This window comes from Pseudomonas sp. FW305-25 (assembly GCF_017351415.1).
GTDB classification, from domain to species: Bacteria; Pseudomonadota; Gammaproteobacteria; order Pseudomonadales; family Pseudomonadaceae; genus Aquipseudomonas; species Aquipseudomonas chlororaphis.
This window is the reverse complement of record NZ_JACNDE010000032.1, coordinates 1-57,671: the sequence shown is the minus strand read 5'-3', so window position 1 is coordinate 57,671 and position 57,671 is coordinate 1. Positions and strand designations below refer to the sequence as shown.

Sequence of the window (57,671 nt, the reverse complement as noted above, 5' to 3'; positions counted from 1 at the left end):
GCCGAAGAATTGAGCGTGAAGGATTTCATCGATGTGTATGTGTCCAGGGATCATCGCGACGGGCGCGCCACGGGTTGCACCATGGCGGCGTTGTGCGGTGACGCGGCGCGTCAGTCGGACGATTTGAAGTCGGCATTCGCTGAAGGCATCGAGCGCACATTGCAAACGCTCGGCGAAAAATACCCGACCGGGCCGGATGCGGCGCCGGGTGAAGCGAGGGTGAAAATGATCGACCTGCTGGCCCGCGCGGTCGGGGCGATCATCTTGTCGCGCGCCTGTCCTGACGACTCGGCGCTGGCCGATGAAATTCTGGCGGTGTGTCACGCGCAAATGACCGAATCATTATCCAGCCAATCGCAGACTCAGTCGTAGAGCAGATAGATGGATGTCGCACAAAGCGTGCTGACTCGCTTTCATTTCGTCGTTGGCCGATACGAACGAATGCCCGCTTCTGGCTGTGGGTTCAACCGGTCGATGCAACAGACTGGCTAAATCGTTTAGCGGGCGTTTCGTAGTTTAGGGTTTTCCGAGGGCTGCCATTGATCCACCAAAGCAACGTTTCGATACTGTCGCCATATTGGCGCGCGTCGGCCCAATATGACGAAGCGCCTGGACGACCGCCCAGGCCAAGCTGCCCGGAACAATCAAATGCTTATACGCCCGCGCGGTCGTCGCCACGGTGTGCGGCGATGAACATGGCGACGGCCGACCGGCAATAGGATTCGATTTCGTTATCGTCCTCGGCTCTCGCCTCATCGAAGCGCGCGATAATCAGAAGATCGGACCCTTTGAAAAGCGCGGCAAACAAGCGAGCTGACCGTAGAGGATCGGGCACGTTCAGAACCGCCTTCGCGTGCAACTGACGCAACAGGGCCTCTATTTGGGCGATGACATAGGCGGGGCCGGCTTCGTATTGGCGCTTGCTTAACGACTTTTGATTGGTCTTGTCGGCCATGATCATGGCTTCGACACTGCGCACGTCCGGGCTCAACAGCGTGCGAAGCAGGGTTGATCCCACCGCCATGAGCTGATCTTCGGCCGAACCGTCGACGCCTTCAAAAAGGGCCTGAGGTGCAAACTGCTGGCAGTGGGCCGCGATGGCCGCGCTGAACAGCGCCTCCTTGTTCTCGAAGTGCCGATAGATGCTTAGCTTGGATATCTTCGCCCGCTTGGCGACCTTATCCATGGTCGTCGCTTGAAAACCCAATTCCACAAAAAGTTCGCACGCGGCGTCGGCTATCGTTTGGCCAAGCGCCTCGTTGGCGGGCCGGCCGCGCCGGCTCTGGCTGTTTTCGCTCATAAAAATTCCAGTACTTGACAGTATTCTAATTCTTGAATTAGGGTACTCCAAAGTATCTTAAGTGTGCAAGCCGATCTCCCTTCATCCACAGCGCGGAGCCCATCACCATGAATGACGTCATCATCATCGGCGGCAGTTTTGCCGGTCTTGCCGCCGCCTTGCAGCTCGGCCGTGCCCGGCGCAAGGTCACCGTTCTCGACACCGGCCTGCCGCGCAATCGCTTCGCCGACCACTCGCATGGCCTGCTCGGCCACGACCACAAGCCACCGCTGGAGATCCTGGCCGAGGCGCGGCAGCAGCTGGCGCGCTATCCCACGGTCAGGCTGGCCACTGCGCGGGCCGAGAGCATCTCCGGCGTCATCGACGATTTCTCCGTCCTCACTGGCGATGGCGAAAGCCTCAGGGCGCGCCGCCTGATCCTGAGCTATGGCGTCGCCGACCAGATGCCTGAAGTTCCCGGCTTTGCCGAAGGCTGGGGCTCCTCCATCGTGCCCTGCCCCTATTGCGACGGCTTTGAAGTTGCCGGCCGGCATTGGGGCCTCGTCTGGTCCGGCCCGCCGTCGCACAACTACGTCAAGCTGTACCACGACTGGACCGACACATTGACGGTCTTCGCCAATGGTCACGACATTCCACCCGACATCCGGGCCGATCTGGCGCGCCGCGGCATCTCTGTCGTCGATGGCCGGATCACCGAAATCGACCATGACGAGAGCTATAACGCCACCGTCAGGCTCGACGCCGGCCCCCCTGTCGCGGTCGACATTCTGTTCGCCCATCCGCGCAACAAGCCGTCCGCACGCCTGCATGAATCGCTGGACCTCGACACGGTCGATACACCCCTGGGCATCGCCCTCAAGGTCGACGAGCGCCGCGAAACCAGCATGCCCGGCATCTACGCCGCCGGCGACCTGGCAAACCCCCTCATGGCATCGGTCACCACGGCATCATGGCAAGGCGCGATGGCGGGTATCTTCGCCCAGCAGTCGATGCTGGTTTGAGAGCACAGATTCCCTTCTCCGGTTGCGTCGTCGCCTTCGCAGAGGTTGGCGCGGTGAAGCACGGATCGTCGAGTTTGACGCAATGGTAGGGAGCGGTTGTCTTTCGCTAGTTAAGAACGAATCAAAACGAGGAGATGTCATGGCAGGTCGAATGCAAACGGGTGGGCAAGTCCGTGTAGCTACCCACCCTCTACCTGACTAACTCCCGGCGTCGCCTTTAGGCCTGCTGGCGATCAGGCTGGCGCCACAGGCGGTTTTCATTCCATGGAGCGCCACGGGAACACCGCCGACATCCAGCAAGGCGCTGCCCTCGGCAATAGGAAACACGCCCTTGCATAAAGGGCAGGTGACCTTGTGCCCGACCCCGCCCATGGGTTTGCCGTTCAGGTCGGTCTGGTTGAACGCTTCGATCACGGTTCCACCGTGACTGGTGGAATCGCCGAGTCGGATGATGTCCATATCTGCTCCTTTTCCGTTGTACTCACAAACACTCCTCCCTCCTTGGGCCTTGCGCCCTTCGAAGGATAAATATTCAGGAGCCTGCTGTATTACCGTCACGCGAAGACACCGGGCGCAAGCGGATAGAGCCAATGATGGTGTCCCATAATTCCAGCGCTTCTTTGTCTGACTTGAATGGGGGCGTAGGCAGCTTGCCGCTGCTGTCAGGGCTACGTTCGAGTACGCCAAGCGCGGCTGAAATGTTTGGCTCGGTAATCGAGTCATCTTTGCCTTGAGCTTCCCAGGCGAACGTATAGATGCGTTGCCCCTTGTCAGTACTGGCCAACAGGTATTCGTCGGCAGGAACCGCGCCGCCACGCTCCTTTTTGCGCAGGGTCTCGATCCCCAGCACCATCCTGGCGGCACCTGCGAGGAAACCACTCACCCGATCCAGCAGGCGATCCTCTTCTGCGCCAGTGCTGGAGGTGAATTCGAAGTGGGCGCCAGGATGATCCGGGAAAGTCACGCCGATATCGAAACGTTCGCTCTGAAAGTTACTGCCTGCGATGTAGGCACGATCAATACAAAATCCCGGCTCGGTGGGAATTTCATTGGGTTCACGGGAGCGAAAATTGCGGGCTAGAGCGGTAGAAATTTCTATGGCGCGAAGCTCTCTATCTGTCGACACCTCTCCCGTCCATTTATAAGCGCGCCATGCTGGCTGAGAAACAAGGTAGGTATCTAGAAGATATACCTTAGAAGCGACTTCCGAAGACCAAGATAACAATCCAGATGCACCTGCACCAAAATCCAACCGGCGAAGAAACATACTGCCCTTCGAATCATGTTGTTGGCTTTTTAATTCCTGCTCACGTCGATTGATTTTGGCGGCCAAGGCCGCAGGCGTTTCGTCAAGAGCCTCGATATTGTCACCCCACAGGTAGTAACCCGCTCTGATTTCCGCCTGGGGCGGCAAATCAATCAGGAATCTGCCAAAGCAATGGGTGATCCATCCGCTCTTGTCCATGGAAGGGTTCCGAGAAGAGGAGAATGATGTGCAACTGGTGATACTGGTCAAAGCAACTATGCCAAGAACAGCGAAGAACTGACGCCGGCGCATCATGAACCTCCTGCCCAGTCAGCATGCTGGGCAATTTTGATAACGCCATAGAGAGTGGCCCATTGGGCACGTTTGTCGTTGTAGCTGTGTTGATGTTCGTAGCCTTTGTCGGTGTTGTACTGCCCGACGCCCTTGCCGCCCTGGCGGAAGCTGGCCTTGATGCCGGCTTTGCCGGGGGCCAGTCCGGAGTCGGTGGGAACGGTCCCGTCCCCACCGCTGCCAGATGACTCCTGTGTCACGGCAAACCGTAGCGGACCTTCGACCACAGCAGGCAGGCCACGGCGGAACCAACCGTTGTAACTGCCGTTCTCATCATCCTTGACGGCAGCAACCTATTTGTAAAAATGCACGAGGATCAACTCCGCACTCACACCACTTGCATGTTCTCGATGCCTGATCTGATGGGCCTGTGGCCGCCACATCAGGCGTCCAAATCAGGCTTGCCACCATACCCAAAGAGACGAAGGTATAGGGGTAGGAATTATCCAAAATTGCCGTAAGGAAAACCTGATCCTGATCAGATCAAATGCACTTGAGTAGTCAGAGAAAGGACAGGTTATCGACACGTTCAAGAGGTGGATATCCCCGTCCTGTGCCAATGAGCCCAGGCAATCGTCACCCCGCGAACAGTCGCCGCACCTTCCCCTCGGACAAAAAAACGCCTCCACACTGGGAGGCGTCAGCAACTTTCAAAACACCGAATGGTTTATGACGCGCCTACCTCCGGCCGGGTGCCCCCGACCTGAACCATCAGGTCGAGAGCCCTGTTTCCAGACCTCAAGGCGCCCTCCTCACCGCAAATCAAACCGATCCAGATTCATCACCTTGACCCACGCCGCGACAAAGTCCTTTACGAACTGCTCCTGCGCATCCGCGCTGGCATAGAACTCGGCCAGGGCCCGCAACTGAGCGTTGGAGCCGAAGACCAGGTCGACGCGGGTGCCGGTCCATTTGACCTGGCCGGTCTTGCGGTCGCGGGCTTCGAACTCTTGTTGGGCGTCGGAGACAGGTTTCCATTCCACGCCCATGTCCAGCAGGTTGACGAAGAAGTCGTTGGTCAGCGCGCCCGGCCGGGTGGTGAAGACGCCGTGGGGAGTGTGGCCGACGTTGATGTCGAGCACGCGCAGGCCGCCGATCAGCACCGTCATTTGGGGGGCGGTGAGGGTCAGCAGTTGCGCCTTGTCGATCAGCAGCGCTTCGGCCGGTACCGCGTAGCGGGTCTTGAGGTAGTTGCGAAAGCCATCGGCGATGGGTTCGAGGTAGCCGAACGACTCGACGTCCGTCTGCTCCTGGCTGGCGTCCATGCGCCCAGGGGAGAACGGTACGTTGATGTCGAGGCCGGCGTTTTTCGCGGCCTGTTCGATGCCGGCGCTGCCGCCGAGCACGATCAGGTCGGCCAGGGAGATTTTCTTGCCACCGGATTGCGCACTGTTGAAGTCCTTCTGGACCCCTTCGAGGGTCGCCAGCACCTTGGCCAGTTGCTCGGGCTGGTTGACTGGCCAGTCCTTTTGCGGGGCCAGGCGCAGGCGCCCGCCGTTGGCGCCGCCGCGTTTGTCGGAACCACGGAAGCTGAACGCCGCCGCCCAGGCGGTGGACACCAGTTGCGACACCGACAGGCCCGAGGCCAGCAATTTGGCCTTGAGTGCGGCGATATCGCTGTCGTTGACCAGGGCATGGTCCACCGCGGGGATCGGGTCTTGCCACAGCAGTTCTTCGTGGGGCAGTTCCGGGCCGAGGTAGCGCGAGAGCGGGCCCATGTCGCGGTGGATCAGCTTGAACCAGGCGCGGGCGAAGGCGTCGGCCAGCTGGTCCGGGTTCTCCAGGAAGCGTCGCGAGATCGGCTCGTAGATCGGGTCGAAGCGCAGCGCCAGGTCGGTGGTCAGCATGGTCGGGTTGCGCCGCTTGGAGGGGTCGTGGGCATCGGGGATGATGCCGGCGCCGGCGCCACCTTTGGGCGTCCACTGGTGCGCACCCGCCGGGCTCTTGGTCAGTTCCCACTCGAAGCCGAACAGGTTTTCCAGGTAGTTGTTGCTCCAGCGGGTGGGCGTGGTGGTCCAGGTCACTTCCAGGCCGCTGGTGATGGTGTCGGCGCCCTTGCCGGTGCCGAAGGTGCTCTTCCAGCCCAGGCCCTGCAGTTCCAGGCCGGCGGCTTCGGGTTCGGCGCCGACATTGTCGGCGGGGCCGGCGCCGTGGGTCTTGCCGAAGGCGTGGCCGCCGGCGATCAGGGCCACGGTTTCTTCGTCGTTCATCGCCATGCGGCCGAAGGTTTCACGGATATCCACGCCGGCGGCCAGCGGGTCCGGGTTGCCCTCGGGGCCTTCCGGGTTCACATAGATCAGGCCCATCTGCACCGCGGCCAGGGGGTTTTCCAGGTTGCGCCCCTGGTCGGTGCGGCTTTCTTCATTGCCAGGCTCGGCCACCAGTTGGCCCTCGCCGGGTTCTTGCATGGCGGCTTTATCCGGTTTGCCGTAGCGGGTGTCGCCGCCCAGCCATTTGTTTTCCGAGCCCCAGTAGACGTCTTCGTCCGGCTCCCAGGCATCCGGGCGACCGCCAGAAAAACCGAAGGTCTTGAAGCCCATGGACTCCAGGGCGACGTTGCCGGTGAGCACGATCAGGTCGGCCCAGGAGATGTTGCGGCCGTACTTCTGCTTGATCGGCCACAGCAGCCGGCGCGCCTTGTCGAGGCTGACGTTGTCCGGCCAGCTGTTGAGCGGCGCGAAACGCTGCTGGCCGGAACCGGCGCCGCCACGGCCATCACCGACGCGGTAGGTCCCGGCGCTGTGCCAGGCCATGCGGATGAACAGTGGTCCATAGTGGCCGAAGTCGGCGGGCCACCAGTCCTGGGAGTCGGTCATCAGCGCATGCAGGTCTTGTTTCAGGGCCTGGAAATCCAGGCTTTTGAAGGCTTCGGCGTAGTTGAAGTCCTCGTCCATGGGGTCGGACAGGGGCGAATGCTGGTGCAGGATCTTCAGGTTCAGTTGGTTCGGCCACCAGTCGCGGTTGGTCGTGCCACCGCCGGCGGCATGGTTGAACGGGCATTTCGATTCGTTTGCCATGAGGAGCTACCTTTGGTCGTATTCATCCAGCTATCCGCCCCGGATGGGCGCGAAATAGCGACAGGCGAAAGCAATGACATAGGTTGCGGGGCTCACAGTTCGCTCAACTGATGGGTGTGGCCACAGGGCATGCTGCAGAGCGGCAAGCGAGTTGCCAGGACGGTGGCCCACGGTAAGCCCAGTACGCTTCTGACTCGTTTTTCGTTATCTCTCGATCAGGTCTCATCCGGCCGGCTCGCGCCAGCGCTGAATTAAGGCTAGCCCCTCTGTGGCGGATCGCTAATAGCCGGACTATTGGTTGTTGATAGGGACAAGCTTTTACCCGGGGTCCAAGGCCGAAGCCAATGATAGGGACAGCGCCCGCGGGGGCCTCTGGCGGTTTTTTCGACTGATGCCCCCGCCTTTTTCGTCCGCCCGACGCGTACAGAGCACGGGAGAAGACCATGAACCAGCGCCCGCGTTGCACGGCCATCCACGAAGCCGGCCACGCCCTGGCCTTCTGGTGGAACGGTCAGCCGATCGCCCGCATTACCGTGCGCACCAGGGCCGAAGCCGACGCGGGTCCGATGCTCGATCGGCGGGGCAACCCGCGCTATGTAGAGGGGTTGGTGGAAGCCGATTACCTGGTCCCGCGCCCCGCCTTCGACGCCCCGGGGATCGCCGAATACCTGCCATCGATGATCGAGTCCATCGAGCGCGACCTGCTGCATTGCTTTGCCGGCCCGGTGGCCGAAGCGATCTACCGCCATGGCCGATCCGACAGGCTGATAAGAGGCAGCGGCCGCGGCGACCTGAGCCGCGCTCATGAGCTGATCAGCCTGCTGCCACCGCGCAAGCTGCTCGACGCCGAATCCCGGGCCCTGGCCCGCGCCAGTTGCCTGGTGCATCGCTACTGGCCGGCGGTCGGCGCGGTGGCGGACCTGCTGCAAGAGCGCGGCATGGTCGAGGGGGAAGCCATCACGGCGCTGTTGTGCGCGATCAACGGCGAGTCGCCGACGCCCCTCGGTAACGATCTGGCGAGCCTCGACCCGTGACGGCGTGGCGTTGAACCGCGCCGGCTTGCGCGATCCGTGAAGTCAGCCAGACTGTCTGCCAACCGCCCGCCTGGCCCGGGCGGTTTTCATCGCCATTGCCCCACCGAGATCACCATGTCGCAGTACCCAGGCGTCGACGCCGAAGGTTTTATCCAGTCCCTGCCCGACCAGCCGTTGCAACCAGCGTTCAGCCACCTGGTGGATGAGTTGCGCGCGATGCTCTCGCGGCGTTTTCCGGCGCTGCTCGATGGCCTGTACCTCTACGGCAGCGTGGCCCGTGGCGACGCGCGGCCGGGCACCTCCGACCTGGATGTGACCCTGGTCCTGGCCTGGGCGCCGAGCCCCGCGGAGCGCCAGCGGCTGGAGCAGACTCGGCAAGCGCTGGAGGCGCGGCACCCGGAAGTGTCGAAGATCGATTTCGATATCGGCGTGCTCAGCGAGGTGCTGGCGCCCGACAATCGCTACCGCTGGGGTTTCTGGCTCAAGCATCAGTGCCGCTGCATCTGGGGCAATGACCTGGGGCTGCGCTTCGAGCCTTTCCGCCCGAGCCGGACCATCGCCCAGGCACTGAATGGCGACTTCCCCCAGGTGCTGGAAGGCTACGCTCAGCAGCTGGAACAAAGCCGCGAACCGTTGCAGCAACAACGCCTGCAACGGGCTGCGGCGCGCAAGGCGCTGCGCTCGGCCAACCTGCTGCGCGGCGAACAGGAACGCGGCTGGCCGACCACCCTGGAGGAGCATGCGCAGCTGCTGACCGCGGCCGAACCAGGGATGGCCGAGTACGCCGCGTTCTTCCTCAAGCAGGCCTATGTTTCCCAGGGTTCGGTGAGTGAATTCGTGCAGCGGTTGCGGGCCTACAGCGCGTTGCTGGTGGGGGAAAGCGCGGGGTGACTCCTGGCCGCCCTCTCCGCTCATGGCGCTGGCGTCGCTCAGGGGAACCTGATTCCGACCCGATGATGGCATTTTGACAACCTTCGACTAGGTTCACTTGAGCAGCCAGCGGGGCACCCTCACCGACCTCCATCGGCTGCATTGCCACGCCTTCCGTATCCGGTCACGGAGACCTTCGATATGCGCATCACCCTTCTGTTGAGCCTCGCCCTCCTGTCAGCCTGTTCCACCCCACACAACAGCGCGATCAAACTGCAAACCACACAAGCTCTCGACACCCAATTACTGAGCAAAGCCCGAACGGCCCCATCGCAGGCCTCGGCACAAAAGTGCGCGAATGCGTTCGATACCGAGGGTATTGAAGACGGCTATTTCAAAGTCCGGGAGCGCTGGAAACTCCTCGACTGCCTGTACAGCAATGCCAAGCCCAGAAAACTCGTGGTGCTGCTCGACGGCACGGAAAACACCAAGGAGGACAACACCAATATCTGGCGCATGTACAACCAGGCGCTCGAGCAGGCCAGGAACGGGGCCAGGGTCATTCCCTATTACGACAAGGGCGTGGCCACCAGCATTACCACTCCCTTCGGTGCCCTGTTCGGCAGCGGGGTCAGCCTGAATATCCGCCAGGCCTACCGCTTTCTGATCGAAGCGTACCGACCTGGTGACGAGATCTATATCTTCGGTTTCAGCCGCGGCGCCTTCACCGCTCGTTCGTTGAACGGTTTTATCGAAGTCGCCGGCCTGCCCAGCAACCTGAAAGCCGATAGCCGCGACGACAGTTTCCTGTGGGGCTGGACCGGCCATATGCACGATGTGGTCGAAGACATGTACGACATCTACAAGTCGAGAAACGATGGCGTGCCTGGGTTCGACGACAAGCTGCGCAAGCTTCTGGCGCAGTACCGGCACGACAACGGCATCAGGGTCTATGGCGACACCCCCGACAAGAGCGCTGAAAAAGTCGTGGTCAAAGTCATCGGTGTATTCGACACCGTGCCGGCGGTGGGCACCAACCTGAAGGAAGAGCCCGACGAACACCGCCTGGAGCTGTATGCCGAGCGCGGTTACCACGCCATGTCCCTGGACGAACAGAGGGCCTCGTTCCGCCTGCTGCGTTTCGGCCTGCAGCAATCGAAGTCACAGGTACTGGAAGAGGTGTGGTTCGCCGGCGCGCATGCCGATGTGGGGGGCGGCTACCTCAATGACCCGGACACCGCCAAGTGCGGTGAAAGCCCGTATGCCAAGGGTGGCCAGGGACTGGAGACCATCCCGCTGCGCTGGATGCTGAAAAACCTCGAGAGCGACGGCCTATTCGCCAACAGCACGAGCTGGCCGGCCGAGTGCATCGGCGGTCCGCTGCATGATGAATTCCACGATGCCAAATACGTGATCAGTTCCGCCTACAAGGAAGCCGGGCTGATTCGCCGCAAACCGGTGGAACGAGACAAGATCCATGCCAGTGTGTTTCTGAGAATGGACATCCCCCAGTTGAAGGCGCCTCATCCCTTGCGCGAACCCGAGGCCCGCTACGACCCGATCAACCTGGGATACGCCAGGCGCGAGCGCTGCCAGAACGACGACCTGGAGCGCAACTACACCATTGTCGGTACCTACAGGCCCAATTGCTCAACCACCAACGGCACCGTCAGGAAAGGCGCAAACAACGACGCGGTGAACGTCGAGAGCGCCCAATAAAACCACCGGACCAGGAACGGCCCGCGATTGTCCCACGCAATCGCGGCCGCTCCCCGCCACGCCTCTGTAGGAGCGAGGCTTGCCCGCGATGACGGACTCTGGTCCGACGCAAGAAGCGGGTTGTATGTAATGGCTCTATCGCGGGCAAGCCTCGCTCCTACAGAAGATGTTTGCGGTCGGCCGACGCTGCCTGCGGGCTAAACCGTCGAATCCACTGCCTGCCGCCCACGCAGCTGGCTGGCCAGCGCAACAGACAACGCCATGACCACCAGCCCCGCGGCCAGGGCGAAGGTGAAGCCCATACCACTGCCGACGGCCTCGGCGCTCGCCGTGCTCAGGTCCCCTGTCACCGCGGCGAACACCGCGCCCATCAGCGAGGCGCCGGTGATCAGCCCGAGGTTGCGCGACAGGTTGAGCAGGCCGGAAAACACCCCGCGCTGTTCGGCGCCCACCTCGCTCATCACCGCGGTGTTGTTGGCGGTCTGAAACGTCGCATAGCCCAGGGTGATGACAACGATGGGCGCCAGGTAGCCGCCAATGCCCAGGCTCGCGGGCAGCAACGCCAGCATCAGGCAACCGAGGACCATGGCGCCGAGGCCGGCGAGGATCATCGGCCGCACGCCAAAACGATCGGCGATGCGCCCGGCCGGCACGCCGCTCAGCGCGGTGATACAGGGGCCAAGCGACATCGCCAGGCCCACCGCAAAGGTTTCCAGCCCGAGCCCGTGGGCCAGGTAAAAAGGCCCGACCACCAGCGTCGCCATCATCACCGTCGAGACCAGCGCACTCATGGCCAGGCTGCCGCTCAAGGCCGCATCGCGAAACAGCGCCAGGCGTATCAGCGGCGCGGCCACCCGCGCTTCCACCCAGACAAACAGGCCAGCCGCCATCAGCGCCGCCAACAGCAGCCCGGCGTTGAGCAGGCCGAAATGGCCGCGGCCCAGGGTCATGGCCAGCCCGTAGGCCAGCAGCGTGAGGGCCAGCAGCAAGGTGCCCAGCGGGTCGAACGCGCCTCGTTCAAGGGCCCGCGCCCGGCCAGCAGCCGGCAGATACCGATAAGCCAGCACCCAGGCCAGCCCGCCCAACGGCACGCAGGCCAGGAACAACGCCTGCCAGCCGAACCCGGCGATCAATCCCCCGCCCAGGGACGGGCCGAGGGCGGTGCCGATCGCCGACATCGTGCCCAGCAGGCCCATGGCGCTGCCGGTGCGGGCCTTGCTGACCGTCTCGCCAACCAGGGCCAGGGTCAGCGCCATCATGATCGCCGCGCCGACGCCCTGCAGCGCCCGTGCGCCGATCAGCATCCCCAGCGTCGGGGCGGCGGCGCAGAGCATCGAGGCCAGGGTGAACAGCAGGATCCCCACCAGCAGCAGGCGCCGCCGTCCCAACAGGTCGCCGAGCCGGCCGACACTGACGATCAGCGCGGTCATCGCCAGCAGGTAGGCAAGGACCACCCACTGCACCTGCTGGAAGCTCGCCCCGAACGCCTGCACCAGGGTCGGTAAGCCCACATTGGCGATGCTGGTGCCCAGCGACGCCAGCAACATCGACAGCGACAGGCTGGCCAGCGCCCAGCCGGCTGACACAACGTCCGGTTTTGTTCCGCTACTGACTGGCTTCACTCTGCACTCCCGTTCTGACCCGCGCGAAACGGCGCTGTCGCCAATCTAGCCCGCGGTCTAACATGGCGGAAGACGCAGCCTTTGCAGGTTATTCGTGCGTCTGACGCCATCTCACTTTCTACGCCAGACGGGGCCGCCGCCATGTCCACACCCGATCTCAATCTGCTGATCACCCTCGACGTGCTGCTCGCCGAAGGCAGTGTGGCGCGCGCCGCCCAGCGCCTGCGGCTAAGCCCGTCGGCGATGAGCCGGGCCCTGGCGCGCCTGCGCGAAACCACCGGCGATCCGCTGCTGGTGCGCGCCGGCCGCGGCCTGGTGCCGACCCCGCGCGCCCTGGAACTGCGCGAGCGGGTCGGCCACCTGGTGCAGGACGCCGAAGCCATGTTGCGCCCCGTCGAACGGCTCGACCTGCAGCGCCTGGCGCGCACCTTCACCCTGCGCAGCAGCGACGGTTTCGTCGAGAACTTCGGCCCGGCCCTGGTCGCCCGCCTGCGCGCCGAAGCCCCAGGGGTGCGCCTGCATTTCCTGCAGAAAACCAGCAAGGACAGCACGCCCCTGCGCGACGGCACGGTCGACCTCGACACCGGCGTGGTGGACGCCAACGCCAGCCCGGAAATCCACACCCGCGCGCTGTTCCGCGATCGTTTTATCGGCGTGGTACGCAACGGCCATCCGCTGAGCCGCGGGCCGATCAGCGCCGCCCGTTACGCCGCCGGCGAGCATGTGCTGGTATCGCGCCAGGGCCTTGATCGCGGGCTGGTGGACGATGCGTTGCAGGCGGCGGGCCTGACGCGCGATATCGCCACCGTCGTTGGCGGTTTCTCCGCCGCCCTGGCCCTGGTCCGCGCCTCGGACCTGATCGCCGCCGTCCCCGAGCGCCACACCCACAACCTGCGCAGCGGCCTGCACAGCTTCGCCCTGCCGCTGGACACGCCGGAAATCACCGTGTCCATGCTCTGGCATCCACGCATGAACAGCGATCCGGCGCATCGCTGGTTGCGCGACTGCGTGCGGGAGGTGTGTGCACAGTGATCGGGAAAACCCTGGGCAGTCATGTACCGTCCTGTCACGCCTCGGGCATGACCGCCGGCGCAGAATGCTGGCGCAGCGCCCGCAAGCTGCCGCGCAGTTCGGCCGGGCGCACCGGCTTGGACAGGATGGCGATATTGCGGTCGTGCAACGCGGCCTGGATCTTCTCCACCTCATGCCCGGTGAGGATCAGCGCCGGCACCGCCCAGCCGCGCTGCCGGCGCAGGCTGTCGATGCACTCGATGCCCGTGGCGTGGTTGCCCAGGTCATAGTCGGCGACGATGACGTCGCAGTCGCTGACCAGGTCCCGGCCGCAAAGCTCGGCCTGGACCACGCAGCCCCAGCGCTCGAGCAAGGCCGAGGTGGCCAGCAGCACATTGCGATCATCCTCCACCAGGCACACCTTCAAGCCGGTCAGCAGCCCCGCCTGCCGCGCCTCGTCGAGGCTGGCGGCTTGCAGCTGCGGTGGCGCCAGGGGCAACCCGAACAGGCTCACCGCGGTGCCGTGGCCCAGCCGCGAACGGATCGCCACCTCGAGCCCCATCAACTGCCCCAGGCGCTTGACGATGGACAGGCCCAGGCCCACGCCTTCGACGTCCTTGTCCCGTAGCTCGCGCACGCGATAGAACTCCTCGAACAGGTTCGGCAGGTGTTCCTCGGCAATCCCCCGGCCCTGGTCATAGATGACGATGGCCAGCCCCGCGCCGCGCTGGCGCACGCCAATCAGCACCGGTCGCCGCGCCGCGTACTTGAAGCAGTTGGACAGCACGTTCTGGACCATGGTGGCGAGCAGCGCCGGGTCCGCCCGGACCCAGTGCGAACAGGGGCGCAGGCGCAGCTCGACCCCGGCCCAGCGCGCGGCTTCGGCGTTCTGCCGTATCTGGTCGGCGAGGAATTCGCCCAGGTGCAGAGTCTGGAAACTGGGTTGCACCCGCCCGTTGTCGAGGGTGTAGAGGTCGAGAATCGAGCGGAACAATTGCGAGACGTTGAGCAGCGAGCGGTCGATGTTGTCCACCAGGCGCCGCTCTTCGTCGCCCAGGCGCGCCTCGCGCAGGCAGGCGGTGAACAGGCCGATGGAGTGGATCGGCTGGCGCAGGTCGTGGCTGGCCTGGGCGAGAAAACGCGACTTTTCCAGGTTGGCGGCAATCGCCTCTTCCGAAGCCTTGCGCGTGCGCTCCAGCAAGATATGGGCGTAGACCGGGATCACCGTGCTGGTGATCAGCAGCATCAGCACCATGAAGGGTTGCGCCTGCCACAGCGGCGTCAGGCGATAGACCACCAACAGCGCCATTAGCGCCAGGGCCGTGGCAATCGCCAGGTAGCGCGAGCCATAGCGCATGCCATTGCCCAGGTTGACCCAGACCATCACCGCGTACAGCGGCAACGCCGCCTCCCCGCCGACCACCAGGCCGAACGAGGTGCCGGTGTAATCGTGGACCATGCTCAGGATCCTTCGCGCCGGATAATGCCCGGGCCAGTGCACGATGGCCTGGCGCAGGACGATCGACAGCAGCAGGAACAGGACGATATAGATCACGATCGGCAGGTAGGTGTCGATCCGCTGCCCGGGCAGGAACCCCAGCACGCCGATATAGGCCACGGCGCAGGAACCGACAATAATGCGCAGGTTGGCCTGGTCGAGCTCGGTGTTTTTCTCGAATTTCATGGGGAACATCCTTGTGCGCCAGTCGTCGTACTCGACACGAACCACAGGCAGTTGCCTGGCCCGCTGCTAAAGTAGCTGCCTCAAGGAAAGCTCGACCCAAGGAGAGTCACCCCATGGCATGCCGGATTATCATAGCCGACGATCACCCGCTGTTTCGCGAGGGCATGTTGCGCACGGTCCAGCGCCTGCTGCCGGATGCACTGATCGAACAGGCCGGCGACCTGGACAGGGTACTCGCCCTGACCCGGGCCGGTGACGAACTGGACACGCTGATCCTCGACCTGCGTTTTCCAGGCCTGACCTGCGTCAGCCAGCTGGCCGAACTGCGCAAGCAATTGCCGCGCACCACCCTGATCGTGGTGTCGATGGTCGATGACCAGACGCTGATCGGCGAGGTCATGGCCGCCGGCGTCGACGGCTTTATCGGCAAGAACATCGCCCCGGACGAGATCGGCCAGGCGGTCCTGGCCATTCGCCAAGGCGAAGTGCTGGTCAAGTTCGCCCCTTCCGGCCTGCTGCCGCTGGGCACCGGCGCCACCCTGACCGCGCGCCAGCACGAGGTGCTGCGCCTGATCGCCCAGGGCAAGACCAACAAGGAAATCGCCCGCGAACTGGAGATCTCGCCCTTCACCGTGCGCATCCATGTGTCGTCGCTGCTGCGCATCCTCAATGTGCCATCACGGGCCGCGGCGGCGGTGAAATATTCAGGGGGGCTGTAGCCCGGCTCGTCGCCTGCCAGCGCCTCGCCGCCAGGGTCGGCCGATAATAGGTGGGTTTCCCTGCTGGCACGTCGTGCGCCCCACCCTTCATCGAGGAACCGGAACATGCCGCTGACCCTGTATTTCCATCCCCTGTCGTCGTTCTGCCACAAGGTGCTGATCGCCCTCTACGAACACGGCAGCGCCTTTGAAAAACGCATCATCGACCTGGCCAACGACGCCGACCGGGCCGAGCTGCAAAGCCTGTGGCCGCTGGGCAAGTTCCCGGTCATCCGCGATCACGCCCGGCAGCGCGATGTGCCGGAATCGAGTGTGATCATCGAGTACCTGGACCGGTTTTATCGCGGCCGGCAGCCGTTGATTCCGGATGATTGGGACAGCGCGCTGGAAGTCCGGCTGTGGGACCGTTTTTTCGATTGCCATGTCCAGGGGCCGATGCAGCGGATAGTCGCCGATCGCCTGTATGGCACCCACGGCGACCTGAGCCGGGAACGCGCAGCCCTGCTGAGCGCATACACCATGCTCGAACGGCGCCTGGCCTCGAGAATCTGGGTGGCCAGCCCGGACTTCAGCCTGGCCGATTGCGCCGCCGCCCCGGCCTTGTTCTATGCCAGCACGCTGGTGGCCTTTACCGATGACCATCGCCATTTGCGCGCCTATTTCGAGCGGCTGATACAGCGCCCCTCGTTCCAGCGGGTCATCGACGAAGCCCGGCCCTACTTTGTCCATTACCCGTTTGCCGAGGCCATCGCGCCGCGCTTTCGCTAGCCGCCGGACCAGAGCTGAGGTGATGGGAATATTCCGGGCACACAAAAGCGGGCCGCTTGAGCATCCGGATGGAGCCGAGGCCGTGCCTTGGGGGAGCGTTTGATAAATAGAGGGAGGGATGAGAGATGGCAGGGGCGGCTGGATTCGAACCAACGCATGGCAGGATCAAAACCTGCTGCCTTACCGCTTGGCGACGCCCCTATCTCTGCTGTTGCTTGCTTTCACTGCAAGCCCCGTGGGGGCCTCTGCAAGAACGCGCGGAAATTTATCAACTTTTTCGTCGTCTGTGAAGTCAAAGATGCATAAATTTGTTTTTAAAACAGCTACTTACTTTTTGGGGCCTGAGTGAGGTAAAAACCGCCGATGCCCGGCAACCGCTATACGGCGGGCGCCAGTCGCCGATCAGCCGCCAACAACGACGGCGAAACCTTTAACGATTCCCCGCCGGCAACTTGGTGCAAAATACCCCGCTCAGGTTGTAGCCCAGCCCCAGTCGCGTCGTGCCGCGCAACGAGAACCGATATGAACACCCATTGTGAGATAAGCGATGTGCCCAAGCCGCCCCAACCCCAGCGCCAGTGTGATAGCAACTTTCACTACATCACCCCTCAGCAGCCGGCGGTAACAGCATGATCGAAGTCACCGAGGTTTCCATTGCCCAACTGCGCGCCGCGCTCGAATCGGGCCAGACCACGGCGGTCGAACTGGTCCAGGCCTATCTCGCCAGGATCGATGCCTACGACGGCCCCGACACGCCTACCGCCCTCAATGCGGTAGTGGTACGCAACCCCGACGCGCTCAAGGAAGCCCAGGCCTCCGACGCCCGCCGGGCCAAGGGCGAAACCCTGGGTCCGCTCGATGGCATTCCCTACACCGCCAAGGACAGCTATCTGGTCAAGGGCCTCACCGCGGCTTCCGGCAGCCCCGCCTTCGCCAGGCTGATCGCCTATCGCGACGCATTCACCATCGAACGGCTGCGCGCTACCGGGGCGATCTGCCTGGGCAAGACCAATATGCCGCCCATGGCCAACGGCGGCATGCAGCGCGGGGTCTATGGCCGCGCGGAAAGCCCGTACAACGCCGCCTACCTCACCGCACCGTTCGCCTCGGGTTCGTCGAACGGCGCGGGTACCGCCACCGCCGCCAGCTTCGCCGCCTTTGGCCTGGCGGAGGAAACCTGGTCCAGCGGCCGGGGACCTGCCTCGAACAACGGCTTGTGTGCCTACACCCCGTCGCGCGGGGTGATCTCGGTGCGCGGCAACTGGCCGCTGACCCCGACCATGGACGTGGTAGTGCCCTATGCCCGGACCATGGCCGACCTGCTCGAAGTGCTCGACGTGGTGGTCGCCGAGGACCCGGACACCCGTGGCGATCTGTGGCGCCTGCAACCCTGGGTGCCGATTCCCAGCGTGGCCTCGGTGCGCCCGGCGTCCTATCAGGAACTGGCCGCCAGCAGCAGCGCCCTGGCCGGCAAGCGCTTCGGCGTGCCGCGCATGTACATCAACGCCGACCCCGAGGCGGGCACCAGCGAGGCGCCGGGGATCGGTGGCCCGACCGGGCAACGCATCGACACCCGCCCTTCGGTGATCGGCCTCTGGCAGCAGGCGCGCCAGGCGCTCGAAGCCGCCGGCGCCGAGGTGCTCGAAGTGGATTTCCCCCTGGTGTCCAATTGCGAGGGCGATCGCCCCGGTGCGCCGACGGTGTTCAACCGCGGCCTGGTGTCCAAGGAGTTCCTGCACCATGAGTTGTGGGACCTGACCGCCTGGGCCTTCGATGACTTCCTGCAAGCCAACGGCGACCCGCAGCTCAATCGCCTGGTGGACGTCGACGGCCCGCTGATATTCCCTCACGACCCGGGCACCCTGCCCAACCGCGAAGGCGACCTCGCCGCCGGCATGGACGAGTACGTGAAGATGGCCGAGCGCGGCATCACCCCCTGGGACCAGATCCCCACCGTGCCCGACGGCCTGCGCGGCCTGGAGAAAACCCGCAAGCTCGATCTCGAGGACTGGATGGACCGTCTCGGCCTTGATGCGGTGATCTTCCCCACCGTGGCCGACGTCGGCCCGGCCAATGCCGATATCGACCCGGCGTCCGCGGACATCGCCTGGAGCAATGGCGTCTGGGTGGCCAACGGCAACCTCGCCATCCGCCACCTGGGCGTGCCCACGGTCACCGTGCCGATGGGCGTCATGCCAGACATCGGCATGCCCATCGGCCTGACCTTCGCCGGCCGCGCCTACGACGATTCGAACCTGCTGCGCCTGGCGGCGGCCTACGAGTCCACCGGCAACAAACGCCTGATTCCGCCGCGCACTCCGGCGTTGGTGGTGGGGAAATAATCAGCAGGTAAAAATGAGCAGCGGGATTGGAGCATCACAAGCACCAATCCCGCCCGCCAACGGCAAGCCCGGGCAATCCGGCCTGCTCAAAATCATCGCCTGCAAACATTGCCCGCGACCGATCTCGCCAGCGCTCGAACCTGGGCTGGCGACATCCCCCTCCAGACGCAGAACAACGCATCCCGGCAATGCGCAACTCAGCGCTTGATCAGGGATATCTTTGTTCCTTCGATGCTGACCCCGGCCATCAACCCTTGCTGGTCGAAGATGAACGCGTAAGCATCGTCCTTCAGCGTCGAGGTCGACAGATTCTTCGCTATCCCTTCGTCAACCACGACAACGGTTGGCCCCACGCCGACTTCCCAGCCCTTGGTCTCGCGCACATAGTTCAGCGCTTTTTCGGTCATCAGGAACACCGCATAACCGTACGATTGGGCGCCTGCCTGCAGCCCCCATGACCCGGTGACGGAGTTGTAATAATTCTCCACTTTCTGGCCTTTCATCAGCACGCCTTCGCCATAGCTGCCACCAAACACCAGGCCTGCCTTGACGATTTTCGGAAAGACGAGCACGGCTTTGGCATTGTGCGAAAGGCTTTCGGCGGACGGAGTGGCCTTATAGAGGATTTGCAAGGCTTGCCGGGAGTCGGTAGCCAGGTCCTCGGCGGTGGCCGCACCGGCACTGTTCAACAGGCTCGCCGATGACAGGGATACTGCCGCCAGGACGATCGATAGGAAGAACCTCATTGATTGAGTCATTTTCGTACTCCTACGCGAGAGGAGCGGATGCGATCAACGGTCAGCGCCCGCACCAGGCAGGACCCGAACCGGCTTGAAGTTCTCCGACTCCCCCTGAAGTGTGCTGCATGCACTACCGGCAGAATCACCACGAGCACTGCAAGCCAGCAGGATGGGAGTGAATCCACTTATCAAGGGTCGCCGGCCGGTATGAAGCAGCCCGGAGGCCCTTGATCGGTTGACCATTGCGTATCGGCGGGGTTCGCCGCCTGGGGCTGCTTTCTGTCGGTTGCGGCCAGGCGTGAGTGGCCGGAATCGATTGAGGATTCAGTCGGTCGATGCAACACACCAGACACGGTGTAAACACGCCGGTCGAAGATCAGGATCCAGGCTCACAAGGCGGTCGACTGGTGCAGGTACTGATGACCGCGCTGCAAGGCTGAGTCGCGCGAAAAACGATCACCAGAACGGCGCCAGGCGGTTCTGGCGATCCGCATTGGCGCCCTCCCCGTCCGCACGCTCTGCGCCCAGGGAAACACCTGGTCTTCAGACCGCCTTCAGCCCTTCTGCACGGTTCCCAACAGCCATTCCTTGAACGCCAGCATCGCCGGGCTCTGCGCCCGGGACTGCAAGCGGGTCAGCCAATAGCTGCCGGTGGTGATGCCCACCGCGAACGGCTGGACAATGCTGCCGGCGTGCAACTGCCGGGAGAACATCAGCGGCGGCGCCAGGGCCACGCCTATACCCTGCTGCGCGGCTTCCATCATGCCCAGGGACGAGTCGAAGACGATGCTGCGCGCAGGCAGGGTGCTGGCCGGCAAGCCGGCGGCGCTGAACCATTCCGGCCATTCGTCGGTGCGGTAGGAGCGCAGCAGGGTCTGGCCGAGCAGGTCGATGGGGCTGTGCAGTTGCCGAGCCAGTTCCGGCACGCAGAGCACCGACAGCGGTGCTTCCAATAGCTGGACAGCATCGGTGCCGTGCCAGGCGCCATTGCCGAAACGGATGGCGTAGTCCAGGCCTTCGGCGGCGACGTCGACCCGGTTGTTGTGGGTCGACAGGCGCAGGTCGATGAACGGGTGGCGGGCCTGGAAGTCCTCCAGGCGCGGCAACAACCAGCCGACGGCAAAGGTGCCGACCGCGCCGACGCTGAGCATTTCGCGGTAGTGCCCGCCTTCGAAGCGGCCGAGGGTTTCGGCGATGCGGTCGAAACACTCGCACAGCACCGGCAGCAGGGTTTCACCCTCGCTGGTCAGCATCAACCCGCGGGGCAGGCGCTTGAACAGGGTCACGTTGAGCTGGGCCTCAAGGCTTTTCACCTGATGACTGACCGCCGCCTGGGTCACGCACAGCTCGATGGCCGCGCGGGTAAAACTCAAATGCCGCGCCGAGGCCTCGAAGGCGCGCAGGGCATTCAGCGGCAGATGGGGTCGGATCATGACCACTCCCTAGTTTTTCTAATGGCTCCTGCGAAATATCGTCGTTTGCCGATCCTTTGTCGACCGCCTACATTGAGCCGGCTCGCAGCGCGCTGCTCCCTGACTGCAAGGGCAGGCGCTGGCAAAAGCCGCTCGGAGTGCAGCGGCCATTACTCTGCAAAATCATGGAATGTCAGCCCATCATGCACAACAAAAACCTAGCCCTATCCGGATTTTTCACCATTTCCCTGCTGCTGTCCGGCGCCAGCGCCTGCCTGGCCGCCAGCCAGCCGGACAGCGCGCTCAAGCCCCTGGTCGACGCGGCGATCCGCCCTTTGATGCAACAACAGGACATCGCCGGGATGGCGGTGGCCATCACTCTCAAGGGCCAGCCCCATTACTTTAACTACGGCCTGGCCTCCAAAGAAGGGAAAAAGGCCGTCGACGCCGACACGCTGTTCGAGGTCGGCTCGGTGAGCAAGCTCTTCACCGCGACCCTGGGGGCCTATGCCCAGGCCAGCGGCAAGCTGTCCCTGAACGACCCGGCCAGCCGCTACCTGCCGGCGTTGAAAGGCAGCGCCTTCGAGCACATCAGCCTGTTGCAACTGGGGACTTACAGCGCCGGCGGCCTGCCGTTGCAGTTCCCGGAACAATGGGACAGCCAGGACAAGATGCTCGGCTACTACCAGGGCTGGAAACCGGCCTTTGCCCCCGGCGCCCAGCGCCTGTACTCGAACCCGAGCATCGGTCTGTTCGGCTACCTGGCCGCGCAAAGCCTGGGGCAGCCCTTCGAGCAATTGATGGAACAGCGGCTGTTCCCGCAGCTGGGCCTGCAGCACAGCTATATCCAGGTACCGAAGTCACAGATGGACAATTACGCCCAGGGCTACGGCAAGGACGGCAAGCCGGTGCGGGTCAGCCCCGGCGCCCTGGATGCCGAGGCCTACGGGGTCAAGACCAGCGCCGCCGACCTGCTGCGTTTCGTCCAGGCCAACCTCAAGCCCGAGTCGCTGGCGCAACCCTGGCCGCAGGCCATCGCCCTCACCCACACCGGCTATTACCAGGTCGAGGGCATGACCCAGGGCCTGGGCTGGGAGCTCTACCCCTACCCGCTCAGCCTGGACGCCCTGCTGGCCGGCAACTCGTCGCAGATGGCCTTCGAACCGCACCCGACCCACTGGTTCACCCCGCCCCAGGCACCGCGGGCCGATACCCTGCTGAACAAGACAGGTTCCACCGGCGGTTTCGGCGCCTATGTGCTGTTCGTGCCCGGCAAGGACATCGGCCTGGTGCTGCTGGCGAACAAGAACTACCCCAACGCCGAACGGGTCAAGGTCGCCCATGCCCTGCTCAAGGCACTGGATGATGCGCAACCCTGAGAACAACAGCGACCGGATCGGTTAACGGGCCGGTCGCTGGAGCGACCAGGAGCGCGTCGCAGCTATGACAACGCGCTCCGCGACGATGATCGGCGCTGGATAAAAGCCGCGGAACGCGCCATCCTCCGCGTCTTTTTTCCGCGCAGCCCCTGGGGCGCACGTTTTTCCAAGGAAACCCTCCATGCACAACCAGCCGCTCAGCCCCGCCGAGTTCGAATTCATCGAAGACACCCTGCTCAAGTATGGCGACGACCACTCCGTGCTCAACCTGGCCGAACTCGACGGTTTTTGCACCGCCCTGGTGTCCGGCCCGGCCCAGGTGGATATCGCCGAATGGTTCCCGGCCATCTGGGGCGGGCAGAACCCGGACTGGCAGGACTCCGAGGAGTGCAAGCGCTTCATCGAGCTGAGCGTGCGCCATCTGAACGCCCTCGCCACGGCGCTGGCGAACGACTCGGCGAGTTTTCAGCCGCGTTTCGAACAGACCGAGCATCAGGACCAGCCGCTGACGCTGGCGGAAGAATGGTGTTTCGGCTACATCCGCGCCATGGCCGTGAGCAACTGGCCCGAGCTACCCGCCGCCCAGGCCGCCCAGCTGCAAGCCATCATCACCTGCGCCGAACAGGACAACTTCGAACTGCCGGCCGACCTCGATCTGGCTCAACATCGCCAGACCGTGGCCAGTGTCGAACAGGCCGCCCGTGGGCTGCACGATTATTGGTTGGCGCAACGCTGAGAGAGGCCTGGGGGCGGGTCACTCGCCTGCCCTCAGATTCCAGGCCAGCGAGCCAGGCTCCATCGTAAATAGTGCGGACTAGTTTCTTATTATCGTCATCGCTATGTACTCCAGGCCCAGGCTCGCCAGCAGCCCGCCCATGATCCAATGCGAAATAATCAGTTTTCTTTTAAGAGGCTGAGGAAAGTTGTTTATCTCATCAGCATCCAACAGTCCCCTTCTAATGAAGAAGCCGGGGCATGCCAGATAACCCGCTACCACCCCCACCATCATCATCCGACCCCAGGCCCCCATATACAGATAGAACCTGTTACCGGTGATCATCTGGCAGTTTTTGACATACCCGAGCATCTCGTCCATCCGGGTATACCCCCAATACAGGTAGACCCCCAGCATGGTGAACATGCCGAGAAAAGTTATCCCACCAAAAGCACCCAGTACGATATGTGTCGTAGTGATTACCATGCGTTCCTTCCTTCATAAATCAGCTTCCCCAAAAACTCTCCGGCTGGTTCTTCACCTTCACTGACGAAATAGGACTACCACCGTTCCGCAAAGCTTGTTGTCGAGCTGGCAATGACCTTGTCGCCCGTTGTGGGGGGTTGCCTTTCCTGATTACAAAAGTCATGGGGGTACGTTCCTGCTGAGGGATGGGCCTCGAACGTAGCGACGGGTATCAAGCTTCTGAATCAGGCGATCCTGAAATTCGAAGATCTGGGCGTAGCCACTGACGCCATCGCGGGCAAGCCTCGCTCCTACTGAAGAAGTCCACGCGCGAATGCCATCCAGGGAGCAATCCCATCCACAGTACTCGCTTCAGTTATGCGGGACGCCAGTGCTGGTCTAACAGAAAAGGCGCACCGCAAAAACACAAAAGCCTCCCGCGGGAGGCTCTTGGCTCGGCCCGCCAGCGCGGGGTCAGAACGCCAGCTTGTAGCCGATGGAAAACAGCATGAGCGCCAGGAACGGCCGCAGCAGTTCGTCCGAGACGCGGCCGGTCATGTGGCTGCCGAGCCAGATCCCCGGCAGCGAGCCCATCAGCAGAAAGCCCAACAGTTGCCAGTCCATGTTGCCCATGCTCGCGTGCCCCAGGCCGGCGACCAGGGTCAGCGGCACGGCGTGGGCGATTTCAGTGCCGACCAGGCGCTTGGTGGCCAGGAAGGGATAAAGGATGAACAGCGCCACGGTGCCCAGGGCGCCGGCGCCGATGGAGGTCAGGGCGACCATGGTGCCCAGGACCACGCCGGTGATCACCGTCAGGCCGTTGAGGCTGGAATCCTTCAGGTGGTAGTGATCGCCGGCGTGCTTCTGGGCAAACGCCAGGAGCTTTTTCTTGAACAGGATCGCCAGGGCGGTGAGCAGCAGCACAAAACCCAAGGCCTGCTTGATCACGCTGTTCAGCGCTTGCGGGTCGGTGTGCAGGCTCTTGAGGAACCACAGGGTGGCCAGCACCGCGGGCACGCTGCCCAGGGTCAGCCAGCCGGTGATCTTCCAGTCGATGTTACGGTTTTTCTGATGGACCAACACACCACCGGACTTGGTGATGGCGGCGTACAGCAGGTCGGTGCCGACAGCGGTCGCCGGGTTGATACCAAACCACAACAGGATCGGGGTCATCAGCGAACCGCCTCCCACCCCCGTCATCCCCACGATGAAACCCACCAGCAGGCCCGCGATTACAAAACCAAAATTACCCACATCCATCAATAAGCCCTACGCATCAACCGCGGCCAGGTAAAAAACTGGCGGCAGCATAGCGCTAATGCTTATGTCCATTTATATAAATAAAATCTAACGTTATAACTCTTTGCCTTTTTGCCATGTATTCGGCGCATGCAAACTGCGGATTGCATGCACCCATCACATGTCGAAATTGGCTCGGAAGCGGCCAGGGAAAACCTTCGAAACCGCGCGCCCTTTGCAGGTCACTTTGCTAGCGGAATCCGCTTCACCGCTTCGATCCAGTCCGGATTCAAACGCTTCTGCTCGGTGTCCATGCCCAGGGCTTGCATCCGCTCCTTGTGCCGGTCGATCTCATGCACCGCCTGGCTCAACGCGCTGGAGTTGGCATCCAGCTGGTGCATCTGGGTCAGGCCCAGGTGGTAGAAGCGCAGCAGTTTCATCGCTGTCGGGTCCTGGGCCTCGACGCCCGCGGTGACGTGGTGCATGACGTTGGTCACGCTCATCAGGCTGCGCTTGAGCTGCCAGCCGTAGACCGCCGCGGCCATCCACGGCTGCGACCAGAAGCGCACGCGCATCAGCACCATGCTCAGCACCAGCCCGGCCAGCACGCCGGCGACATTGAGCTTGAAGTTATCGCCGCCCGGCGTGCCGAACAGCAGCACCGCGGCGCTGGACAGCAGCATGGCCAGGGACAGGAAAATCAGGGCAATGAACAAGGTACTGCGGCGGGTCTGCTGGCGAAAAAGCTCGGGGTTCTGCGGCTGGATCTCGAACATGGCGACGGTGCGCTCGCATGATGGACAGGCCGGCATTATCACCCTGCCCGCCCCCGGAGATGGCGAATAAATCCACGCTGCGACAATCCACCTCGGCCACGGGGCGCGTCGTCGGAGCCAAGCAGAGATTGGAAGGGATGCGGATCGAGCATGCCGGGCGTCGAATGGCATGCCCGACGCGGACAAATGGACCGGCCCCTGGTGGAGCCGGTCCTCGTGGCTCAGGCCACCTGGCCCTTGGCCTGTTGCTCCAGGTGCAGTTGCAGCTCGGGGTCGATCCGCAGCGCCGCCGCCAGTTCGTCCAGGTAACTGCGCTCGGCGTCCTGCTGATCGTCCACCAGCATCACGCTGGCCAGGTACATTTCCGCCGCCATGCCCGGCTCGCCCGCGGCCGACTGGGCCACGTCGGCGGCGTCCAGGGGACGTGCGACTTCGTCGTCGAGCCATTGCTGCAATTGCGGGTCATCGGTGTGACGGCCGATCTCGGCGCTGATCAGTTGTTTTTCCTGCTCGTCGATACGGCCATCGGCCTTGGCCGCGGCGATCAGGGCACGGAGGATGGCATGGCTGTGTTCTTCGACTTCCGGGCCGGCCAGCTGGTCGACGGTGCGCAACGCCTGTTGCGGCGCCGCCGATTGCTGCTGGCGCTGCCAGGCCTGATAAGCCTGGAACGCCATCATCCCCAGGGAGGCCAGCGCCGCGTAGTTCATGCCACCACCGGAGCGGCCCTGAGGGGCTCCACCGGAAGTCGCGCCGCCCAACCCGGAACCGCCCAGCAGGCCGCCCAGCAGACCACCTAGCCCGCCCAGGCCGCCGGCCGGCGCTCCGCCGCCGCTGTTACCGCCCAACAGGCCGCCGAGCAATCCACCCAGGCCTCCCAGGCCATCCTGCGGTGCCGAGGCCCCGCCACCCTGCTGCGTCATCGAGGCCTGGCCGGCGCGCAACAACTGTTCAAGCAAATCACTGGTGTTCATGGCATCGCTCTCTTCGGGCAGTTATTCAGATTGCCAACAATAGTCTTCGCCACGCATTGCGCCAACTGCTTCCGCTTGGGCCCTGATCCCTTCTCGCCAAACGCCGCGCTGGCGGCCCATTCCATCCGCCAGCCGACGGCCGGTGAGCCCGGGAATCAGGCCTGGGGCATTTTGCGGAAACCCACCGCCAGGCGGTTCCAGCTGTTGATGGTGGCAATGGCCAGGCTCAGGTCGACCTGCTCGCTGGGGCTGAACTGGCTGCTCAGCAACTCGTAGTCGGCATCCGGCGCGTGGGTTTCGCTGACCCGGGTCAGGGACTCGGTCCAGGCCAGGGCGGCCCGTTCGCGGTCGGTGAAGAACGGCGTTTCGCGCCAGACCGAGACCGCGTACAGGCGACGCTCGGTTTCCCCGCTCTTGCGCGCGTCGGCGGTGTGCATGTCGACGCAGAAGGCGCAGCCGTTGATCTGCGAAGCGCGCAGCTTCACCAGCTCGATCAGCGACTTTTCCAGGGGCAGTTTCGATACCGCGGTTTCCAGCGCGATCATGGCTTTGAGGGCATCTGGCGAAGCGGTGTAGAAGTCGATACGCGGTTGCATGGTGTGGCTCCAGATCAAATGAATGTGGCGCTACGTTAAGCCCGGCCCCGGTCCCTACCAATAACCAATTCCGGCTAAGACCAGGTGACCAATGCCCCCCCTCTTGCGTAGGAGCGCAGCTTGCGCGCGATCCGCGCAGCGGCCATTCACCGATGACGCTATCGCGCGCAAGCTGCGCGCCTGCAGGGGGCGTGCATGGACGCTCAGGCGCGCCGGCGCAGCCACTGCATAAAGCCTTTTTTCACCGCCGGCCGCGGGCTTTCCTGGGTCAGGGTCTGGGCGATGTGCTGGCGGAAATCCAGGAGGTTTTTCATCGCGTCGCTGATGTCGCGCCGCGCGTCCAGGCACGGCTTGAGGTATTCGTTTTCGATGCGGTACAGGGTGCAGAAGGTCTTGGCCGAGAAGTCCGCCGCGGTCGCCTGATCGGCAACCCCCGCCTCGCCTATCACTTCGCCCGGCCCCATGCGCCCGGCCTCGAAAGGCTTGCCATCGCGGATCAGGCTGACCGAGACCACCCCCGATTCGATGATCAGCAGGTGATCGCTGACCTCGCCCGCCGGCAGGATGGTCTCGCCGGCGCGGAAGGTCTGCAGGGTCATGTTCTGGCTGAAGGTTTCCTTCTCTTCCTGGCGCAGGGTGGAGAAGATGCTCGAGCTGTCCAGCAGTGCCCGCGGGCGCGACAGGTGGGCCGCCACGCTGCTTTCACCACTGGACAACAGGCTGACGCCGGACGCCTGCAAGTGCCGGAAGGCCAGGTCGAACAACTGGTTGCGCACTTCGCGCTTCTGGCCCATGGAGGCCACGAAGCCGCTGATTTCGTACTCCACCCCCGCATTGCCCGAGCTTTTCAGGGCCACGCTGGGGGCCGGCTTGGGGAGCAGGAAACGGCAACCGAGCATGGCCCGTTCCAGCGCCTCGATCACCGTTTGCGGCCTCGCATGGGGGCTGACCTGGAGGCTGATGGAAAGCCCGTGCATATCGGCGGGACGGCTGAAGTTGATGATCTTGGCCTTGGCCGCCAGGGAATTGGGGATCACCGCCATGCTGCCCTGGGAGGTCTGCAGCCGGGTGGCGCGCCAGTCGATATCGGTGACCCTACCTTCGGTGCCGTCGATGGAGATCCAGTCATCGAGCTGATACGGCTTGGTGGTGTTCAGCACGATGCCGGAGAACACGTCGCTGAGGGTGCTTTGCAGCGCCAGACCGACAATGATCGCCACCGCGCCGGAGGTAGCCAGCACGCCCTTGACCGGCAGCTCCAGCACATAGGCCATGGCGGCGATGATGGCGATCAGGAAAATCACCGCCCCCATCAGGTCCTGCAACAGCCGCCCGGTATGCCCGACCCGCTGCATCATCAGGGTGCCGAGCAACACCGTCAGGGTCCGCGCGCCGAACAGCCACCACCCGATCTGCAACCCGGTGGCGGCCAGGTGCAGCGGCACGTCCTCCGGCCAGGGCGCCGCCTGCATCGGGTTCAGGCCCTGGTTGAACAGCAGCACGCTGTACAGGGTGAAGATCAGCACCCGCACCAGCAGCTTCCAGTAACCGCCGCGCGCGCCGATCAGGCGCCACAGCAGCATGTCCAGCAGGATCAGGACCAGCGCGGCGAACAGCGGGTGGTCGGCGAACAGGTTCGGCATCAAGCAACTCCAGCACGGTCAGAGGCGCGACAATCTCACACAAGCGACCTTGCAGGTATAGCCGGAGAAACAAAAACAGGGGCCTCATGGGAGGCCCCTGCCTGCAACGATGTCGCTCACTCTGTAGCCGCTGCCGAGCCCGCGAGGCTGCGATCGACCCCGCAGGGGGCGCAGGATCTTGAGATTGCTTAAGGACCTTCGGTCCTATCGCAGCCTGCGGCAGCGGCTACAGGGGTTGTGACCTACCGATCGGCGCTAACCCTGTAGCCGCTGCCGAGCTTGCGAGGCTGCGATCGACTGCGCAGCAGGCGCAGGGTCTTGAAACCGCTGGAGGACCTTCGGCCCTATCGCAGCCTGCGGCAGCGGCTACAGGGAATGGCGACACCTCCGATAGCCCAGTCGTGCTCGCTGCCTTGTGTAGCCGCCGCTGGCAGGTCACTTGCCCTGGGTCAGGGTGGTGTAGCTGGTGATCAGGTTGCGGTAGTCCGGGATGTGGTTGGAGAACAAGGTCCCCAGGCCCTCGATGTCGTTGCGCCAGTCGCGGTGCAGCTCGCAGGCCAGGCCGAACCAGGTCATCAATTGCGCGCCGGCGGTGGACATGCGGTTCCACGCCGAATCGCGGGTCAGCTCATTGAAGGTGCCGGAGGCATCGGTGACCACGAACACCTCGAAGCCTTCTTCCAGGGCCGACAGCGCCGGGAACGCCACGCAGACCTCGGTCACCACGCCGGCGATGATCAGCTGCTGCTTGCCGGTGGCCTTGATCGCCTTGACGAAGTCTTCGTTGTCCCAGGCGTTGATCTGGCCGGGCCGGGCAATGTACGGCGCGTCCGGGAACAGCGCCTTGAGCTCGGGCACCAGCGGGCCGTTGGGGCCGGTTTCGAAGCTGGTGGTGAGGATGGTCGGCAGCTTGAAGTACTTGGCCAGGTCGGCCAGGGCCAGCACGTTGTTTTTGAACTTGTCCGGGTCGATGTCGCGCACCAGGGACAGCAGGCCGGCCTGGTGATCCACCAGCAGCACGGCGGCGTTGTCTTTGTCGAGACGCTTGTAGGCAGTAGTCATGGGGTAGTCCTCGCTTCTTGTCGATACCGACTGGACGTCGGCGTGGGGGGGTGCAGCTTCAGCGCTGGGAGTCCAGCACTTCGTGCTCGTTCGCCACTTGCTGGGCCTTGAGGTAGCTCTCGATCAGCAACTGGTAATGCGGCATGGCCTGGGCGTAGACCGCGGCCCACTGCTCGGCGTCCGGGCGGTTCCACGAACCCTGCAGCTCGGAAAGCGTGGCCATGATGTCGATCGGCACCACCCCGGCCTGGGCCAGGCGGGCGATGGTCAGGTCAGTGGCCAGCCGCGAATGGTTGCCCGAGGCATCAACCACCGCGAACACCTTGTAGCCTTCATGCACCGCGGCGATCGACGGGAACGCCAGGCAGACGCTGGTCAGGGTGCCGGCGATCACCAGGGTTTTCTTGCCGGTGGCCTCGACCGCCGCCCGGAACTGGGGATTGTCCCAGGCGTTGATCTCGCCTTTGCGCGCCACGTACTGGGCATGGGGCGCCTCCTGGTGGATTTCCGGGATCAACGGGCCGTTGGGGCCCTGGGGCACCGAGGCGGTGGTGATCACCGGCATCTTCAGCAAAGTCGCGGCTTTCGCCAGGGCGATGGCATTGGCCCGCAGTTGCGGCACGTCCATGTCCTTGACGATCTGGAACAGCCCGCTCTGGTGGTCGATCAGCAGCATCGCCGCGTCGTTGGGGTCGATGGTCGGCTTGGCGCCATTGAAGTTGGCAGCATTGAAGTTGTTCATGTGCAGTTCCTCTTTCGTCTAGGGCATTTATTGAAGGCAACAGCCATCCCTGGCCCTGAACCGGCCGACACGTCCTGTGCAAGTCGGTAAGCGGGGGTCAGCCAGGCATCTGGCCGAAACGACCGGACTGGAAGTCGACGAAGGCCTGGTGGATCTCGGCCTCGCTGTTCATCACGAACGGGCCGTGGCCGACGATGGGCTCGTCGATCGGTTCGCCGCTGAGCAGCAGCACCACCGCGTCGTTGTTGGCTTCCAGGCTGAGCTGGTCGCCGTCGCGCTCGAACAGCACCAGCTGGCCTTCGCGCACTACTTCCTGGCCGTTGACCTGGAGCGTGCCGCGCAGCAGCACCAGGGCGGTGTTGCGCCCCTCGTGCAGGTCGAGGGTCAGGGGCTTGCCGGCATTCAGGCGGATGTCCCAGACGTCGATCGGGGTGAAGGTGCGCGCCGGGCCCTTGGCGCCGTCGAACTCGCCGGCGATCAACCGCAGGGTGCCGGCCTTGTCCTTCAGGGCGATGGCCGGAATGTCGCCATCGAGGATGGTCTGGTAACCGGGCGCGGCCATCTTGTCCCGCGCCGGCAGGTTGACCCACAGCTGGACCATGTCCAGGGTGCCGCCGGACTTGGCGAACGCTTCGGAGTGAAACTCCTCATGGAGAATCCCCGAGGCCGCGGTCATCCATTGCACATCGCCAGGGCCGATCTTGCCGCCGCTGCCGGTGGAGTCGCGGTGCTCCACCTCGCCCTTGTAGACGATGGTCACGGTTTCGAAGCCGCGATGGGGGTGCTGGCCCACGCCGCGCCGTCCCTGGGTCGGGGTGAATTCAGCCGGGCCGGCGTGGTCGAGCAGCAGGAACGGGCTGATGTGCTTGCCCAGGTTGTCGTAGGAAAACAGCGTGCGCACCGGGAAGCCGTCGCCCACCCAATGGGCCCGTGGGCTGGTGTAGATACCGATGATGTTTTTCATGCGGGTGCCTCCGAAATGGCTGAGTTATTTCGTTGGATACACCTTAAAACTCATACCTTTGATGCACTAGACTGCAAAAATCGCTCTTAGCGTTCTATTTGGAGAACGATGGTGGAAGACCTCAATACCCTCTACTACTTCACCCAGGTCGTCGAACACCGTGGTTTCGCCGCCGCCGGACGCGCCCTGGACATGCCCAAGTCCAAGCTCAGCCGACGCATTGCCCAGCTCGAGGAACGCCTCGGCGTGCGCCTGATTCACCGCACCAGCCGCCACTGTTCGCTCACCGAGATCGGCCATGAGTACTACCAGCGTTGCCTGGCCATGCGCGTGGAAGCGGAAAGCGCCGCGGAAGTCATCGAGCGCAACCGTTCCGAGCCCCAGGGCCTGGTGCGCATCAGTTGCCCGACCGCGCTGCTCAACTCCTGGGTCGGGCCGATGCTGACCCGCTACATGCTCAAGTACCCGCTGGTGGAGCTGTTCATCGAGAGCACCAACCGCCGGGTCGACCTGATCCACGAAGGTTTCGACATCGCCCTGCGGGTGCGCTTCCCGCCATTGGAAAGCAGCGACCTGGTGATGAAGGTGCTGGGCAACAGCACCCAGTGCCTGGTCGGCCACCCGGACTTTCTCGCGCGCCTGTCGAGCCCCGCCTCGCCCGCCGACCTCAGCGGCCTGCCGAGCCTGCATTGGGGCGCGGCGCAACGCGAATACCAGTGGGAGCTGTTCGGCCCCGACGAGGCGCTCGCGCAGATTCGCCACAAGCCGCGGATGGTCACCGACGACCTGATTGCCCTGCGCCAGGCGGCACTGGCGGGAATCGGCATCGTCCACCTGCCCAGCGTGGTGGTGCGCGACGATGTGGCCGCCGGGCGCCTGGTGCAGCTGGTACCGGACTGGGCGCCCAAGTGCGGGATCGTCCATGCGATCTTCCCGTCGCGCCGTGGCCTGCTGCCGTCGGTGCGCACGCTGATCGACTTTCTTGGCGAGGAGTTCAGCCGCAGCGATATGACCTGAGGATGCGCTCAAGGTGAAGCCTGGCCGAATCTTCCGACCTGTGGCGTTTTTGACACTGGCCGAAATAATATTTCGAACATAATATTTTGCTCGTCATCTTGTTCCGCCCAATGAGGAAACGCCCATGCAAAGCCCATCCCGCGAGGCCACCCTGGCCCAGTGGATCGCCCAGGAACAGGCCATGCGCGCGCGCCTGGCCAGTCCGGGCAGCCTGTCCCTGGCCGAGGTCAGCGCCCTCTCCCCCGCCGAGTTCTTCGACGGTATCGGCAACGGCGAATTGCCCTCGCCGCCCATCGGCACGTTGCTGGACTTCATCCCCATCGAATGGTCCGCCGGACACTTCGTATTCCAGGGCACCCCGGATGCCCGCCATTACAACCCGTTGGGCAGCGTGCACGGCGGTTATGCCGCGACCTTGCTGGACTCCTGCATGGGCTGCGCGATCCACACCCGCCTGAACAAGGGCCAGGGCTACACCACCCTGGACCTGCGCATCAGCTATGTGCGGGCCCTGACCGGCAGCAGCGGGCCGATCCGCGCCGAAGGCAAGATCGTCCACCTGGGCCGCTCCACCGCCCTGGCCGAAGGTCGGATCTACGACGTCGATGGCCGCCTGTACGCCACCGGCTCCACCACCTGCATGATTCTTGAAGCGCGTGGCTGAACCCGCCTCTGCGTCTATAGAAGCGAGCTCGTTCGCGAAAAAACTATGGCTTGCGCTCACCGGTGGCCGGGAGGACGTCTCGCGAGCAAGCTCGCCCATACCAGGGATCGTGCCTGCCCGCGCATTCGTGATTCGCGGTAAAGATTGCTTTGCCTGTCCGGCGGTTTTTCTCAAGGATGCGGACCGGGATACTCGTGGCCTTTCCACTGCCATCTGGAGTCATCCATGTCTGTACCTGCTTTCGGCCTCGGCACCTTTCGCCTGCAAGGCCAGGTGGTCATCGACTCGGTCAGCACCGCGCTCGAGCTGGGCTACCGGGTGATCGACACCGCACAGATCTACGAGAACGAAGCCGAGGTCGGCCAGGCCATCGCCGACAGCGGCATCCCCCGCGACGAGCTGTTCGTCACCAGCAAGATCTGGGTTGCCAATTTCGCCCGCGACAAGCTGATCCCCAGTCTCAAGGACAGCCTGCGCAAGCTGCGGACCGACTACCTGGACCTGACCCTGATCCACTGGCCGTCACCGGACAACCAGGTGCCGGTCGAAGAGTTCATGGCGACGCTGCTGGAGGCCAGGCAACTGGGGTTGACCCGGCAGATCGGTGTTTCCAACTTCACCATCGACCTGATGCGGCAGGCCATCGCCGCGGTCGGTGCCGAACACATCGCCACTAACCAGATCGAATTGCATCCTTACCTGCAGAACCGCAAGGTCGTGGAGTTCGCACAAAGCCAGGGGATTCACATCACCTCGTACATGACGCTGGCCTACGGTGAGGTACTCGAGGACCCGGTCATCCAGCAGATCGCCCAGCAGCATCGGGCGACACCGGCCCAAGTGACCCTGGCCTGGGCCATGCAATCGGGTCATGCGGTGATTCCCTCCTCGACCCGGCGCGCGAACCTGGAAAGCAACCTCAAGGCCTGTGCCCTGACCCTGAGCGAGGCAGAGATGCAACGCATCGCCGGCCTGGAGCGCGGTCATCGTCTGACCAGCCCCGCCGGCATTGCGCCGGCGTGGGACTGAGGTCTTAACGCACCACGGCATTCAACCGAATGCCGTCGGACGCGATCTCTTCCTCATTGGAACTGCCGGGAAACTTTCCGGCCGCCAGGGTCTTGCTCCGGCGGCCGGTGTCGATGGCCGCCATCAAACGGCTGAGGGTCTCGTGGTCCGGCAGCGACAGGCTGCTGATATACATCTTGCGCTGCGGACCGAATGGAATCGAAGGCACGCCGAGAAGCTCGGAGTCATAGACCAGCACATGACGGACCTGCGGGTTATCCATGCAGAACGCCACGATATCGAGCCGGGCCTGCAACCCCAGCGAAGCGCTGATGATCAGCAGGTCCATTGGCTCACTGCCATATTCCACGACGTTCAATACCTCGATGAGTCGATACATCGGTGCAATCCGGTAATAGCCCAATTGGTTCAGCACCCGCTCGATCTTCATTCGATGAAAATGCTGTTCATCGGCGATCAGGATTCGTAACGTTTTATTCGGCATTTTTTCGCGACCATGAAAAAAGTCTGAGATGACAGGCTCCAAGCCTATGAATAAAGGCTAGGGGAGCAGCCGATAGTTTTCTCTAAGGGTTTTCTGAAAAGCCCTACTCCACATTACTAAAATGCGGCTTTCCCCTACTTTTCGAGCCCGAAATGCTCGTTTCCCTGGGATATGCGCCCGCATCGGCGGCACACATCGGGCATCGATGGGCGGCCTTGGCCCCTGTTTTTTTGCCCGCTCCGGATGGAGCCAAAAGACCCGTCCGGCCCCGGCAGCGGCCATCAGCAAACCGCTGGCCAGGTGGCGGTTTCCACCTCCAGCAGCATGACGCAAGCCCTGTTCCCATCAACGGCGGGGATACTCAGTATTCACAAGGTTCGGTCTTTGCCCGAGGAGGCGGGAGGATTGATATGGGCAATGAAGCGCTGGAGGATCTGCTGCGTGGCGCCCTGCACCCAGAGAATCTCCTGTAGCGCAGAGGCGCCGAGGACCACCGGCAATGCCTGTTCGGTACGACCGCCATAGATCATGGCATGGCGGATCTGCGGGTTGCCCTGGCAGAACGCGCCGGCGTCCACCCCGGCGGCGAACGCCAGCTCGCCGCTGAGCAGCAACAGGTCGAAGTTCTCGAAGGGGTCGCAGGAATAGTGAGTCAGGGTCACCAGTTCGCGGAAAGACTCCACCGCCGCGATGCGGAAATACCCCAGGCCATTCAACAAACGCTGGATGCGCCCACACTGCTCCCGGGACGCATCGGCAATCAGTATTCTCAAGCGTTTGTTGGGCATCGGCGTGGCAACTATCGGTTGAACACAGAGGCCCGACAGACTATCCGATGGCCCCTGGCCAACTCTTTAAGACAATTCCCAAAAATTGCCGCGCACGAGAAGTTTCTCCCAGGAAAGCCCCCGCACGGGCGCTTTATTCGGTGGTGCTGGGGCTCCAGAACGCCTGCTCCACCAGGGCCGAGGTGGACAGCCGCGCCACCAGGGCGTCGAGTTCGTCGCCGTCCACCGAAGTGGTGGCCAGGGTGGCTTCGATCTCCACGTCGTCGTTGCCGAAGGCATGGACATCGATATCGCTGGCCGGGTAGTTGCTGCGTTCCAGTTCCGCTTCGAGCAGGGCGAACACGGCCTTCTGCTTGGAGCGATGGGCGATGACATAGACGATGTTGGTGACCTCGGCGGAGATCACGTCCAGCGGCTGGCGGTTGATGTTGTTGACGATCGGTCGCAGCAGGGTGTTGGCCGCCAGCACGAACAGCGTGCCGAGAAAGGCCTCGAGAATCAGGTCGGCGCCGGCGCAGGCGCCCACCGCCGCCGAGGCCCAGAGGGTGGCCGCGGTGTTCAGGCCACGCACGTTGCCCTCCTCGCGCATGATCACCCCAGCGCCGAGAAAACCGATGCCGGACACCACATAGGCCACCACCCGCACCGCGCCCTCGGCACCGCCGAGGCGGTTGGCCATGTCGACGAAAATCGCCGCGCCCACCGCCACCAGCACGTTGGTGCGCAGGCCGGCGGTGCGTTGCCGGTACTGGCGCTCGAAGCCGATCAGGCCACCGAGGATAAAGGCCGCGCTGAGGCTGACCAGGGTGTCCACCAGGGAGGTCAGGTTGATGTTCTGGAGTGCTTGCATGAAGGGAGTCCTTGAGTACGCGGCGGTCGGCTGCCGTTAAAGGATAGGTGCACTTGGCCGGTGCGAGCGGGCGGCGATCCGACGGGGCCGCGATAAGGTCGGCCAGGGTGCCGGGTATCTTGCACCGACTGGCATTACGAGCAGATGGCGATTGCCGGTTAACCCTGTAGCCGCTGCCGCAGGCTGCGATCGGCCCGCAGGGCCGCGGCGATCCCGCCAACGCCGGAGGCCCTGCGACCAGCGTGGCCCGGACCATCGCAGCCTTCGGCAGCGGCTACAGGATGTTGTGCAGCGTCGGCCGCGAGCCGCAGCTCATTGCCAGCCAAACCGGCGGATATAAAAGCCCTTCACCGCCTGGGTCAGCGCCATGTACGCCAGCAGGATCACCGGCAGGAACACAAAGTACAGCGACGGCAGCGCCTGCAGCTTGAAGTAGTGCGCCAGCGGGCCCATGGGCAGGAAGATGCCGATGGCCATGATCAACCCGGTCATCACCATCAGCGGCATGGCCGCGCGGCTTTGCAGGAAGGGGATCTTCGGCGTGCGGATCATGTGCACGATCAGGGTCTGGGTCAGCAGCCCGACCACGAACCAGCCGGACTGGAACAGCGTCTGGTGGTCCGGGGTATTGGCATCGAACACGTACCACATCAGGGCAAAGGTACTGATGTCGAAGATCGAACTGATCGGCCCGAAAAACAGCATGAAGCGCCCAACGTCCGCCGGCTGCCAGCGCTGCGGACGGGCCAGCATTTCCTCGTCGACGTTGTCGAACGGAATGGCGATCTGGGAAATGTCGTACAGCAGGTTCTGCACCAGCAGGTGCATCGGCAGCATCGGCAGGAACGGAATGAAGGCACTGGCCACCAGCACCGAGAACACGTTGCCGAAGTTCGAGCTGGCGGTCATCTTGATGTACTTGAGCATGTTGGCGAAGGTCCGCCGGCCTTCCAGCACGCCCTCCTCCAGCACCATCAGGCTTTTCTCCAGGAGGATGATGTCCGCCGCCTCCTTGGCGATGTCCACGGCGCTGTCCACCGAAATGCCGATGTCCGCGGTACGCAGCGCCGGCGCGTCGTTGATGCCGTCGCCCATGAAGCCGACCACATGGCCGTTGTCCTTGAGCAGGCGGACGATGCGCTCCTTGTGCGAGGGCGTGAGCCGGGCGAAGACATTGGTGGTTTCCACGGCCTTGGCCAGCTGGGTGTCGCTCATGCGCTCGATGTCGTTGCCCAGCAGCAGGCCCTGTTGTTCCAGGCCGACTTCGCGGCAGATCTTCGCCGTCACCAGCTCGTTGTCGCCGGTCAGCACCTTCACCGCCACGCCATGGGCGGCCAGGGCCTCAAGGGCCGGCGCGGTGCTTTCCTTGGGCGGGTCGAGGAAGGCCACGTAACCGATCAGGGTCAGCCCCTGCTCGTCCGCCAGGCTGTAGCTGTCGCGGCCCCGCGGCATCGGCCGGGCGGCCACGGCCACCACCCGCAGGCCTTCGCCATTGAATTGGGCGGTGACCTGGCGGATCCGCGCCAGCAGCTCGTCGCTGAGCATTTCCTCGGCGGCGCCATGGCGCACCCGGGTGCACACCGCCAGCACCTCCTCCACCGCGCCCTTGCAGATCAACAGGTGCGCCCGCTCCTTCTCGGCCACCACCACCGACATGCGCCGCCGGTTGAAGTCGAAGGGAATCTCGTCGACTTTCTGGAACGCCGTGCCGACCCTCAGCTCGCGGTGCACTTCGACGTGTTCCAGCACGGCCACGTCCAGCAGGTTCTTCAGGCCGGTCTGGTAATAGCTGTTCAGGTAGGCCATTTCCAGCACGTCGTCGGACTCCTCGCCCCAGACATCCACATGCCGGGCGAGGAAGATCTTGTCCTGGGTCAGGGTGCCGGTCTTGTCGGTGCACAGCACGTCCATGGCGCCGAAGTTCTGGATCGCGTCCAGGCGCTTGACGATGACTTTCTTGCGCGACAGGAACACCGCGCCCTTGGCCAGGGTCGAGGTGACGATCATCGGCAGCATTTCCGGGGTCAGGCCCACGGCGACCGACAGCGCGAACAGCAGCGCCTCCATCCAGTCGCCCTTGGTGAAGCCGTTGATGAACAGCACCAGCGGCGCCATGACGAACATGAAGCGGATCAGCAGCCAGCTGACCTTGTTCACCCCGTTCTGGAACGAAGTCGGTGCCCGGTCGGTGGCTCCGACCCGCTGCGCCAGGGCGCCGAAATAGGTGGCGTTGCCAGTGGCCAGGACCAGCGCGGTGGCCGCGCCGGACACCACGTTGGTGCCCATGAACAGGATGTTGTCCAGCTCCAGCGGGTTGAGGGTGGCGGCGTCCTGCTGGCGCGGGAATTTCTCCACCGGCATCGATTCGCCGGTCATCGCCGCCTGGCTGACGAACAGGTCCTTGGCGCTGAGCACCCGGCAATCGGCGGGGATCATGTCGCCGGCCGAGAGCTGGATCAGGTCGCCCGGCACCAGTTGCCGGATCGGCAGTTCCAGGCGTTGCTGGCCCTGGCTGGCCACCGCCGCGCCATGCAGCCGGGCGAACACCGACGGCGCGGCGTCGACCACGTTGCGCCGCAGCACCGTGGCGGTGTTGCTGACCATTGCCTTGAGGGCATCGGCGGCCTTGTTCGACTTGGCCTCCTGCCAGAAGCGCAGCAGCGTGGAGAGCACCACCATGGAAAAAATCACCGTGGCCGCCTTCATGTCTTCGGTCAGCCAGGAGATCACCGCCAGCAGGGTCAGCAGCAGGTTGAAGGGGTTCTTGTAGCAATGCCACAGGTGCGTCCACCACGGCAGCGGCTGCTCGTGCTCGACCTCGTTGAGGCCATGCTGCTCGCGCAGGGCCTGGGCCTCGGCCTCGCTCAGGCCATCGGTGTGGCTGCCGAGGCGTTGCAGCAGGTCCGTGGCATTGTCGTTGGCCGCGGCCACCAGGGTGTGCGCGAGGCTCGGCGGCAGGTCGCGGCTGACGCTGGCGTCGCTGAAGCTCTCCAGCAAGGCCAGGCGGCGAAAGTGCCGGGCGAAGTGCCGGGTCCGCAGGAAGCCGGCAAAAAACTCTTTGAGCAGGGTGAGGTTCATGGTGTGTCCCCTAACGGTCGGCGCCGGGAGACTCACAGCCAGGTCTGGTTCGCCGGCCGCGCAAACAGGCGCAGCCGTAGCGCGGCGATGCGGCGCCAGGCCGGGCATCACCCACTGTTGCAGTGTCGATGAGAGAGACATCGGGAACGGGCCCTGAAGGCCACGGTCGGGAAGCCGCCGCTCGCTGTCATGGCGAGACAACGGCACAAAAAGCGGGCGCGTTATCTTGCCGGGAAGGTGCCGGTTATCGAAACCGGCCGACTACTGTCACTCGAACAAGTACCCACTGTGGGTCTCCGCTTGATGGAAAACGCGCGAAGCTTACGCCGCGGTTTTTGCAGAGTAAATCGACGGCAAGGCGCTGGCGGGGGAATCGAAAAGTTCTTCAGCGAAGGTTCAGGAAGGGGCTACGGACAGGCCCCAAGGCAGGAAATGCGGGGACCTCATGCCCCCTGTCGTGGGCAAGCTCGCGCCTACAACGATAACGCGATCCTGTAGGAGCGAGCTTGCTCGCGAGGCGTCGGAGTAGTCGACGGAGCGTGCAAGCCGGGCCATTTTTTCGCGAGCAAGCTCGCTCCTACAAAGTTACCCGGGCAATCAGCTCGCGGTGGCCAGCAGCAGGTCGCGCACCGAACGGCTGTGGCGGCCTTTGTCGTGCTCGTACAGCGAGGCGGCGATTTCCTCGGCGCGGATCGGCAGCACCGACAGCAAGGTATCGCTCAGGCCGTGGCTGGCCTGGCTGAAGCCCTGGGTGTAGATGCCGGCCTTGCAGCGCTCGTCGGTGATGAGCCGATAGTTGCGGTCCACTTCGAAGTCGCCCAGGTAGGCTTCCAGCGGCGCCAGCAACGCACGGTGAGTCTGGCGCTCGTAGCCGGTGGCCAGGATCACCGCGTCGTAGTGGCGGGTGCTCAGCTCGCCAGTGGAGGTGTTGCGCAGCACCAGTTCGACGCCCTGGGCGGTGGCGGTAGCTTTTTCCACGGTGGTCAGGGTGCGGAAGGCATGGCGCGCGATGCCGGAGACTTTCTGCCGGTAGAGAATCCCGTAGATGCGTTCGATCAGGTCGACATCCACCACCGAGTAGTTGGTGTTCTGGTACTCGTGGACCAGGCGCTCGCGCTCGCCGCTCGGCTGCTGGAACACCAGGTCGGTGAAGGCCGGCGAGAACACTTCGTTGACGAACGGGCTGTCGTCCGCCGGCTTCAGCGCCGAACCGCGGACCAGCATGTCCACCTGCACCGAAGGGAAGCTGTCGTTGAGGTCGATAAAGGCCTCGGCGGCGCTCTGCCCGCCACCGATGATCGCCACGTTCATCGGCTGGCCGCTGGCGCACGGCTGGCTGGCCATGCGTTCCAGGTAATGCGCGTGGTGGAACACCCGGCCGTCGTCCTTGAGCGCCTTGAAGGTGTCCGGGATCAGTGGCGTGCCGCCAGGGCTGACCACCACCGAACGGCTGGTGCGGACGAACTCCTGGCCCTGGCTGTCGCGGGAAATCACCCGCAGCGCCTCGACCTGCTGGTTGTGCAGCACCGGCTCGATGGCCAGTACTTCTTCACCGTAGCGGCTCTGTTCCTGGAAGTGCCCGGCGACCCAGCGCAGGTAATCGTTGAACTCCATGCGGCACGGATAGAAGGTGCCCAGGTTGATGAAGTCCACCAGGCGGCCGTGGTGCTTGAGGTAGTTGACGAAAGAGTACGGGCTGGTCGGGTTGCGCAGGGTCACCAGGTCCTTGAGAAAGGAAATCTGCAGGTCGCTCTGGGCCACCAGCGTGTTGCCGTGCCAGCGGTAGTCGGCCTGCTTGTCGAGAAACAGCGCGTCCAGCGGACCCTGAATCTGGCCACGTTCTTCCAGCGCGATAGCCAGCGCCAGGTTCGAGGGGCCGAAACCGATACCGATCAGGTCGTGAACGATGGTCGATGCAATTGCCTGTGTCATTTCCAGTGTCCTCTGGATAAATCCCTCAACGCGGGGAGAAATCGACGGTGACCTGATCGGCCCATGGCGAGGCAGCAGGTCGTCTGTTGAGTAGGAACGAGGACAGTGAAAAAAAATTTAACAAAGAAGGATCAATGGGCGTCCCACTGCCGGACCCGCACCCGGCAATGTTTCATCGCATTGACGATGTGCTTCTCCACCAGGCTGCGGGAAATCCCCAGGCGCTCGGCGATCTCGGGGTGGGACAGGCCTTCGAGCTTGCGCAGCAGGAAACTTTCCCGGCACAGCGCCGGCAGCTCCGCCAGCGCCCGTTGCAGCATGTCCAGGCGCTGGCCATGGTCGATGCTGGTGTGTGGCGAGGGGCTGAAGAAGCGCTCTTCATTGTCCAGCACATCCAGGGATTCGACCTGGCGCAAGGCATTGCGCCGATGGCCGTCGATCACCAGGTTCAGCGCCGTGCGGTAGAGGAAGGCCCGCGGTTGCTCGATCGGCGTGTCGCTGGAACGCTCCAGCACCCGCACATAAGCGTCATGCACCACATCTTCGGCCACCTGCAGGTTGCCCAGCTTGGCGTTGAGGAAACACACCAGCTCGCGATAGTAGTTTTCCAACATGACTCCCGACCGCGATACGCGGCTTTTGTCCTTGAGCACAACTGGCACTCCGCCCCTGGGCAGGCGATTCGATGATGGCAGTTTAGAAGTGGTGTAATTTATAGTAATTCTCATATAGATTTAAAGTGCTGTGTCGATTCGCCGGTTTTATTTTCGTCGCCTAACCTGTAACCCCGCACCTGTAACGCCATGTGTCATGACTTAAATTCCCTCCGGCGCTTCTCGTCTACCTGACAGCTCCCCGTATCTGTCGCTCTGGCGACAGCCTCCAGCCCTGCCCACCCCCTGGGCCAGGCCGGACGACGGGCCGACTTCCATTGGCCGGAACCCTGCATGAAACGTCCCCGTCATACCCGACGCGCCCTGCTTGTCACCCTGTGTCTGATTCCCATCGTCGCCCTCGCCGCCTGGCAGATCCTGCCGCCGGGACGCGACCAGTTCGCCACCGTGCAAGTCAGCCGCGGCACCATCGAAAGCAGCGTGACCGCCCTGGGCACCCTGCAACCGCGGCGTTATGTCGACGTCGGTGCCCAGGCGTCCGGGCAGATCCGCAAGATCCACGTCGAGGCCGGCGACCCGGTCAAGGAAGGCCAGCTGCTGGTGGAGATCGACCCCGCCACCCAGCAGGCCAAGCTCGACGCCAGCCGTTTCTCCATCGAGAACCTGCAGGCCCAGCTGCAAGAGCAGCGGGCGCAGAACGAGCTGGCCCGGCAGAAGTACCAGCGCCAGCAGAACCTCGCCGCCGGCGGTGCGACCCGCGACGAAGACGTGCAGACCGCCCGCGCCGAACTCAAGGCCACCCAGGCGCGGATCGACATGATCCAGGCGCAGATCCGCCAGGCCCAGGCCAGCCTGCGCAGCGACCAGGCCGAGCTGGGCTATACGCGGATCTACGCGCCGATGTCCGGCACCGTGGTCGCGGTGGACGCCCGCGAAGGCCAGACCCTCAACGCCCAGCAACAGACGCCGTTGATCCTGCGCATCGCCCGGCTGTCGCCGATGACCGTCTGGGCCGAGGTCTCCGAAGCCGATATCGGCCACGTCAAGCCGGGCATGACCGCCTACTTCACCACCTTGAGCGGCGGCGCCCGGCGCTGGACCAGCACCGTGCGGCAGATCCTGCCGATCCCGCCCAAGCCGCTGAACGAAAGCAGCCAGGGCAGCGGCAGCCCCAACAGTTCGAGCAAGAGCGGCAGTGGCCGCGTGGTGCTCTACACCGTGCTGCTGGATGTGGATAACGCCGACAACGCGCTGATGGCCGAGATGACCACCCAGGTGTTTTTTGTCGCCGAGCGCGCGCAGGACGTTCTCACCGCGCCGATCGCCGCCCTGCAGGGCAGCACCGAGAGCGGCGTCCAGCTGGCCCGGGTGGTGGCGAAAAACGGCTCGATCGAGGAGCGCAAGGTACGGGTCGGCATCAGCGACCGCTTGCGCATCCAGGTCCTGGACGGCCTCGCCGAAGGCGATCACTTGCTGATCGGTCCCGCGCAAAGCAGCGGAGGCTGAATGCAAACCCCGCTGATCGACCTCAAGGGCATCCGCAAATCCTATGGCGGCGGCGACACGCCGCAAGTGGACGTGCTGCGTGGCATCGACTTGTCGATCCACGCCGGCGAGTTCGTCGCCATCGTCGGCGCCTCCGGCTCCGGCAAATCGACGCTGATGAACATTCTCGGCTGCCTCGACCGCCCGACCTCGGGCGAGTACCTGTTCGCCGGGGAAAACGTCGCCCGGCTGGACAGCGACGAACTGGCCTGGCTGCGTCGCCAGGCCTTCGGCTTCGTGTTTCAGGGCTACCATCTGATTCCGTCCGGCTCGGCCCAGGAAAACGTCGAGATGCCGGCGATCTATGCCGGCACCCCGGCGGCCGAGCGCCACGCCCGCGCCGCCGCCCTGCTCGACCGCCTGGGCCTGGCCAGCCGCACCGGCAACCGCCCGCACCAGTTGTCCGGCGGCCAGCAGCAGCGAGTGTCGATCGCCCGCGCGCTGATGAACGGCGGCCATATCATCCTCGCCGACGAACCCACCGGTGCCCTCGACAGCCACAGCGGCGCCGAGGTCATGAGCCTGCTCGACGAACTGGCCAGCCAGGGCCATGTGGTGATCCTCATCACCCACGACCGCGAAGTCGCGGCGCGGGCCAAGCGCATCATCGAAATCCGCGACGGCGAGATCGTCAGCGACACCGCCGACGAGCACCCCGAGGTCCAGGCCAGCGCCAACAGCGGCGCCCTGCAGGCAGTGGACCTGCGCCAGCGCCTGGCCGACGGCAGCGAACACAACGGCGCCTGGAAAGGCGAGCTGGTGGACGCCGTACAGGCGGCCTGGCGGGTGATGTGGATCAACCGCTTCCGCACCGCCCTGACCCTCTTGGGGATCGTCATCGGCGTGGCCTCGGTGGTGGTGATGCTGGCGGTGGGCGAAGGCAGCAAGCGCCAGGTCATGGCGCAGATGGGCGCCTTCGGCTCGAACATCATCTACTTGAGCGGCTACTCGCCCAACCCGCGCACGCCCGAGGGCATCGTCACCCTGGACGACGTCGCGGCCCTGGCCAACCTGCCCCAGGTAAAACGCATCATGCCGGTCAATGGCGCGAAGGCCGGGGTCCGCTTCGGCAACGCCGACTACATGAGCTATGTGGGTGGCAACGACACCAACTTCCCGGAGATCTTCAACTGGCCCGTGGCCCAGGGCAGCTACTTCAGCGACGCCGACGAACGCTCGGCGGCGGCGGTGGCGGTGATCGGCCACAAGGTCCGGGAAAAACTCCTCAAGGACGTGGCCAACCCCATCGGCCAATACATCCTGATCGAGAACGTGCCGTTCCAGGTGGTCGGCGTGCTCTCGGAAAAGGGCGCCAGTTCCGGCGACAGCGACAGCGACGACCGCATCGCCGTGCCCTACTCCGCCGCCAGCATCCGCCTGTTCGGCGACCACAACCCGCAGTACGTGGCGATTGCCGCCGCCGATGCCAGCCGGGTCAAGCAGACCGAACGCGAAATCGACGAACTGATGCTGCGCATGCACGGCGGCAAACGCGACTTCGAACTGACCAACAACGCCGCCATGATCCAGGCCGAGGCACGGACCCAGAACACCCTGTCGCTGATGCTCGGCGCCATCGCCGCGATCTCGCTGCTGGTGGGCGGCATCGGGGTGATGAACATCATGCTCATGACCGTGCGCGAGCGCACCCGGGAGATCGGCATCCGCATGGCCACCGGCGCCCGCCAGCGCGACATCCTGCGCCAGTTCCTCACCGAGGCGGTGATGCTCTCGGTGGTCGGCGGCCTGGCCGGGATCGGCGTGGCGCTGATCATCGGCGGCATCCTGATCCTCAGCGAGGTGGCCGTGGCCTTCTCCCTGGCCGCGATACTGGGGGCCTTCGGCTGCGCCCTGATCACCGGCGTCACCTTCGGCTTCATGCCAGCCCGTAAAGCTGCCCGGCTCGATCCGGTCAAGGCCCTTACCAGTGAATGATCGACCTATGAAAGTGCACCTGACCCTCCTGGCCGCCAGCCTGGCGCTGGCCGCCTGCAGCAGCCCGGCGCCGCGCCCGGACAGCGGCCTGCAAGCCCCCGCCGCCTGGCACTCCGCCGCCAGCCTCCCGCCACGCCAGCAAGATCAACGCTGGTGGCTGCAATTCGGCAGCCCGGAACTCGACCGCCTGATCGCCGAAGCCCGCGCCGGCAGCCACGACCTGGCGGCGGCCATGGCCCGGGTCCAGCAGGCCCAGGCCAGCGCCGTCATTGCCGGCGCGCCCTTGCTGCCCGCCGTCAACGGCACCTTCAACGCCAACCGGCAGAAGCTCCTGCGGGGCAGCGGCTACAGCCAGCTGGACACCAACAGCAACAACAAGGCCGTGGACTATTTCAATGCCGGTCTGAGCGCCACCTATGAAATCGATTTCTGGGGCGGCAAGCGCGCCGCCCGGGACAGCGCCCTGCTGGGCCTGCAGGCCAGCGAGTTCGACCGGGCCACCGTGGAACTGACCCTGCTCAGCGGCGTGGCCAACAGTTACGCCCAGGTACTGTCGCTGCGGGAACAGAGCCGGATTGCCGAGCTCAACCTGGCCAATGCGCAGAGCGTGCTCAGGCTGGTGCAGACCCGCTACGACGCGGGCTCGGCCACCGCCCTCGAGCTGGCCCAGCAGAAAAGCCTAGTGGCGGCCCAGCAGCGCCAGGTGCCGCAGGTCCGGCAACAGGCCGAAGAAGCCCTGATCGCCCTCGCCGCCCTCCTCGGCCGGCCGGTGCAGAGCCTGACCCTGAGCGACCAGCCTTTCGCCCAACTGAACTGGCCGGACATCGATGCCGGAGTGCCCAGCGACCTGCTGGCCCGCCGCCCCGATATCGCCAGCGCCGAAGCCCGGCTGGCGGCGGCCCGGGCCGATGTCAGGGTGGCACGGGCGGCGATGCTGCCCAACGTGACCCTGACCGCCAACCTCGGCTCCGGCGCCAACACGTTCGATGACGTGCTACGCAGCCCCTTCTACAACCTGACCGCTGCACTGGTGGCACCGATCTTCAACAACGGCCGCCTGGGCGCCGAGCGCGACAGGGCCACGGCACGCCAGCAGGAACTGCTGGAAAGCTATCGCGGGGCAATCATCAATGGCTTCGCCGATGTGGAAAAGGCCCTCAACAGCATTCGCGGCCTGGACCAGCAGCGGCAATGGCAAGGCGAAGAACTGAATCAGGCGCAGCGGGCCTTCGAAATCGCCCAGAGCCGTTACCAGGCTGGCGCCGAAGACCTGCTCACCGTGCTGGAAACCCAGCGCACCCTGTACGCCGCCCAGGACCAGAACGTGCAACTGCGGCTGTCCCGGGTGCAGTCGAGCATTGCCCTGTACAAAGCCCTGGGCGGTGGCTGGAAGACGCTCGAAACCAACAGCCTCTGAACCCAGAGCCTGTAAATAAAGAGCCTCTCAATAACAGAGTCTCCCAATAAAGCGCTCCAGAAAACACAACGGCGCGGGCCCTGCGACAGGACCCGCGCCGCGGCCTTACCGGCTCACAACTTCAGGTGCTGGGCGTACCAGGGCCGCCGCGGTGCCCGCTTGAGCAGCTGTGGCACCTCCTCGTCACGGCTCAGGGCGATACGCAGGGCCAGCTTCATGACCTCCTGGTCCATCTCCAGCGACATCTCGCCAGGCGCGTTGCCCAGCGGGCCGCAGCCATGGGTCGAGGCCCCCAGCCAGGGGTCGTCGATCTCGACCCAGCGCCCGGGCGCGAACCACGGCACACCGTTGACCTCGCGACGCAGCACTTCGCCGGGATGGAAGCGCTCATGGGCGCGGAACCAATCGTCGATGCGGTCGTCGATCCAGCCATGGAACTTCCAGAACATCGGATGCACATGGGACGAGAACGGGTCGCCGAGAAAGTCGTTCTGCGCCAGGTACCAGCGTCCGGCGAAGTCCGAGGAAACCCGGGCCTCCATGACCGGCATGCCGTTGGCAGGGTCCCGGGCGACATCGGCCCAGCGCATGTGCAACCAGTCATGCAGGCCCAGCTCGACCTCCGAACCGAACTGCCCCAGGGTCAGGCGGCTGAGGTATTCGGGGTCCTGGTACTGCGACTCCCAGACCTGGAAATTGCCATAAAAGGCCGCATCGCTCTTCAAGCCATGCAGCCAGCGGGTGAACTCTTCATCGTCGTCGGCGATCCAGGCTGGCGGCACCGAGCAGCCGTCGTGGTTTTCGTAGTAGCGGATAAAGCCCTGGCGATCCTGCTCCAGGCGCGGCGACGGCAAGGGCAGCTGCTGCCAGGACACCAGGTCCGGCTGTAGCGAACGGGCCTGCAACAGCATGTGCCGGTGCATGAAGAGGAAGTCGATTCCCGAGGCATTGCGATGCTTGCGTCGTCCACGGGCATCGCGCTCGTGCTTGAGCGGTCCCGGCTGCCAGCCAAGCCCCCGCAGGCTGTTTTGCTTGTCCTTGGGCAAGGAATGCCAGCGATCCCGCGAGGCATGCCAGAGCTGGTGGAACAGGCGATGCTGCGGCGACACCAGCCAGGCCAGCAACTCGGGGCTCAGGCCGTTCTGCTCCCGGGCCGCGGGAAAGGCCCGCTTGCGCGCCACGAAGCGCACCGCGGAGACCGGCGCCAAGGGCGACACCTGCAACGACTGCAGGCTGCCACTGAGGGTGCCGCTGCCGGCATTGCCCCAGCTCGCCCAGACCTCGTCGAGCACCACCTGGCACTCATGGCTGGGCGCGCCGCCGATCTGGCCTGCGGCGAACAGCCGCCAGCACAATTTCGCGGCGTCCACCGCCGCCAGCTCGCCCTGCACCCGAAACTCCACCGGACCGTCACCGCGCAGGCTTTGCGGATGCCCCAGAAAGCCGCGCAGGCCGCGCCCGGTCGGACCGACATCGAGCACCAGCTCACAGCCGCGACGCGGTAGCGGTGCCTGGGCGTCCAGAAACTCGATATCCCAGATGCCCCGCAGGTGATCGGCGAGACGCACGCCCGGATCGAGGGCGACTTCCAGCTTGGCTTCCCCCGGGGTGATTTCCAGCTCTTCCTGACGGCGCACGTCCTGGCGCTGCAACTCCTTGCGGGTGTAGAGCGCCACAGGAATAGCCGCCCCCGTCACCGCCAGACCGGTCAAAAATCCTCGTCTCGAAAACCTCATCGCTCTACCTATATCCAGTGGCGCGTCACGCATCTAGCTAGAACGTTGGATTTGCTCGGAAATTTACCGGCGAGCCACTCCCGGGCCGCTAAATTTGCCGCCGGCCAGCTCGTTTATCGCGGATAGATGTACACAAAAGGTCGGACCTGGAAGCCCTGCGCTTGCAGCCCCGACCCCGTCATCAGCCCGCCTGCGACTGGGATAGCAATGATCAAATTACCTGGTAAGAAAACCCTCTACCTGAGCCTGCTGGTACTTATTGTCGCCGTACTCGGTGTCGGTACCGGGGCCGCCTGGCACTACTACTGGAAAGGCCGGGTGTCTTACCCCAGCGACATCGTCAAGCGCGCCAACGACCTGCAGGAGCGCATCATCTCCTTCGACAGCCATGTCACCGTGCCCCTGGACTTCGGCACCGAAGGCACCGAGGCGGACAAGGACACCCATCGTCAGTTCGACCTGGTCAAGGCCGGTCGCGGCAGGATGTCCGGCGTGGCCCTGAGCATTCTCGCCTGGCCGGAAATGTGGAACGGCCCCAACGCCCCGCACCGCCCCACCGCCGGCTTCGTCGAAGAAGCCCGGCACCAGCGCGAGACCCGCTACCGGATCATCCAGGGCCTGGTGCGCGACTTCCCCAACCAGGTAGCCATCGCCTATACCCCCGCCGACCTGCGCCGCATCGCCTCCGAAGGCAAGCTGGCGGTGGTGGTCAGCCTGCTCAATGCCTATGCCATGGGCGACGACCTCGACCAGTTGGACAAGTGGGCCGCCCGCGGCATGCGCCTGTTCGGCTTCAGCTATGTGGGCAACAACGACTGGGCCGACTCCTCGCGCCCGCTGCCGTTCTTCAACGACACCCGGGACGCCCTCGGCGGCCTCTCGCCGATCGGCAAGCAGGCCGTGCACCGGCTCAATGACCTGGGGGTGGTGATCGACGTCTCGCAGATGTCCAGCAAGGCCCTGGACGATGTCGCGGCCCTGACCCGCGCGCCGCTGGTGGCCTCGCACTCCGCGCCCCGGGCCCTGGTGGACATCCCGCGCAACCTCAGCGACAAGGAACTGCAGGTCATCAAGGCCACCGGCGGGGTGGTCCAGGTCGTGGGCTTCTCCACCTACCTGCGCCCCCTCAGCCAGCCGACCCTGGACAAGCTCAACGCCCTGCGCAAGCGCTTCGACCTGGCCCCGCTGCCAGGCCTGGAAAACGCCCTGATGCCGGGCGACTCGGTCATCACCATCTGGCCGGAACAGCGCTTCGGCGAGTACGCCAGCGCCCTGTACGGCATCCTTGAAGAAGAGCCCAAGGCCAGCCTCAAGGACTATGTCGACGCCATCGACTACACGGTGAAAAAGATCGGCATCGATCACGTCGGCATCAGCTCGGACTTCAACGAGGGCGGCGGCGTCAACGGCTGGATGAGCGTGGCGGACAACCGCAACGTCACCGCCGAGCTGATCCAGCGCGGCTACACCGACATCGAGATCGCCAAGCTCTGGGGCGAGAACTACCTGCGCGTCTGGGAGCAGGTGCGCAAACTCGCCAAACCGGCGCAACCCACCGCGCAACCTGTCGCACATGCCGTCGATCGTGCCGTCGAGCATGCCTTAACCGAACACGCCGTCGTCGCCGACTGAACCATGACCGACCGAACCCTGAACGAGAACCCTCCCGTGACCAATCGCCGGACCTTCCTCAAGCACGCGGGCCTGCTGGCCGCCGCCCTGCCCCTGGGCAGCTTTGCCATCGGCCAGGCCCGGGCCGCCGCCACACCTGCCACCAGCCCCCAGCAATGGGCCCAATTGCGCCAGCTGTTCGACCTCGACCCGGACTATGTGCACCTGGCCAACTTCCTTATCACCTCGCACCCCAGGCCCGTGCGCGAGGCCATCGAACAGTACCGCGCGGTGCTGGATCGCAACCCGGCCATGGCCATGGACTACGACACCCAGTACACCTGGAAGCACGAGGCCCAGGTGCGCGAGAGCGTCGGCCGCTACCTGCAGATCAAGCCCGCCCAGGTGGCCCTGACCGGCAGCACCACCGAAGGCCTGGCCATGATGTATGGCGGCATCCACGTGCGCCCCGGGCAGGAAATACTGACCACGGTGCATGAACACTACTCGACCCGCAACGCACTCAAGTACCGCTCCCAGCGCGACGGCACCCAGGTGCGCACCATCGAGCTGTTCAAGTCGCCCCACCAGGTCTCCATCGACGAAGTGCTGGGCAATATCGACCGCAGCATCCGCCCCAACACTCGCGTCCTGGGGATGACCTGGGTGCAATCGGGCAGCAGCGTGAAGCTGCCGATCGGCGAGATCGGCAAGCTGGTGGACCAGCACAACCGCAATCGCGACGAGGGCGAGCGGATTCTCTACTGCGTCGACGGCGTCCACGGCCTGGGGGTGGAGGACGTCACCTTTGCCGACCTCAATTGCGACTTCTTCGTCGCCGGCACCCACAAATGGATGTTCGGCCCGCGGGGCACCGGGATCTTCTGCTCGCGTTCGGCAAAGCTCGAGCACCTGACGCCGATGGTGGCGACCTTCTCCGAGAACCAGGACTTCGCCACCACCATGACCCCTGGCGGCTACCACAGCTTCGAGCACCGCTGGGCCGTGGACCAGGCCTTCGAACTGCACATGCAACTGGGCAAGGCCAACGTCCAGGCGCGCATCCACCAACTCAACAGCTACCTCAAGCAACGCCTGCAGGAACTGCCGGGCATCGAGCTGGTGACGCCCCTGAGCCCGCAGCTGTCCGCCGGCTTCACCTTCTTCCGTGGCCCGAACCTGGACACCGACGCCACCGCCGCCTGGCTGATCGAGAACCGCATCCTGGTGGACGCGGTGGACCGCGACGTGGGACCCGTGGTGCGCATGGCGCCTGGCCTGCTCAACAGCGAGGCGGATATCGACCGCGCCATGGACCTGCTGGGCAAGCGACTGCGCGGCGGCAAGACCGCCTGAGCCTCGTCCACCTCCTTTCTCTACATCGCACAAGGTTATTGATGATGAAACCTATCGCCTGCTCCTCACTCGCCGCGCTGCTCGGCTGCCTGGTCAGCCTCACTGCCCAGGCCGCCGAACCCGCCAAGCCCGGCAGCGTGTTCAAGGACTGCAAGAACTGCCCGGAAATGGTGGTGCTGCCCGCCGGCAGCTTCGTCATGGGCTCCCCTGAAGGCGAGGTCGGCAGGGAACCCGACGAAGGCCCGCTGCACAAGGTGACCTTCAGCAAGCCCTTCGCCATCAGCCGTTTCCACGTGACCGCCGGCGAGCTGGATGCCTACATCCGCGAGACCGGCACGGTGATCAAGGACGGCGACGACCGGCCCGGCCGCCTGTGCCAGGCCAGCAAGCCGCGTTATCAACAAGGCCCGCGCCAGCCCGCGGTCTGCGTCGACTATGCAGAGGTCCAGGCCTATGCCCAGTGGTTGTCGAAGAAGACCGGCCAGCACTACCGGATGATCAGCGAGGCCGAGCGCGAGTACGCCGCACGCGCCGGCAGCACCGGCTCCTTCCCCTTCCCGTTCGATGAAGAAGGCCAGTACCAGATCAGCAAGCACGCCAACACCTACGGCCCCAAGGACGGCTACAGCTACAGCTCCCCGGTGGGCAGCTATCCGCCCAACGCCTTCGGCATGTATGACATGCACGGCAATGTCTATGAGTGGGTCGCCGACTGCTGGCACCCCGACTATGTCGGCGCGCCCACCGATGGCAGCGCCTGGATGGAAGACTCGGGCGGCGTGTGTCTCGACGCGCAGATTCGCGGCAACGACTGGGGCGAGGCCCCGGTGTTCTCCCGTTCGGGCAACCGCAACAGCCGCAAGCGCGAGGTTCGCGGCGACTTCCTGGGCTTTCGCGTAGCCCGTGAGCTGGAACAGCCTGGCACCGGCCACCAGTAAGAGGCCAATCGACGGCGGTCAAGCGCGATGCCGCGCTTGACCGTCGCGAGCCTCAGGCGCCGGCGCGGGATTCGCCAACCGGCTGCTCGCGCAGCGTCTCGGCCAGCAGCGCCAGGCCTTCATGCAAGGCCGGGAACAAGCTGTTGTTGAAGTTGTTCCAGCGCAGTTCGAGGATGGTGTCCTCGGGCGCGATCTCGGTGTTGAGCACGTCGTGGAACACCTCGCCGGAATCGATGCCGTTGTCCACGTAGTGGAACGAAGCGCCGGTCATGTACAGCGGCTCGACCGGCTCGGTTTCCCGCGTGGTCCAGTCCACCACCTTCTGCCCCCGGGCACCGTACAGCGCATTCCAGGTGGCATAGGCACCGCGGCGCTCGTAAGGCGACTCGAGGCGGGTGATGCCCGGATGGATGTTCATGATCCGCCGCGCGAAAGGCGCGCCCGGGCGCACCAGCTCGTCGAGAATCACCAGCAGGCCGTCGAGCACCACGATGTCGGCCGCAAGGTCCACCAGGGTGTCGTGCAGGCGACGCTCGAAATCCTGCTTGCCGGCGATGTGCTCGGCCGAACCGCGCGGATGGCGGCGATAGGTGGACGGCACGCTGAGCAACAGGTCATTGACCAGGCGCCCCTGCACGCGCAGGTCCGCCGGGTACAACCATTGCCGGCCGGGCTGATAGGCGAAGCCGTAGTCGCTCACCAGTTGCCGGTCCCGTGGCGACTGTTCGTCGTCGTCATACACCACCCCGACCAGGTTATAAGCGTCGCCCAGGGGCGTCTGGTTGAGCGTCTCCACCAGGAACTCCAGCACCGACTTCATGTAGCGCTCGTGATCCTTATAGGCCACCGGCTGCCCGGCCTTGTCGGCCGCCGCGTTCCTCAGGGACCAGACATACACCAGATTCTTTTTCGTCATTTGCTCGCTCTCGCTGAATGGGCCAGGCACGACGTCGTTACGCGTGCACCTGCAGAACAAGAACGAATCAGGCGCCGGGCAATTTATCCACGCCCGCGGCCGCGCTAAATACTCCCGCCAACGGTTCGTCTGTCATGGGTACGGGTCTTTCTGCCTCGACCCTTCATTCACTGCCGGGAACCCCTTATGACCGACCCCAAGCGCGGAGCCTTTCACGGACTGCTCGCCCTGCTCAGACCCTTTCGTACCACTGTGGTGATTTCCGTGGCCCTGGGCATGGTAGGCGGCCTGGCCATCACCCTGCTGCTGGCCACCATCAACAACGCCCTGCACTCGGCGACCGGCATGACCCAGGGCGTGGTGCTGACCTTCGCCGCCCTGTGCCTACTGGCCCTGACCAGCTCGATCGTCTCGGATATCGGCACCAACTACGTGGGCCAGCGGATCATCGCCGCCCTGCGCAAGGACCTGGGGGAAAAAGTGCTCTCGGCGCCCATCACCCAGATCGAGCGCTACCGCTCCCACCGCCTGATCCCGGTGCTGACCCACGACGTCGACACCATCAGCGACTTCTCCTTCGCCTTCACCCCGCTGGCCATCGCCGCCACCGTCACCCTCGGCTGCCTGGGCTACCTGGCGTACCTGTCGGTGCCGATGTTCCTGATGATGGTGGTCGCCATCATCATCGGCATCAGCGTGCAGTACGTGGCCGGCGGCAAGGGGATCCGCGGCTTCGACCTGGCCCGCGACCAGGAAGACGAACTGCAGCGCTACTACAACGCCATTGCCTCGGGCGCCAAGGAACTGCGCATGCACCGCCCGCGCCGCTACCGGATGAACACCCACCGGATCCGGGAAACCGCGGACCGCATCGCCTCGATCCAGGTGCGTTCGGTGAACATCTACATCCTGGCCAAGACCTTCGGCTCGATGCTGTTCTTCGTGGTCATCGGCCTGGCCCTGGCCATGCAGGCCTACAACCCGAACCCGGACCCGACCGTGATCACCGGCTTCGTGCTGGTGCTGCTGTACATGAAAGGCCCGCTGGAAAACCTGGTGTCCTACCTGCCGGTGGTGGGCAAGGCGAAGATCGCCTTCGGCCGCATCAGCGAATTGTCCGAGCGCTTCTCTTCCCCCGAACCCCATCTGCTGCTGGACGCTACCGAAGCGCCGAAACCCGTGGTGCACAGCCTCGAACTGCGTGGCGTGAGCTACAGCCCGCCCGCGGTGGAAGGCAGCGAGCCGTTCCACCTGGGGCCGATCAACCTGGACATCAAGCAGGGCGACATCGTGTTCATCGTCGGCGAGAACGGCTGTGGCAAGACCACCCTGATCAAGCTGCTGCTGGGGCTCTACCAACCCCAGGCCGGGGAAATACGCCTGAACGGCGAGGCCGTGACCGACCCGACCCGGGACGACTACCGCCAGCTGTTCACCACCGTGTTCGCCGACTACTACCTGTTCGACGACCTGGTCCAGGGCAGCGGCCAGCAGTCACTGGACAGCGCCAGCCAATACCTGGACCGCCTGGAAATCGCGCACAAGGTCAGTGTCAAGGATGGCGCCTTCACCACCACCGACCTCTCCACCGGCCAGCGCAAGCGCCTGGCCCTGGTCAATGCCTGGCTCGAAGGGCGCCCGGTGCTGGTGTTCGACGAATGGGCGGCGGACCAGGACCCGGCCTTCCGGCGGATTTTCTACACCGAGCTGCTGCCGGACCTCAAGCGCCTGGGCAAGACCATCATCGTCATCAGCCACGACGATCGTTACTTCGATATCGCCGACCAGCTGGTGCGCATGAAGGCCGGCAAAGTCATGACTGATCTGCAACCGGCGTGATTGTTTCCGGTTTATGGCCACTGGTGCGTCATACAGACAGAACTGAGAATTACTAGCATTAACAATCATTACATCTGCCGGACTTCCTAAGAGCACATGAGCATGCCCGCACAACATCGACTGACTCCTCTGGCCAAAGCCCTCCTTTGCCAGGCGTTCTCGCCGAGAATGGCTTCCCGCACCCTGGGCCTGGCCCTGACCCTGCCCTTGATGGCGCAGGTCCAGGCCCAGGAAGTCCATTTCAACATCGCTTCGCAATCCATGGCGTCGGCCCTGCAGGAGTTCGGGCGCCAGGCCAACCTGCAAGTGCTGTACAGCCCTGACGATGTGCAAGGCAAGCGCAGCAACGCGCTCACCGGCAGCTATTCGGCGGAGCGGGCCATCGCGGTGCTGCTCAATGGCACGGGGGTTGCCTATTCCCTCAAGGGCAACTCGGTGACCATTCTCAACCGTGCTTCCGCAGGCTCGCTGGAACTGGGGGCCAGCACCATCACCGCCCAGGGCCTGGGCATGACCACCGAGGACACCGGTTCCTACACCACCGGGGCCATGCAGACCGCCAGCAAGCTGGCCCTGACGGCCCGGGAAACGCCGCAATCGGTCACGGTCATCACCCGCCAGCGCATGGATGACCAGAACATGAAAACCCTGGAGGACGTGCTCAAGAGCACCCCGGGCATTTCCATGACCAAGGACGGTCCGCAGCGGCCGACCTTCTACTCCCGCGGCTTTGCCATCGAAAACCTGATGACCGATGGCCTGCCCAATGACTTGAGCCACTACCTCAGCCGGGATATGAACTCCACCCCCGACATGGCGATCTTCGACCGGGTGGAAGTGGTGCGTGGCGCCACCGGCATGATGCAAGGGGCCGGCAGCCCTTCGGCGGCGGTCAACATGGTGCGCAAGCGCCCGACCGCCACCCCGCGGGTCACCCTCACCGGCAGCGCCGGCAGCTGGGACAACTACCGCACCGAATTCGACGCCTCCAATGCCTTGAACGACAGTGGCACCCTGCGTGGCCGGATAGTCACCGCCTACCAGACCAAGGACAGCTTCCAGGATTTCACCAGCTCCGAGCGCTCGGTGTTCTATGGCATCACCGAGGCCGACCTGAACGAAGACACCACCTTCACCTTCGGTATCTCCAACCAGAACGCCAATAACAATACTGCCTGGGGCGGCCTGCCCGTGGCCAAGGACGGCAGCGACCTGCACCTCAAGCGCTCCACTTACCTGGGCAGCGACTGGGAATACTGGGACCAGGACAACACCACGGCGTTCACCCGCCTGGAGTACCGCTTCGCCAACAACTGGAAAATGCTCCTGGCCGCCAGCAGGAGCTGGTCCGACCTGAGCATGCTCGGCTCCATCCCGGAGCGCATGGGCCCCGACTACAATGAGTTCGGCCAGAACATCGGCCGGTACGACTACAAGGACAAGCAAAGCAGCTACGACGGTTATGTCACCGGGCCGTTCTCGCTGTTCGGCCGTACCCATGAACTGGTGGTGGGCGCCAGCAAGCGCGAACTGACGTTCAACGGCAAGGGCTTGCCCATCGACCTGGAGACCCATACCGACCTGAACAATCCCAGCGGCATTCCCAAACCGGACATGAGCGCCAACCCCTGGACGCAGCACCGCACCAGCGAGCTGGAAGGCACCTATGTCACCACGCGCCTGAACCTCACCGATGACCTCAAGCTGATCCTCGGCGGCCGCCTGGACTGGTACAAATACGACGTCACCACCGCCTGGAACGGCAGGCCGTATGCCTCCAGCCTGCCCAACAAGGTAACGCGGCACCTGACCCGCTACGCCGGGGCGATCTATGACCTGGACGAACATCACTCGGTCTATGTCAGCTACACCGACATCTTCAAGCCGCAGACCGAACTCGACACCTCCAACAACGCCCTCAAGCCCATCGAAGGCAAGAACTACGAACTGGGTATCAAGGGCGAGTACTTCGACGGCAGCCTGAATGCCAGCGCGGCGATCTTCCGCATCGACCAGGAAAACCGCGCCAAGGAAGTGAGCCCCAACCAGTGCACCCCGGCAGGCACCACCTGCTATGAAGCCGCGGGCGAAGTCCGCAGCCAAGGTATCGAGCTGGAAATCAACGGATCCCTGGCCCCGGGCTGGGAACTGGGGGCCGGCTACACCTACGCCTCCGTCAAATACACCAAGGACTCCAACCCGGACAACAAGGGTCGCCTGTTCGATACCGATATCCCGCGCCATGTGTTCAAGGCCTTCACCACCTACCAGCTGCCCGGCGACCTCAATCGCTGGACCATCGGTGGCGGCGTGTATCGCCAGAACACCATCTACAACCAGGGCAGCAACTTCTATGCCCCGACGACCAACTTCCGCATCGAACAAGAGGCCTACACTCTGGTCGACCTGATGACCAGCTACAAGGCCAGCGAAAATGTCGATATCCGCCTGAACATCAATAACGTTTTCGACAAGAAGTACTATCAGAGCATCGGCCTCAACACGGTCTATGGCACCAACCAGTATGGCGA

At 64.1% G+C, this 57,671-nt stretch carries 48 protein-coding genes and 1 tRNA gene (1 of these 49 running past the window's edge); 22 read left to right on the top strand and 27 right to left on the bottom strand.

What is annotated here, in order from left to right; genetic code table 11:
- Window positions 1-372: the 3' portion of a TetR/AcrR family transcriptional regulator gene (locus J4E58_RS24450; RefSeq protein ID WP_009044752.1), read on the top strand. The gene continues 216 nt to the left of window position 1, outside the view; only the last 372 of its 588 coding nucleotides appear in the window; its start codon lies beyond the left edge, outside the window; it ends in the stop codon at window positions 370-372.
- Window positions 373-652: 280 nt separating this feature from the next.
- Here J4E58_RS24450 and J4E58_RS24445 read toward each other — a convergent pair whose 3' ends face one another.
- On the bottom strand, window positions 653-1,300 hold the full coding sequence (locus tag J4E58_RS24445; protein ID WP_087091727.1) for a TetR/AcrR family transcriptional regulator: 648 nt from the start codon (window positions 1,298-1,300) through the stop codon (window positions 653-655).
- Window positions 1,301-1,407: 107 nt separating this feature from the next.
- Here J4E58_RS24445 and J4E58_RS24440 point away from each other — a divergent pair, with 107 nt between their 5' ends.
- Window positions 1,408-2,301, top strand: coding sequence for an NAD(P)/FAD-dependent oxidoreductase (locus tag J4E58_RS24440; RefSeq protein WP_087091728.1), 894 nt, complete (start codon window positions 1,408-1,410; stop codon window positions 2,299-2,301).
- Between the two features lie 198 nt (window positions 2,302-2,499).
- Here J4E58_RS24440 and J4E58_RS24435 read toward each other — a convergent pair whose 3' ends face one another.
- The 4 genes from J4E58_RS24435 to katG all read right to left on the bottom strand — a co-directional run bounded on the left by J4E58_RS24435 (window position 2,500) and on the right by katG (window position 6,915).
- Window positions 2,500-2,760 carry a PAAR domain-containing protein gene (locus J4E58_RS24435; RefSeq protein WP_087091729.1) on the bottom strand — a complete coding sequence of 87 codons (261 nt, stop codon included), beginning with the start codon at window positions 2,758-2,760 and terminating at the stop codon, window positions 2,500-2,502.
- A 73-nt stretch (window positions 2,761-2,833) separates the two neighbouring features.
- On the bottom strand, window positions 2,834-3,862 hold the full coding sequence (locus J4E58_RS24430; RefSeq protein WP_158247366.1) for a T6SS immunity protein Tli4 family protein: 1,029 nt from the start codon (window positions 3,860-3,862) through the stop codon (window positions 2,834-2,836).
- On the bottom strand, window positions 3,859-4,125 hold the full coding sequence (locus J4E58_RS24425; protein WP_178082614.1) for a hypothetical protein: 267 nt from the start codon (window positions 4,123-4,125) through the stop codon (window positions 3,859-3,861). The genes J4E58_RS24430 and J4E58_RS24425 overlap by 4 nt, the downstream gene beginning before the upstream one ends.
- Window positions 4,126-4,650: 525 nt before the next feature.
- Window positions 4,651-6,915, bottom strand: a complete 2,265-nt coding sequence (katG, locus tag J4E58_RS24420; RefSeq protein WP_087091730.1) for a catalase/peroxidase HPI — start codon at window positions 6,913-6,915, stop codon at window positions 4,651-4,653.
- 443 nt (window positions 6,916-7,358) lie between these two features.
- Here katG and J4E58_RS24415 point away from each other — a divergent pair, with 443 nt between their 5' ends.
- The 3 genes from J4E58_RS24415 (at window position 7,359) to J4E58_RS24405 (ending at window position 10,538) form a co-directional block, all read left to right on the top strand.
- The gene (locus J4E58_RS24415) at window positions 7,359-7,949 is read left to right on the top strand and encodes a hypothetical protein (protein ID WP_053261981.1); all 591 of its coding nucleotides are present in this window, start codon (window positions 7,359-7,361) and stop codon (window positions 7,947-7,949) included.
- 114 nt (window positions 7,950-8,063) lie between these two features.
- On the top strand, window positions 8,064-8,840 hold the full coding sequence (locus J4E58_RS24410; RefSeq protein ID WP_087091731.1) for a nucleotidyltransferase domain-containing protein: 777 nt from the start codon (window positions 8,064-8,066) through the stop codon (window positions 8,838-8,840).
- A gap of 180 nt (window positions 8,841-9,020) precedes the next feature.
- Window positions 9,021-10,538 (top strand): DUF2235 domain-containing protein, encoded by a 1,518-nt coding sequence (locus tag J4E58_RS24405; protein ID WP_087091732.1) that lies wholly within the window; start codon window positions 9,021-9,023, stop codon window positions 10,536-10,538.
- A gap of 197 nt (window positions 10,539-10,735) precedes the next feature.
- Here the strand turns inward: J4E58_RS24405 and J4E58_RS24400 are convergent, their stop codons facing one another.
- Window positions 10,736-12,160, bottom strand: a complete 1,425-nt coding sequence (locus J4E58_RS24400) for an MFS transporter (protein ID WP_087091733.1) — start codon at window positions 12,158-12,160, stop codon at window positions 10,736-10,738.
- A 141-nt stretch (window positions 12,161-12,301) separates the two neighbouring features.
- On the opposite strand from J4E58_RS24400, the gene J4E58_RS24395 reads away from it, so the two are divergent.
- Window positions 12,302-13,192, top strand: coding sequence for a LysR family transcriptional regulator (locus J4E58_RS24395; RefSeq protein WP_087091734.1), 891 nt, complete (start codon window positions 12,302-12,304; stop codon window positions 13,190-13,192).
- Window positions 13,193-13,226: 34 nt separating this feature from the next.
- Here J4E58_RS24395 and J4E58_RS24390 read toward each other — a convergent pair whose 3' ends face one another.
- Window positions 13,227-14,855: a hybrid sensor histidine kinase/response regulator gene (locus J4E58_RS24390; protein ID WP_087091735.1), complete on the bottom strand. Its 1,629-nt coding sequence runs from the start codon at window positions 14,853-14,855 to the stop codon at window positions 13,227-13,229.
- A gap of 113 nt (window positions 14,856-14,968) precedes the next feature.
- Between J4E58_RS24390 and J4E58_RS24385 the strand changes: the two genes are divergently transcribed.
- Both J4E58_RS24385 and J4E58_RS24380 read left to right on the top strand, forming a co-directional pair.
- Entirely contained in the window at window positions 14,969-15,574 is a 606-nt protein-coding gene (locus J4E58_RS24385) for a response regulator transcription factor (RefSeq protein ID WP_007927901.1), read from the top strand.
- A gap of 105 nt (window positions 15,575-15,679) precedes the next feature.
- On the top strand, window positions 15,680-16,342 hold the full coding sequence (locus tag J4E58_RS24380; protein WP_087091736.1) for a glutathione S-transferase family protein: 663 nt from the start codon (window positions 15,680-15,682) through the stop codon (window positions 16,340-16,342).
- A gap of 126 nt (window positions 16,343-16,468) precedes the next feature.
- On the opposite strand, the gene J4E58_RS24375 is transcribed toward J4E58_RS24380, so the two are convergent.
- Window positions 16,469-16,543, bottom strand: a tRNA-Gln gene (locus J4E58_RS24375).
- A gap of 428 nt (window positions 16,544-16,971) precedes the next feature.
- Between J4E58_RS24375 and J4E58_RS24370 the strand changes: the two genes are divergently transcribed.
- Window positions 16,972-18,684, top strand: coding sequence for an amidase (locus tag J4E58_RS24370; protein WP_087091737.1), 1,713 nt, complete (start codon window positions 16,972-16,974; stop codon window positions 18,682-18,684).
- A gap of 197 nt (window positions 18,685-18,881) precedes the next feature.
- Here the strand turns inward: J4E58_RS24370 and J4E58_RS24365 are convergent, their stop codons facing one another.
- Both J4E58_RS24365 and J4E58_RS24360 read right to left on the bottom strand, forming a co-directional pair.
- A complete protein-coding gene (locus tag J4E58_RS24365; RefSeq protein ID WP_087091738.1) occupies window positions 18,882-19,442 on the bottom strand; it encodes a YSC84-related protein in 561 nt (186 codons plus the stop codon).
- Between the two features lie 536 nt (window positions 19,443-19,978).
- Entirely contained in the window at window positions 19,979-20,857 is an 879-nt protein-coding gene (locus J4E58_RS24360; RefSeq protein WP_087091739.1) for a LysR family transcriptional regulator, read from the bottom strand.
- Window positions 20,858-21,039: 182 nt separating this feature from the next.
- Here J4E58_RS24360 and ampC point away from each other — a divergent pair, with 182 nt between their 5' ends.
- Together ampC and J4E58_RS24350 are read left to right on the top strand one after the other, a co-directional pair.
- Window positions 21,040-22,215, top strand: coding sequence for a class C beta-lactamase (gene ampC / locus J4E58_RS24355; protein ID WP_087091740.1), 1,176 nt, complete (start codon window positions 21,040-21,042; stop codon window positions 22,213-22,215).
- A gap of 181 nt (window positions 22,216-22,396) precedes the next feature.
- Entirely contained in the window at window positions 22,397-22,951 is a 555-nt protein-coding gene (locus J4E58_RS24350; RefSeq protein ID WP_087091741.1) for a UPF0149 family protein, read from the top strand.
- 78 nt (window positions 22,952-23,029) lie between these two features.
- Here J4E58_RS24350 and J4E58_RS24345 read toward each other — a convergent pair whose 3' ends face one another.
- The 9 genes from J4E58_RS24345 to J4E58_RS24305 all read right to left on the bottom strand — a co-directional run bounded on the left by J4E58_RS24345 (window position 23,030) and on the right by J4E58_RS24305 (window position 31,391).
- Window positions 23,030-23,416: a hypothetical protein gene (locus J4E58_RS24345; protein ID WP_087091742.1), complete on the bottom strand. Its 387-nt coding sequence runs from the start codon at window positions 23,414-23,416 to the stop codon at window positions 23,030-23,032.
- Window positions 23,417-23,869: 453 nt separating this feature from the next.
- Entirely contained in the window at window positions 23,870-24,655 is a 786-nt protein-coding gene (locus J4E58_RS24340) for a sulfite exporter TauE/SafE family protein (protein WP_087091743.1), read from the bottom strand.
- Between the two features lie 221 nt (window positions 24,656-24,876).
- On the bottom strand, window positions 24,877-25,410 hold the full coding sequence (locus J4E58_RS24335) for a DUF3087 family protein (protein ID WP_037035113.1): 534 nt from the start codon (window positions 25,408-25,410) through the stop codon (window positions 24,877-24,879).
- 221 nt (window positions 25,411-25,631) lie between these two features.
- A complete protein-coding gene (locus tag J4E58_RS24330) occupies window positions 25,632-26,384 on the bottom strand; it encodes a tellurite resistance TerB family protein (protein ID WP_087091744.1) in 753 nt (250 codons plus the stop codon).
- Window positions 26,385-26,539: 155 nt separating this feature from the next.
- Complete coding sequence (locus J4E58_RS24325; protein ID WP_009044786.1) at window positions 26,540-26,980, bottom strand: carboxymuconolactone decarboxylase family protein; 441 nt, start codon at window positions 26,978-26,980, stop codon at window positions 26,540-26,542.
- A gap of 203 nt (window positions 26,981-27,183) precedes the next feature.
- The gene (locus tag J4E58_RS24320) at window positions 27,184-28,623 is read right to left on the bottom strand and encodes a mechanosensitive ion channel family protein (RefSeq protein WP_007927873.1); all 1,440 of its coding nucleotides are present in this window, start codon (window positions 28,621-28,623) and stop codon (window positions 27,184-27,186) included.
- Between the two features lie 435 nt (window positions 28,624-29,058).
- Window positions 29,059-29,685 (bottom strand): isochorismate family cysteine hydrolase YcaC, encoded by a 627-nt coding sequence (gene ycaC, locus J4E58_RS24315; protein ID WP_009044788.1) that lies wholly within the window; start codon window positions 29,683-29,685, stop codon window positions 29,059-29,061.
- 58 nt (window positions 29,686-29,743) lie between these two features.
- Window positions 29,744-30,427 (bottom strand): isochorismatase family protein, encoded by a 684-nt coding sequence (locus J4E58_RS24310; RefSeq protein ID WP_007927869.1) that lies wholly within the window; start codon window positions 30,425-30,427, stop codon window positions 29,744-29,746.
- Between the two features lie 97 nt (window positions 30,428-30,524).
- Window positions 30,525-31,391, bottom strand: coding sequence for a pirin family protein (locus J4E58_RS24305; protein WP_087091745.1), 867 nt, complete (start codon window positions 31,389-31,391; stop codon window positions 30,525-30,527).
- A gap of 108 nt (window positions 31,392-31,499) precedes the next feature.
- Here J4E58_RS24305 and J4E58_RS24300 point away from each other — a divergent pair, with 108 nt between their 5' ends.
- The 3 genes from J4E58_RS24300 to dkgB all read left to right on the top strand — a co-directional run bounded on the left by J4E58_RS24300 (window position 31,500) and on the right by dkgB (window position 34,101).
- On the top strand, window positions 31,500-32,408 hold the full coding sequence (locus J4E58_RS24300) for a LysR family transcriptional regulator (protein ID WP_087091746.1): 909 nt from the start codon (window positions 31,500-31,502) through the stop codon (window positions 32,406-32,408).
- A gap of 124 nt (window positions 32,409-32,532) precedes the next feature.
- On the top strand, window positions 32,533-33,072 hold the full coding sequence (locus J4E58_RS24295; RefSeq protein WP_087091747.1) for a PaaI family thioesterase: 540 nt from the start codon (window positions 32,533-32,535) through the stop codon (window positions 33,070-33,072).
- Window positions 33,073-33,297: 225 nt separating this feature from the next.
- Window positions 33,298-34,101 (top strand): 2,5-didehydrogluconate reductase DkgB, encoded by an 804-nt coding sequence (gene dkgB / locus J4E58_RS24290; RefSeq protein ID WP_062825191.1) that lies wholly within the window; start codon window positions 33,298-33,300, stop codon window positions 34,099-34,101.
- A gap of 4 nt (window positions 34,102-34,105) precedes the next feature.
- Here the strand turns inward: dkgB and J4E58_RS24285 are convergent, their stop codons facing one another.
- From J4E58_RS24285 to J4E58_RS24260, 6 genes are all read right to left on the bottom strand, one after another.
- On the bottom strand, window positions 34,106-34,585 hold the full coding sequence (locus J4E58_RS24285; RefSeq protein ID WP_009044794.1) for a hypothetical protein: 480 nt from the start codon (window positions 34,583-34,585) through the stop codon (window positions 34,106-34,108).
- Between the two features lie 368 nt (window positions 34,586-34,953).
- Window positions 34,954-35,373 carry a hypothetical protein gene (locus tag J4E58_RS24280; RefSeq protein ID WP_087091748.1) on the bottom strand — a complete coding sequence of 140 codons (420 nt, stop codon included), beginning with the start codon at window positions 35,371-35,373 and terminating at the stop codon, window positions 34,954-34,956.
- 133 nt (window positions 35,374-35,506) lie between these two features.
- Window positions 35,507-36,223: an MgtC/SapB family protein gene (locus J4E58_RS24275; RefSeq protein ID WP_007927856.1), complete on the bottom strand. Its 717-nt coding sequence runs from the start codon at window positions 36,221-36,223 to the stop codon at window positions 35,507-35,509.
- A 312-nt stretch (window positions 36,224-36,535) separates the two neighbouring features.
- Window positions 36,536-39,301, bottom strand: coding sequence for a magnesium-translocating P-type ATPase (mgtA, locus tag J4E58_RS24270; RefSeq protein ID WP_087091749.1), 2,766 nt, complete (start codon window positions 39,299-39,301; stop codon window positions 36,536-36,538).
- Window positions 39,302-39,898: 597 nt separating this feature from the next.
- On the bottom strand, window positions 39,899-41,233 hold the full coding sequence (locus tag J4E58_RS24265; protein WP_087091751.1) for a lysine N(6)-hydroxylase/L-ornithine N(5)-oxygenase family protein: 1,335 nt from the start codon (window positions 41,231-41,233) through the stop codon (window positions 39,899-39,901).
- Between the two features lie 131 nt (window positions 41,234-41,364).
- A complete protein-coding gene (locus J4E58_RS24260; RefSeq protein WP_037004888.1) occupies window positions 41,365-41,847 on the bottom strand; it encodes a sigma-70 family RNA polymerase sigma factor in 483 nt (160 codons plus the stop codon).
- A 333-nt stretch (window positions 41,848-42,180) separates the two neighbouring features.
- Here J4E58_RS24260 and J4E58_RS24255 point away from each other — a divergent pair, with 333 nt between their 5' ends.
- The 3 genes from J4E58_RS24255 to J4E58_RS24245 are packed head-to-tail and all read left to right on the top strand — an operon-like array spanning window position 42,181 to window position 46,744.
- Window positions 42,181-43,353: an efflux RND transporter periplasmic adaptor subunit gene (locus J4E58_RS24255; RefSeq protein ID WP_087091752.1), complete on the top strand. Its 1,173-nt coding sequence runs from the start codon at window positions 42,181-42,183 to the stop codon at window positions 43,351-43,353.
- On the top strand, window positions 43,354-45,327 hold the full coding sequence (locus J4E58_RS24250; protein WP_087091753.1) for a MacB family efflux pump subunit: 1,974 nt from the start codon (window positions 43,354-43,356) through the stop codon (window positions 45,325-45,327).
- A 7-nt stretch (window positions 45,328-45,334) separates the two neighbouring features.
- Window positions 45,335-46,744 (top strand): efflux transporter outer membrane subunit, encoded by a 1,410-nt coding sequence (locus J4E58_RS24245; protein ID WP_087091754.1) that lies wholly within the window; start codon window positions 45,335-45,337, stop codon window positions 46,742-46,744.
- A 113-nt stretch (window positions 46,745-46,857) separates the two neighbouring features.
- Here J4E58_RS24245 and J4E58_RS24240 read toward each other — a convergent pair whose 3' ends face one another.
- The gene (locus J4E58_RS24240) at window positions 46,858-48,480 is read right to left on the bottom strand and encodes a twin-arginine translocation signal domain-containing protein (protein WP_087091755.1); all 1,623 of its coding nucleotides are present in this window, start codon (window positions 48,478-48,480) and stop codon (window positions 46,858-46,860) included.
- A 207-nt stretch (window positions 48,481-48,687) separates the two neighbouring features.
- On the opposite strand from J4E58_RS24240, the gene pvdM reads away from it, so the two are divergent.
- From pvdM to J4E58_RS24225, 3 genes are read left to right on the top strand one after another with little or no spacing between them, the layout of a single operon-like run.
- Complete coding sequence (pvdM, locus tag J4E58_RS24235) at window positions 48,688-50,112, top strand: pyoverdine-tailoring dipeptidase-like protein PvdM (RefSeq protein WP_087091756.1); 1,425 nt, start codon at window positions 48,688-48,690, stop codon at window positions 50,110-50,112.
- Window positions 50,113-50,148: 36 nt separating this feature from the next.
- A complete protein-coding gene (locus J4E58_RS24230) occupies window positions 50,149-51,447 on the top strand; it encodes an aminotransferase class V-fold PLP-dependent enzyme (RefSeq protein WP_087091855.1) in 1,299 nt (432 codons plus the stop codon).
- Between the two features lie 44 nt (window positions 51,448-51,491).
- On the top strand, window positions 51,492-52,385 hold the full coding sequence (locus tag J4E58_RS24225) for a formylglycine-generating enzyme family protein (protein WP_085533890.1): 894 nt from the start codon (window positions 51,492-51,494) through the stop codon (window positions 52,383-52,385).
- A 52-nt stretch (window positions 52,386-52,437) separates the two neighbouring features.
- Here the strand turns inward: J4E58_RS24225 and J4E58_RS24220 are convergent, their stop codons facing one another.
- Complete coding sequence (locus J4E58_RS24220) at window positions 52,438-53,301, bottom strand: N(5)-hydroxyornithine transformylase PvdF (protein ID WP_087091757.1); 864 nt, start codon at window positions 53,299-53,301, stop codon at window positions 52,438-52,440.
- Between the two features lie 186 nt (window positions 53,302-53,487).
- Here J4E58_RS24220 and J4E58_RS24215 point away from each other — a divergent pair, with 186 nt between their 5' ends.
- On the top strand, window positions 53,488-55,140 hold the full coding sequence (locus J4E58_RS24215) for a cyclic peptide export ABC transporter (protein ID WP_087091758.1): 1,653 nt from the start codon (window positions 53,488-53,490) through the stop codon (window positions 55,138-55,140).
- Window positions 55,141-55,236: 96 nt separating this feature from the next.
- Window positions 55,237-57,671 (top strand): TonB-dependent receptor (locus J4E58_RS24210; protein WP_207255335.1); only part of this gene is annotated, 2,435 nt, incomplete at its 3' end.

Coding starts and splice junctions, on each gene's coding strand:
- J4E58_RS24445 (WP_087091727.1), bottom strand. CDS start 1,300: ATGAGCGAAAACAGCCAGAGCCGGCGCGGCCGGCCCGCCAACGAGGCG.
- J4E58_RS24440 (WP_087091728.1), top strand. CDS start 1,408: ATGAATGACGTCATCATCATCGGCGGCAGTTTTGCCGGTCTTGCCGCC.
- J4E58_RS24435 (WP_087091729.1), bottom strand. CDS start 2,760: ATGGACATCATCCGACTCGGCGATTCCACCAGTCACGGTGGAACCGTG.
- J4E58_RS24430 (WP_158247366.1), bottom strand. CDS start 3,862: ATGATGCGCCGGCGTCAGTTCTTCGCTGTTCTTGGCATAGTTGCTTTG.
- katG (WP_087091730.1), bottom strand. CDS start 6,915: ATGGCAAACGAATCGAAATGCCCGTTCAACCATGCCGCCGGCGGTGGC.
- J4E58_RS24415 (WP_053261981.1), top strand. CDS start 7,359: ATGAACCAGCGCCCGCGTTGCACGGCCATCCACGAAGCCGGCCACGCC.
- J4E58_RS24410 (WP_087091731.1), top strand. CDS start 8,064: ATGTCGCAGTACCCAGGCGTCGACGCCGAAGGTTTTATCCAGTCCCTG.
- J4E58_RS24405 (WP_087091732.1), top strand. CDS start 9,021: ATGCGCATCACCCTTCTGTTGAGCCTCGCCCTCCTGTCAGCCTGTTCC.
- J4E58_RS24395 (WP_087091734.1), top strand. CDS start 12,302: ATGTCCACACCCGATCTCAATCTGCTGATCACCCTCGACGTGCTGCTC.
- J4E58_RS24390 (WP_087091735.1), bottom strand. CDS start 14,855: ATGAAATTCGAGAAAAACACCGAGCTCGACCAGGCCAACCTGCGCATT.
- J4E58_RS24385 (WP_007927901.1), top strand. CDS start 14,969: ATGGCATGCCGGATTATCATAGCCGACGATCACCCGCTGTTTCGCGAG.
- J4E58_RS24380 (WP_087091736.1), top strand. CDS start 15,680: ATGCCGCTGACCCTGTATTTCCATCCCCTGTCGTCGTTCTGCCACAAG.
- J4E58_RS24370 (WP_087091737.1), top strand. CDS start 16,972: ATGATCGAAGTCACCGAGGTTTCCATTGCCCAACTGCGCGCCGCGCTC.
- J4E58_RS24365 (WP_087091738.1), bottom strand. CDS start 19,442: ATGACTCAATCAATGAGGTTCTTCCTATCGATCGTCCTGGCGGCAGTA.
- J4E58_RS24360 (WP_087091739.1), bottom strand. CDS start 20,857: ATGATCCGACCCCATCTGCCGCTGAATGCCCTGCGCGCCTTCGAGGCC.
- ampC (WP_087091740.1), top strand. CDS start 21,040: ATGCACAACAAAAACCTAGCCCTATCCGGATTTTTCACCATTTCCCTG.
- J4E58_RS24350 (WP_087091741.1), top strand. CDS start 22,397: ATGCACAACCAGCCGCTCAGCCCCGCCGAGTTCGAATTCATCGAAGAC.
- J4E58_RS24345 (WP_087091742.1), bottom strand. CDS start 23,416: ATGGTAATCACTACGACACATATCGTACTGGGTGCTTTTGGTGGGATA.
- J4E58_RS24340 (WP_087091743.1), bottom strand. CDS start 24,655: ATGGATGTGGGTAATTTTGGTTTTGTAATCGCGGGCCTGCTGGTGGGT.
- J4E58_RS24335 (WP_037035113.1), bottom strand. CDS start 25,410: ATGTTCGAGATCCAGCCGCAGAACCCCGAGCTTTTTCGCCAGCAGACC.
- J4E58_RS24330 (WP_087091744.1), bottom strand. CDS start 26,384: ATGAACACCAGTGATTTGCTTGAACAGTTGTTGCGCGCCGGCCAGGCC.
- J4E58_RS24325 (WP_009044786.1), bottom strand. CDS start 26,980: ATGCAACCGCGTATCGACTTCTACACCGCTTCGCCAGATGCCCTCAAA.
- J4E58_RS24320 (WP_007927873.1), bottom strand. CDS start 28,623: ATGCCGAACCTGTTCGCCGACCACCCGCTGTTCGCCGCGCTGGTCCTG.
- ycaC (WP_009044788.1), bottom strand. CDS start 29,685: ATGACTACTGCCTACAAGCGTCTCGACAAAGACAACGCCGCCGTGCTG.
- J4E58_RS24310 (WP_007927869.1), bottom strand. CDS start 30,427: ATGAACAACTTCAATGCTGCCAACTTCAATGGCGCCAAGCCGACCATC.
- J4E58_RS24305 (WP_087091745.1), bottom strand. CDS start 31,391: ATGAAAAACATCATCGGTATCTACACCAGCCCACGGGCCCATTGGGTG.
- J4E58_RS24300 (WP_087091746.1), top strand. CDS start 31,500: ATGGTGGAAGACCTCAATACCCTCTACTACTTCACCCAGGTCGTCGAA.
- J4E58_RS24295 (WP_087091747.1), top strand. CDS start 32,533: ATGCAAAGCCCATCCCGCGAGGCCACCCTGGCCCAGTGGATCGCCCAG.
- dkgB (WP_062825191.1), top strand. CDS start 33,298: ATGTCTGTACCTGCTTTCGGCCTCGGCACCTTTCGCCTGCAAGGCCAG.
- J4E58_RS24285 (WP_009044794.1), bottom strand. CDS start 34,585: ATGCCGAATAAAACGTTACGAATCCTGATCGCCGATGAACAGCATTTT.
- J4E58_RS24280 (WP_087091748.1), bottom strand. CDS start 35,373: ATGCCCAACAAACGCTTGAGAATACTGATTGCCGATGCGTCCCGGGAG.
- J4E58_RS24275 (WP_007927856.1), bottom strand. CDS start 36,223: ATGCAAGCACTCCAGAACATCAACCTGACCTCCCTGGTGGACACCCTG.
- mgtA (WP_087091749.1), bottom strand. CDS start 39,301: ATGAACCTCACCCTGCTCAAAGAGTTTTTTGCCGGCTTCCTGCGGACC.
- J4E58_RS24265 (WP_087091751.1), bottom strand. CDS start 41,233: ATGACACAGGCAATTGCATCGACCATCGTTCACGACCTGATCGGTATC.
- J4E58_RS24260 (WP_037004888.1), bottom strand. CDS start 41,847: ATGTTGGAAAACTACTATCGCGAGCTGGTGTGTTTCCTCAACGCCAAG.
- J4E58_RS24255 (WP_087091752.1), top strand. CDS start 42,181: ATGAAACGTCCCCGTCATACCCGACGCGCCCTGCTTGTCACCCTGTGT.
- J4E58_RS24250 (WP_087091753.1), top strand. CDS start 43,354: ATGCAAACCCCGCTGATCGACCTCAAGGGCATCCGCAAATCCTATGGC.
- J4E58_RS24245 (WP_087091754.1), top strand. CDS start 45,335: ATGAAAGTGCACCTGACCCTCCTGGCCGCCAGCCTGGCGCTGGCCGCC.
- J4E58_RS24240 (WP_087091755.1), bottom strand. CDS start 48,480: ATGAGGTTTTCGAGACGAGGATTTTTGACCGGTCTGGCGGTGACGGGG.
- pvdM (WP_087091756.1), top strand. CDS start 48,688: ATGATCAAATTACCTGGTAAGAAAACCCTCTACCTGAGCCTGCTGGTA.
- J4E58_RS24225 (WP_085533890.1), top strand. CDS start 51,492: ATGAAACCTATCGCCTGCTCCTCACTCGCCGCGCTGCTCGGCTGCCTG.
- J4E58_RS24220 (WP_087091757.1), bottom strand. CDS start 53,301: ATGACGAAAAAGAATCTGGTGTATGTCTGGTCCCTGAGGAACGCGGCG.
- J4E58_RS24215 (WP_087091758.1), top strand. CDS start 53,488: ATGACCGACCCCAAGCGCGGAGCCTTTCACGGACTGCTCGCCCTGCTC.